Here is a 57,671-nt window from a genome sequence, read left to right as displayed (position 1 = left end):
CTCACTTTTTAGGACTACCCGACAAACTATCCCTATACTCTTTGGTAACTTCTTAGGTTCTTCAGGTTAGTTAGTTACAGGCTATAAGGAATTATTCCAATCGAAAAGCTACACCACACCTTTATTAATCCTAGATACCTGCTAGAGTCAGTTAGGTAAAAAAATCTTGTTTTTCGTCGAAGCAAATATTATATATGAAAGGAATAGGTAAAAATGGCTCAAATAAAATTTGAAACGACAAAGCCAAAAAGGAAATGGATGATCATAATTGGTATTGTTGTTATCGTGATAAGTGCATTTATTCTTTTAAACTATCTCCCTGTTGAGAAAAGGCCTTATCGGTCATTTTATACAAAAGACAGACCACTCGTCATTGCTCATCAAGGAGGAGAGGACTTAGCACCTTCAAATACGCTTGCCTCTTTTACTCTAGCGAATAATTTGGGCGTTGATGCCCTTGAATTTGACATCCATATAACAAAAGATGGTCAACTTGTTACGATCCATGATCCAACAGTAGACAGAACGACAAATGGTAGTGGAAAAGTAGAGAATTTTACATTAGAAGAACTTCAAAAGCTCGATGCCGGCTATTACTTTAAAGATTTAGAGGGTGAACTAAGTTATCGTGGGAAAGGTCTCTATATTCCAACTGTTGAAGAAGTTTTTCAAACGTTTCCTGACCAACGAATGGTTATAGAAATTAAAGATACTAATTCCCCAGAAAGAACCGAAGAAATTTCCGAGAAGTTATGGAGATTAATTGTAAAATATAATTTAGAAGAGAAAGTGAATATCTCTTCATTTGACCAAGAAATAATAGAATCGTTTCAGTCATATGCTAAAGGTAGATCCCCTGTGGCAGGGGGCAAGCAGGAAGTCCTCAAATTCGTACTAGCCCATAAGCTTTTTGTTAGAAATTTATATAATCCTAGTGTTGATGTATTTCAAATCCCTACAAGTGAAAGTATTTTTAATTTAGCTGATAAAAAATTAATCGAAGGTGCCCATCGTCGTGGGATGGAAATACATTATTGGACCATTGATGATAAAGAAACCATGCGGATGTTGATAGAAGCAGGTGCAGATGGTATTATTACCAATCGACCGGATATAATGATTGAGTTATTGGAAGAAATGGGATATTAGTTTGTAAAATAGAGTGTTGTATCCTGGCAGGGATTAAGCACTCTATTTTTTGAAAATTGAGTGGTGTCATGTTTTGTCGAATTATCGATAAAATCATAAATTTGCAGATAAAATATTCCCTAGTGGAATAGTTTAATTCATTGTTTGTTGAATCCAAGAGACAAGAACGTGGTTACCGTTTTTTATTTTTTTTGAGATTTCGGGCATCAGATTGCTGTTTAAGTTACCGTTTCCGATGGTGCCGGAGCTAGACACCAAAACCAGGTGAACATTTTATTCTTTACCTTTCAAAAATAACAAAATCATGGAGATTCACTTTTTTGGGTCCCATCTTAAAATATTTCACCTCACTTTTATTTAACCGACTTATCTGTTGGTTGATTATTTAGTGGAGATGTAAAGCTATCCTCACTCGTAATCGAGCTGTGATGTGTGATCTTCACCGGATCGAGCCCATGTCCCAACGAACCGTACACTTTTCCTTTTAATGGCTCAATTAAATCCTTTGCTTGATGATATACTCTCGGTGTCTTCCAAAGAGCAATTAGCGCGCGTCCCATTGGCATTTCGTGATAACGCTCCGGCCACATTTTTTTAATATGTGTCTTCACCATCGGGTAGTATTTCGGGTTCATACTAGGAAATAAGTGATGCTCTGTATGATAAGAAAAATTAAAGTGCAAGACATCGACCCACTTTGGTACTGTGACTGTTAAGCTATTTGCTAATGGATCATTTATTTCTGTTTGCGGATTTAACCGATGGTTTGTTGAGATATAGCTCATTACAATAAAATTTGCAATTAATAATGGGATCAAAAAGGCAAAGACCCATTTAACTGGTCCTATCAAAAATAATAAACCAATCCACGATGCCCATGGTAATATCGTTTGCAGCCAAACAGTTGGCCGATTCTTAGGATTAAATTCTTTTAAGTATACGGAAAACATTTTTAACGAATGTAGTGAAAATTGAACAGTTAGTGATAGAAAACTTACAAATGCTCTAAATTGAAACGGCAGTTTATAAATCAATCTTAAAATCCGATTGTTAATTATTGTCGCCATATTCGGCCAGGCATCAGGATCTTTATGATCATCCTGAGTATGAACATGATGATTCATATTATGCCATTTCCGCCAAAGTCTAGGCCCTGTACTAAGTGGCCAAAAAGCAATTGCCCCTAGTAAATTGCGGAGCCAAGGCTTTCTCACTACTGTTCCATGTAAAATTTCATGACCTAAAAATCCCATCCCCGCAAAACTAGCTCCTAAAACTAACGCAATCAAAAAATAGATCCAAGGGTGAAGATTAAAAATACTAATCGTTAAAAAACCAGCGATCACAACAAGTAAATAAGCGAGTCCCCCTAATAGCCGAGCTGGAACTGGTTTGAAAGCCTTTTTTGGTAAATGTGGTGATATACGGGCTGCATACCATCCAAAAGAATGTAGCTCTTTCATCTAAATATACCCCTTTTCTTTTTTGTTATTACTCATATCCTTTCCAACAATGGAAGTTTTATCAAGTCTATTATTTGTTTTAAGGCAGAAATTATTACACTTTTGTATTTTATAAAAGTTTGAAATTGATTATTTTAGACCAACCTATTTATGATGGTGTTTAATTGAGTCGTTTTGTATTATAATAAGGACATTAAAATAAGAGAGTAAAAAATAAAAGGAGATGTAAATATGTCAGACCACACTATCAATGACCAAGCAACAAATACCCCTGAAAAGAAAAAATTAAGTCTTGAAGAAATGGTTAAACAAAAACTCGCTAGCAAAAAACAAGCTCAAAATGCTACTAAATTGGGTGGACCTTCAGGCCAACAAACTCAAAAAATGAAAAGCCAAATGACTAAAAAACCTAGCAATACACGCAGAAAAATGGGTGTTTAATGAGCGGACAGGAACGAACTAATATATCTGTAGGTCTGAATGTAAATGTAATTTTAAAGGAAGATCAACGGACTGGTAAAAAAACAAGCGGTGTTGTGAAAGACATCCTAACAAACTCTAGCTTCCACCCACACGGAATCAAGGTAAGGCTAGAAAGCGGCCAGGTGGGCAGAGTTATAGATATTTTATAGTAAGAAAAGCATAGGGCGGCTGATCCACACCGATAAATCAGCCGCTTCTTAATTTATTTTCCCGATCATATCTGATTCATAGATTGTATATGATTGATCGTTTTTTCCATTTGCTTTTTTATACATTGCATAAGCAACTTGCTTTGCTTCAATAGCGCGATATTTTTTCATTCTTCCAACCAATGTGAAGCGGAAGATTTTCATTACATACTCTCCTATCTTTTCTCCAAGACGAAATTCCTTCCGATCACCTACTAACAAAGAAGGTCTAAATATATGAACATGTGGTATATCTATTCTTTTTAATTCATCCTCCAATGTCCCTTTTACTTGATTATAAAATACACGAGATCCACTATTCGCTCCTAGTGCCGAAACGACGAGATATTTGCTAACACCGTGCTCTGCTCCCCATCTTGCTAACTTGATGGGATACTCAAGGTCTACCTTCATAAATTGCTCTTTCGATTTTGCCTTTTTAATGGTCGTTCCTAAGCAGCAATAAATATCATCAACTTTTTCTAAATCACTAAATGGCAGGTTATCAAAGTCGATTATTTTAGTTATCAGCTTAGGGTGTGACAATGGATAGTCACGACGAACGAGTATAGTTACGCTCTTGTATTCTGGGCTCTCTACTAAATATTGGAGTAACTCACTCCCTATTAATCCTGATGCACCAACTAGTAGTGCAGTCCTCTGATCCATCTTTATTCCCCCATGTATATGCCAAAAGGGAGGAAGGATCCTCCCTTTTGTTTATTTTCTATTTTTTGTAGGTGCTAGTGGCGTTCTCCGTTCATCAGCTATTTGCCCTTTATAAAACACTTTTTCACTAACATTAAATCCTAATTTACGTGCATATTGTTTTAACGTTCTTTCTTCTCGATCTGTAACAATCGAAATAACCGTACCTGATGCCCCAGCTCTGCCTGTTCTTCCAGATCGATGCGTATATTGAGTGATATCTTCTGGAAAATCAAAATGGACAACATGTGTTAACCCTTCGATGTCCAGTCCTCTTGCTGCAACATCTGTTGCGACCAATAATGGGAATTTGCCCGCTCTAAAGGACTTAATTGCATTCGCACGTTCTTCCTTTTTCGAGTCACTATGTAATACCCCAAGTGGAATCCGTTTAAATTGAAGTTTTTCAGCTACGACCGCTAGGTTTCCAATGTCTTTAACAAACGTTAATGCCTTTAAATCATTAAGTCGACCGATTTTCTCAAGAATTTCAATTTTTTCTCTTGGTGTACATACAAAATAAATATGCTCAACCTTTGACTTTGGCATGTCATTCTTTGTTACTCTGATTAGTAGTGGATCTTTCATAAAGGTACTAGCCACACGTTCAGTATGTTCAGGCATTGTTGCAGAAAATAAGACAATTTGACGGTCTGCTAATGTGGTTTTAATAATACCTTCAATTGTATTTGTATGTTCTGGGACAAGGAGTTGATCTCCTTCATCAAGGACAATCGTTTTTACCTCATGCATTTTAAGCTTTTTTTGTTTGATTAATTCTTGAATTCTACCTGGTGTACCAACAACAACCTGTGGGCGCTTTTTTAATTTTTCAAGCTGACGGGTCACATTTGCTCCACCAATAAAGCTGGCTCCTCTTATTCCACTACCTTCAGACCACTTTTGAACCTCTTGATGTATTTGCATAACTAACTCATGTGAAGAAGCTAATATGAGTGCCTGAACTCCACCATCTTCAGGATCAATCTTATTTAGAAGCGGCAATAGATATGCTAAGGTTTTTCCTGTTCCTGTTGGTGATTCGACAATTATATCTTTTCCCTCTAACACAAGTGGTGCAGCTTTCACCTGAACAGCAGTTGGACTTTCGAAACCTGCTTTCGTCCATGCCTCCTGTAAAAAAGGTTTAACCTGATTTAATAAATTCCATTTCTCAGTCATAGTAATCTCCTTTTGGCTAGTTATATATTGTTTCACATATAAATGTAATTAGTATCCTTAGTGTTAACCAATACGGTTGAATTCATTGATAATAATCCCACATATCATACCATAATAAATAATTAAAAGAACCCCATATGGATGGAGTTCAAAGGATTAGTGCTAGACTGTTGAACCTAATCAACAGCCTACCTAGTATTGATATTAAAGTTTAAACGAGCTCTTCAATGAAACAATACGGTTAAACACAAGTTTATCGTCTGTTGTATGCTTTGGATCGACATTAAAATAACCGTGTCTAAAGAATTGTAATTTATCTTGGCCTTTTGCGCCTTTCATATTTGGCTCAACGAATCCATTTACAATTTCTAGTGAGTTAGGGTTCACATTATCAAGGAAAGACTCTCCTTCAGCTTTTTCTTCATCTAAAATTAATGGTTCGTATAGACGGAATTCTGCTGGCTGGGCTTGTGATGCCTCTACCCAGTGAATGGTTCCTTTTACTTTACGACCAGTAAATCCTGTTCCACTCTTCGTTTCTGGATCATATGTACAACGGATTTCTACTACCTCTCCAGCATTATCTTTAATAACTTCTTCACATTTGATAAAGTAAGCATGCTTTAAGCGAACCTCGTTACCAGGGAATAGTCGGAAATACTTTTTAGGAGGATCCTCCATAAAGTCATCTTGCTCGATATAAATTTCTCTAGAGAGCGGAATTTGACGTGTTCCCATCTCTGGAACTTCTGAGTTAATTTCAGCATCTAGCATTTCAACTTGGCCTTCTGGATAATTTGTAATGACCACTTTTAAAGGTTTAAGAACTGCCATTGTTCGTGGTGCTTTTAGTTTTAAATCCTCACGAATGAAATGCTCAAGCATTTGAACATCAACAACACCATATCCTTTACCTACACCAGTTTCACGACAGAACGTAACAATAGATTCAGGCGTATAACCTTTGCGGCGTAAACCAGAGAGTGTAGGCATACGTGGGTCATCCCAACCGTCGACAAATTTTTCATCCACTAGCATTTTGAGTTTTCGTTTACTCATAATGGTATTGGTTACATTCAAACGAGCAAATTCAATTTGTTGTGGCTTTGCATCCATTTCACATTTTTCAACTACCCAATTATATAATGGACGTTGATCTTCAAACTCTACTGTACAAATCGAATGTGTAACTCCCTCAATTGCATCCTCAAGTGGATGGGCATACCCATACATTGGATAGATACACCATTCGTCACCTGTATTATGGTGGGTAGAATGTGAAATACGATAAATGATTGGATCCCTTAAATTAATATTTGGTGATGACATATCGATTTTTGCACGAAGTACCTTTTCACCATTTTTAAATTCACCATTCTTCATTTGATCAAATAATGCAAGGTTTTCCTCAATACTACGATTTCTAGATGGGCTTTCCTTACCTGGCTCTTTTAGAGTACCTCGATATTCACGTATCTCATCGGCTGAAAGATCCTCAACATATGCTAGTCCTTTTTTAATTAAAAGAACTGCACGCTCATACATTTCACTAAAATAGTTAGATGCAAAATGTAATTCTTCCCATTCATACCCAAGCCAGCTTACATCTTCTTTAATCGCTTCAACATACTCTATATCCTCCTTAAGAGGGTTCGTATCATCAAAACGAAGATTCGTTCTACCGTTAAATTCATCTGCTAATCCAAAATTAAGTACGATTGATTTTGCGTGCCCAATATGTAGATATCCATTTGGTTCTGGAGGAAAACGGGTAATGATTTCTTTGTGCTTACCTGATTTTAAATCATCGATAATTATATTCTTTATAAAGTTAGATGACGTTGTATTATTACTTTCCATTTAAATCTCAACCTTTCTCTAGCCCACATTTCTGCAAAATCCAATTTATTAGTAGTTATATCATAAAAATAGAGATATATCTATGTATGATACTAAAATTGACCTTACCTTTCAATTTTTCCAAGGGTTGGGGAGAATAAACCTCTAGAGACCTTTTTCACAAGGATTGGGCGAAGTTTAACCGGCGAACCAAGTGTTAATTAAGCATTCTGCAATGTCTTTCTCTATCAAAACTCATCCAAAGTAAGTTAAAATTAACGAACATAATAAACCAAGCGCTGATATAAAGCCTACAATCGGACCGCCTTCTTCAAACGCTTCTGGCAGCATTGTCGAGGAAACCATTGCAAAAATGCCCCCAGCTGCAAAAGCTCCGATTGTTGTAGCTAACCACGTTGATGTCGGATCGATTATTAGATAACCTAACAAGGCACTTAGCGAGGACAGCAGCATGACAATTACCCATAAAAATAAGATTTTTCTCTTCGAATAGCCGTCCTTCTTTAATCCAATACTGCTAGATAATCCTTCAGGAAAATTGCTTACAAATATTGCAATGACAATCAACCAACTCACAGTATGATGTTCGAGCAAACTTACCCCAATAATCACTGATTCTGGTATGGCGTCAATTACAGTACCCATGAATATTGCCATTCCAGAGTGACCAGATGGGCTCATTTTGGAACGCTTTCTTTCATGTCCACCTTTTTTCATAATAATCAATTCTGCAACAATGAAGAGTGTTGCTCCAGCTAAAAAACCGAGCGAAGGATAGAGTATACCCCCTTCTTTTACAGCATTTGTCAATAATTCGAAGGTAGCTGCACCAATTAAGACACCTGTACCAAAGGCCATAACAAAAGCTGAAACCTTATTTGGTATGTTCTTGAATATTCCTAACAATGCACCAAGTACGAGTGATGAACCAGCAATTGCACCCCACATAGCAGCCTGTAGCATTTTTTCTCTCCTCTACGATTTAACTGTTATTTACTTTATCCAGTTTTTAAAAATTTAAATAGTAGAGTTTAAAATTCTATTTTACCAATGAGTGCTTAAATGCGTAGATAACCGCTTGTGTACGATCCTGCACTTCAAGCTTTCCTAATATGTTACTCACGTGGACCTTAACCGTTTTAAGGGCAATAAATAATTCATCACCGATTTCTTGATTTGTTTTTCCTTGCGCCATGTGCATTAAAATTTCCATTTCTCGATTCGTAAGATGTTCATGTAATGCCGCTGGTTCTTTTTTGCGCATTTTCAGCATCATTTTACCGGTCACTTCAGGTTCCAAAACTGATTGACCATGAAATGTCGAACGAACAGCTTCTGCTATTTCACTTGCTTTTGATGTCTTTAGCATATAACTGGTTGCTCCTGCTTCTAGCGCAGGATATACCTTTTCATCGTCTAAAAAGCTAGTAACAATAATGACCTTAGCCTCTGGCCAGCTCTCAATAATTTGTTTTGTCGCTTCGATCCCATCCATTTCATTCATAACCAAATCCATTAAAATGACATCAGGTCTTAACTCTAACGCCAGCTCCACTCCCTCGCGCCCATTGGATGCTTCACCAACTACCTCAATATCAGACTGTGCTGATAAATAAGCAGAAATTCCTATCCGTACCATTTCATGATCATCGACAAATAACACCTTTATCATTGCATATCACCCTCTAATTTCATCATTGGTACCTTGACTTCTAGACGTGTCCCTTTATCCTTCAAGCTTACAACTTTAAATGTTCCCCCTACTTCGACGGCACGTTCGTACATGTTATTCATTCCATATGAACCTGTTTTAGCAGTCTCAACATCAAAGCCTTTTCCATCATCAACAATTCGTAAAATGACCATGTCTTCACGCATAATCAGTAACACCTCTAATTTTGAGGCTTTTGCATGGCGTAATGTATTTGATACGGATTCCTGTAATATCCGGAATAGATGGTCCTCTACACCCTTATCTAATTGCATCTCTTCTACTTTCCACGTAATATCCATTGTTACCTTTTGAGATAATTCAACGAGTAATTCCCCGATACCTTCCTGTAGTGACTTACCTTTTAAAGCAACAGGACGCAAATGTAAAAGTAGTGCTCGCATTTCTAATTGTGATTGGTGAATCATTTCTTCTACCATTTTTAGTTGCTTCGTTTCGGTGTTTTCAACCTCTTGCTTTGTTTCTGTGATGGCTGACATCACCATCGACGCTGCAAAAAGCTGCTGACTAACTGAATCATGTAGCTCACGTGCAAGGCGGTTTCGTTCCTGTGAGACAATTTTTTGGATTCGTTTTTCTTGTTCCTCGGCTTTTTCATTGGCTAGCTTTTGAGATAATTTAACTTGTTCTGTCATTTGTTTTTTAATTTTTTTAATGCGGTCCCAGATATCCTTAAATTCTTCATCTTGATTTAGCTTACTATCTTCGACATGTTTCCCTTGTTCGACCTGTTGAAGTGTATCCGAAATAGTCCGTAGTTGGCTACGCCATGAGGTGCCGGAAATAAACCCAAAAAGTAAACCTATTAAAATACTTACACTTGGTACGAAAATGACAAAGGGTACACCCATGACTTTTTGATTCCACAAATCACCCCAGTCAGTTAAAGGATAGGCTGTGAAAAACATGACCGCTAGCACGAGTAGTAAAAAAACTGACAAAAAAGAGGAAGTAATAAGCTGTCTTTGAACAGTACTCATACTCGCTTCACCTCTAAATCACCGATGACAAACGAGGTAATAATCTTAATCTTTTGACCAGCGTCTCCATATTGTTCAGTCTGATAGGATAGAACTTGATTAAATACCCTTGACTCTTGGTGTTGGAAAATTGAAGTTGACCCAGTAATCACGGAATGATGAATGCTCACTTCCATTTCGTATGGAACAAGTATTTGAACATTTCCAATAAAATTGCGAACAGAAATGAAAGACTCTCCTTTTGGTAAAACCGTATTACTTAAATCAATGGTAGTGTCACCAACACCCGTTTGGATAAATACATCATTCCATTCATAAACATGCTCTGGTGTTTTTTGACGTCCAATAAAAACATTTTCAAATAAACTTTTATTCTTTCTTATCAGTTCTTCCTTCATTTCTGTGGGAGTAGTTTCCTCAATAACTGGTATGACTTGGTGTGGTTTATTTTTAGATTGGAAGTAGTGGAGAACAAAATATAAGACAACACCTGCTAAAAGAAACTTAACAGTCATCATTGAAGCGATGGTAAAAAATAAACTAATGCAACCAAACCAAAATAATATTTTTCCGAAAATACCCTTAAATTTCTTTCTACCAATATAGATACATACACCCGATAGAAATCCTGAAAAGATAACCCCACTATTAAAAAAGGTAACCTCAATAAACAACACAGCAATTCCAAACATCACTAGTTTGCTAATATAATCCGTTTTTTTAAGATTTGCCATGGGGTTACCCCCTTTCTATTAATTAAGAAAAGCGCAGGGCGCCCGCCTTTCGCGACAAGCATAAGACGAGCCGGCTGGAAGGTTGTTCTTTAACCTTCCAGCCGGATTGGCTTATGACCATAGAGCCGATGGCGCCTGGAGCTAGACACTAAAACTTGGTAAAAAATTTATACTTTCATACCTGCTGAAAAGGCGCAGTTCCCTACGCCCCTTAAGAATACCATGTTTTGGTTATGAAATAGTATTAGATTCTTCTTTTTTTAATTCCTTTTCTAACTGAGCAATACGTGAATCAATGGTATTGCGGTAGTATGACGTATTCACTTGATGTTCTAAGCGCTCAAGGTAGCTCTCCATTTCAGTAAAAGTAGCTGATGCTTTGTTTGTATAGCTGCTATTTGAGTCAAGCACTAGGTTCATTCGATAGTTAGCTCTTGCCATATTCTCACGACCCATTAATTCCATTCTCTTAATGTTCATATCTTTCAGCTTATGCTTCATTTCTTCATATTTCTTTTCAAGATCCATTAGATGCCCAGTCGCATTTGCTAGAGAATCCTTTAATCGTGTTGAACGCTCTTCATATTGCATTTGTTCTTGTAATGCAAATTGATATAGTTCATCTTCACCAGCTCTTGAAGCAATTTCAACTTGAGATTTTCTTTTTTCTGCAAGATCAACTGCATAATTGTATTCACGAGTAAATTCTTCTTTTAATAAATGCTGACGTTCAACTAATTTACGTACTTTTTCTACTTCTTGTTTGCATTGACGAAGATATTGATTAAGTAATGAAATAGGATTCTTTTTCTCCTTCCCATCTAAAACCTCGTGTAAATCAGCCTCTATTGAATTTTTAATACGATTGAATAATCCCATGTAAAATCTCTCCTTTAAATTGTTTTTTAAATTTTAGTACTCTTTTTTTAATTCAGACCACTGTCTCTCGAAATTAGTAAATGGATCAGAGTCTTCTTTAACAACTGTTTCTTTTGTTGAATTCCATTTTTTATAAACTACGTATAAAACGTAAGCTGCAGCAATTCCGATGATCGCTGGAACATTTGAAGCAGATGCTGCTAAAGCAATCAAACCGATGACCGCCCACATCACCTTCTTCGCAGTAGAATCTGTTTTCATAAAGCCTTTGAATGCGAAGTACATGATCACTAAGCTAATCGCTAATCCGATAACAGGACCAACATTACCTAACAACACCAATGCTGAGATAGCACCTATTATTAATAACCCAAACTTTTTCATTGTTTGTTTCCTCCTTTCGATTCATGTCTTAATCTTATCGTGATTAGCGTTTTTTCATAATGATCTTGAGATATAATTTGGAATAAGACCTGCGACCTACTTGAGATAGGGCTAGGATTTCGCATTCAACAAGTTTTGAGGCGCGGATTTTACTGTCCCTTAAGCGTGGGATAAATTGCATGCCTAGACGTGAAAAATCCCACATGTAGTGGGATTTAATTTATCTTGATATGTTTTTATTTCCTGTAACCCAAAATCGCCATGGGTAATTCTTGGCCTCACCAGAATTGTCAATTCCAATACGTGGGCCGCTTGAAATGCTAGTAGGCTTACTACCTTCAGCTAAAAACAGTGGCGGTTTGTAAATAGGATTTCCGTAGTCCTCCATTGTAATGCCTAACGCTTTTGTTAGTTTTCCAGGTCCATTTGTTAGATTTTTAACATCTAATACACCTCTCCTTTTGAGCATAAGATCAATAGATGTAAGTGGCTCTAGTGCTCTAATTAAGACGGCTTCAGGTTTACCTATTCCCCCACTTACTACGTTGACTAGGCAATGAGTATGCATAGAATAAGTATAGATCTGACCAGCTTCCCCAAACATTACTTCTGTACGCTTTGTTCTCCTGTTTCCAAAACTATGTGCAGCCCGGTCTTCTGGACCCATATAAGCTTCGGTTTCTACTACATATCCTGACGAAATGCCTTCATCTGTTACTTTTACTAATAAACATCCTAATAATGCTTTAGCTAACTGGAGAGTAGGCTTTTTAAAAAAATCTGCTTGTAAAGGTTTATATGTAATATCTATTTCCAATTTGCCACCTCATATTTTGCCCTATAGAAAAGCCTTGGCTAACATTCATTTCATCCCTTATTAAGGTATAGTCACTTTACCATTCCTCTAGCGTCTATTTCCCATACATCAATCACTTTCCCATCATCATGAACAATGTATTCATTAAATTGATTGACAACTGTACAGGCATGGTTTGGAATAATTTGAACTTTTTCATTCAATCGTAAGGACGTCTCAGCAGGTAAAACTCCGACTCCGTGTTCTTCAGATAGTCTTTCAATCGTTATTTCAGGGTGTTCAATAACGTGACCAAAGCCATTAACTGTATTATTGCCATGTGCCCCCTTGTCCAAGCAAAGCGTTTTACTTCCTGTGTCAAACACAATTCTTTTTTGATTATAGACACCGACTACCGAACCCAATACGGTTAATGCACAGCTTTCTATACTTGAGACACCTAGGCCTGCTTGGATCGCATCAAAAAACACGGCATTTCCAGGACGAATTTCATTTATTCCCTTTACTTTACCTGCAATTTTATAGGTTGGTGTGGAACCAACACTTCTAACAGGTACAGGAATACCAGCTCGTTCGCAGGCTTCAACGCTTTCCATGACAGCCTTACCTTCCTGTATCCCTATCTCTTCAATTTCAGCTAAGGTTTTTGCTGCATAAGAATGTCCACCATGTGTAAAAATTCCACCCAGCTTGAGTCCAGATAAAAGAATAATAGCTTGAGCAAGGTCTAATGCCTCTTGCCCTGGTTCAACACCACACCGGTTCAAACCGGAATTCACCTTAATCCAGACCTCTAGAATATATGGACTCTTTTCTAATTCTTTTTGCAGGCACTTCAATTGTTCAAGGCTATCCACTGCAACTTTAACATTAACATTACTTTCCAAAAGCTTGATTATCCTAGCTACTTTTAGCTTACTTGAAATTGGGTAAGCAATTAATATATCGTTGATCCCCGCTGCAGCCATTACTACTGCTTCACTAGTTTTTGCGCAGGTAATTCCGATCGCACCAGATTGAAGCTGGAGCATCGCAATTTTAGCTGATTTGTGAGTTTTAATATGTGGGCGAAAGTGGAGATTGTTCTCCTTGGCAAATTGCGCCATTTCATTTATATTCTGTCTAAGTTTCTTAGCATTCAAAAGTAAAGATGGAGTATCTAAACCATCTATATTCTGCCCAATACCTATTTTTTGTTTAAACAAACCTAACACCCCCTCTTTATCTTATATTAGTATTTCGATATCGCATGGATAATTCCCTTCTCGTAAAGAAAAGCACAGGGCGCCCGGAGCTAGACACTATAACTAGGTACAAACTTTTAGACTTTCTTATCTTTCAAAAAAGGGCAACATATATATTCTGATATATTGCTATTCTATATTACCGTTTTTTATTTTTTGCGGAGTTTCGGGCATCAGATTGCCCTTTTGATTACCGTTTTTTATTTTTTGCGGAGTTTCGGGCATCAGATTACCCTTTTGATTACCGTTTTTTATTTTTTGCGGAGTTTCGGGCATCAGATTGCCCTTTTGATTACCGTTTTTTATTTTTTGCGGAGTTTCGGGCATCAGATTGCCCTTTTGATTACCGTTTTTTTTTGTACGGTTTCGGGCATCAGATCCCGGAGCTAGACACTAAATAGGTACAAACTTTTAGACTTTTGTATCTTATTAAAACAACAAAAAACTCAACTACTAAGTAGCTGAGTAAAAAGGGGGAAATACATTGGATAACTTACTTATTTTAAGTATGTTCGATTTTCTATCGTTCTATACATCGATTGATAAAATTTTTCAAACTGGTAAGTACTAGGTCCTTTTACAGACAGAATGCTTAATGGAGAGCATATATTGATTCACACGAACCAAGAAAAAGTGCGATCCGATGGGGCCCAGAACTAGCCACTAAAACTAGGTCCAAATTTTCTTACCTTTTAAAAAAGTGGTGTCAGCACAATGACACCACTTTTTCAAACTCTAACTAAACTGCTTTTTTTGGAACCATCGTTGGAGAGGTTGGGTTGTTATCCTTTTTCTTTAAAATCGTTCTGCGTAAATATGGAATTACCCAGCGGTCTAAGCCGTAGTAACCAGCGTTTGCTCCAGCTACTAAAATAATTGTTCCTAAAAATATACCCGTTGGATTACTAGATACAGTTCCTGCTAAGAAGAAAGAAAAGTTCATCATTAATCCGAAGAACATTGCCGCTGTTGTAAAACACCCAAGTATTAAACCTAAACCTACTAAAAATTCACCAAGTGGGATAAAGAAGTTAAACAATCCAATGTTAGGTAGCGCAAACCCTTCTAGAAATGAAACATACCAGCCATAAACGATATTTCCATCTGGACCCTTAACTGGATTAGTAACTGCATTTCCTAAAAAGCCAGAAGCATCAAAACCACCTGTAAGTTTACCCCAGCCAGATGATAGCCAAGAATACCCTAAAAATAACCGTATGATAGTTAAAATTCCTGCTGCAATTTTATTTTCTCTTAAAAATGGTACGAACATTGTAGATCGCATCCTTTCGAAATGTAATTATTTATTACACTCTAAATATAGCAGGTATTTTACTAAAAATATCGATAATGTGAAATAGTTCACAATTCATTCGATAAGCTTTGAACAAACTATGAATACACATATTTCCTACTTCATCAACGAAAATATTCACTAGTCCAAGCTCTCTAAAATGCTTTTCGAATTCTTTTCCTCGTACCTCTTCTTGAAAGGTAGGTGCTGGTATGGTTGTAACTGCAATTTGGTCTTCCGTTGTGTTGTCACTATCTTGTTTTAAAAATTCCAATGACTATTGTACATTTGGATTAGATAATAGAGGCACAAAGACTTGTTCAAATGAATCACCACTCATTATATTCTAATAATTTTATAAATTAATTCACCACTTCTAATATAACAACTTTCTCAATGTCTGTTAAAATAGAATAAAAATCCGCAAAACGGAGGTAGCATCATGCTAAACAGAAAATTAGTGGTCACACAGGATATCGACCAAACCCACTACAAACAAATAAAAGAACTACTGCCAGATTGGGATGTCATTGTAGGAAAAGATAAGAGCATATGGGAGGGACACCTTATAGACGCAGAAATTATTGCGGGCTGGAAAAAAGAAGTTGATGAATATAGCATTAAAAGAGACTCTAAGCTACGTTGGCTTCAAACCTGGAGTGCAGGAGTAAACAACTTACCTTTACAAGATTTAGAATCAAAAAACGTCCTCCTAACCAGTGCAAATGGCGTTCATGCATATCCAATTTCTGAAACCATTTTTGCATTAATGCTTGGCTTAACCAGGAAAATTCATGCCTATGTTAGAAATCAAGCTTCAAAGAAATGGCACCATTCTGATTTAAAGCTTGAGATTCATGAAAAGACGATTGGAATCATTGGTGTGGGTGAAATAGGAACAGAAACTGCAAAGCTCGCCAAAGCATTCGGAATGAAAGTATTAGGTATGCGTTATTCTGGTAAACCCGAACAATATGTTGATGAAATGTATACACCAGACCAGTTACATACGATTCTACCTCAATGTGATTATGTCGTTATTACATTGCCACTTACAAAAGATACACACCAAATGTTTGGTGACGAGCAATTTAAGCTGATGAAACCATCTTCATTTCTAATCAATATTGGACGTGGTGAAATTGTTGTAGAAGAAGAATTAATTAACGCATTACGTGAGCAAGAAATTGCTGGAGCAGGGCTAGATGTGTTTGAAAAAGAACCATTAGCTGAAGACAGTCCTTTGTGGGACCTTGAAAATGTTATCATTACACCACATACATCAGGTTCAACAGAGAACTATAATAAACGTGTACTAGAAAACATTCTAATTCCTAATTTAAAAAGCTATGTTTCTTTAGATTCTCCTACAATCAATCTTGTTGATTATAAAAAAGGGTATTAATAAGCTAATAAAACACTAGTATGAAAGGGATGAAATGTGATTTCATCCCTTTCATTTCTACGGTATAGTACAGTGCCTGACACCCTAGGAAGACATTTGTCCTTTTGAGGTGCCTGATGACTCTTCAAGTTTGATTCAGTCCCCAAACAAACGTTGAGTTGTAATTGTCTATGGAACGTATAAACTAAAATAGTTACAGTCACTCCAAAAACTTTAAAATACACCAAAGATGATCAATCCTCATCCTTTACATCGATATCTTCAGGAATAGGCTCATTTCGTAATTCCTCTAGTAACCCTTTGTATTTTTCCATTTGCTCTAAATGAGTCGTAAATTGCTCCTTATTAATTAAATATTGCTCTCCATCAAATAGAGCACGAATACGCTTTTCCTTAATTAAGGTTTCTATATATGCTTCTGAAAATGATAGGTATTCTGCTGTTTCTTTTATTGTTAAATACATGTTTCCACCCTTTTGTTTCGCTATTTTATTTTGTTTAGTTCGTCTAAGAATGCTGGTCTTCTTACATACTTCTGCTTGAGACCTTTAATCAGATTTGTAGCATGTTCACTACCGCAAGCCTTTTTGAAAAAGACTAGCAGACTAAGCTCTACTGCTCATTCTGGGTCTGTATCAATATGTCCACGTCCCTTATCTAAAACCACCCCTTGAACCGTATGTCCCGAATTTCTCCAATTAATAAAGCCACGTACTTTGGCTTTGTTAATATAATCAAGGATAAGCTTTTTACTAATCAATTAAATTTGCAACCTTTTACTTTTTCCCTTATTAAATTTTTATCGTAAAAGAAGGTCTAGCCACATAGTATTTAGTAGTAAGACTTGTACATCTATTTAATTTATAGTACTAATTTTTAAGGGTGTGATAAAAAATGGAGCAACTTTTAGGAATGGAGTTCACAGCCTATGTGGCTTTAGCCGTTGTTTTATATGCAATACGCCAGGCAACCGGGATTTCAAACAGGTATATTCCTTTAACTGCGGTTATTTTGGGAATAGCATTTGCGATGTTCGAATTTCACAAGTTTAATTTTGATATTTTCTTAATTGGTATTAAATATGCTTTATATGGTGTAGGGACTGTCGCAACGATAAAATACGTTCTACAAAAAGGGGCCTTACGGGAGGAATGATACTCCCACACCTTAGGAGCGGGCTTTCTCGTTCGGGAAGTTCTGTGAATTTTCAAGTAGTAAACTAGAGGGGACCCCTCCTCCCCTCTATTCATTACTCTTGTCTTATGTGTAACAGCTTCTGCCTTAATTCTCTGTCCATCGTAGCTAACTCTTGTTCTGCTTGGCGACGTTTAGAACGTCCTTCCTCCTGAATCCGAAGTGTTTCTTCAAGAGTCGCAATTAAGCTTTCCTGTGTTTTCTTCAATGTCTCGATATCGACTAAACCACGCTCATTTTCTCTTGCCGTTTCAATTGTATTTGCCTTAAGCATTTCTGCATTTTTTAGTAAAAGCTCATTTGTAGTCTTTGAAACTTGTTTTTGTGCTTCTACCGCATGACGTTGTCTAATCAAAGTCAAAGCAATAGCGACTTGATTTTTCCATAGTGGAATTGCCGTCATGATCGATGATTGAATTTTTTCAACAAGTGCTTGGTTCGTATTTTGAATTAGACGGATTTGTGGAGCACTTTGAATGGTAATTTCTCTACTTAATTTCAAATCATACAGACGTTTATCTAATCTTTCAGCAAATTGGTTCATGTCATTTACTTCTTGAAATTTCATTTGATCATTTGATACTTCTGCTGATTTTTTTAGCTCTGGGATTGTCTTTTCATGAAGCTGCTCTAACTTAATTTCACCCGCTGCAATATAGACATTTAACGTATCAAAATATTCCTTATTTACTTCAAATAACTTTTCTAGCATCACAATATCTGATAAAAGGGTATTTTTACTATGATCTAATTTCACACTAATACGATCTATTTGAGCACCTGTTTTCTGATACTTTGATAAAACCTCTTGAATAGAACCGGATACCTTCCCAAACATCCGCGCTATAAAGGATGGTCGTTCTGATTTCAGCTCTTCTGGACTCACATCGTTTAGTTTTTTCATTAACTCGCTGATAATTGTCCCAATTTCACCAACATCCTTTTTTCCCACATGTTCAAGCATGGTGTGTGAAAAAGATAATAGCTTAGATTGTGCTGGCGTTCCATAAGTAATCATGGCTTGGTGATTTTTTGGATCTATCTGATCGGCAAGCTGATAAGCTTTTGCCCTATTCTCTTCTGGTATGACATCAATTAGTTTAACTGGTTTATTTTCCTGTTCATGCACAGTTTTTTGGTTTTGACCGTCTTCATTTTCCCCAAAAGGATTAGATAGTAGGTCTTCCATTAAATTTGAATGACCAGTCTTTTTTAACAGGGATGGATTGTTTTGATATTCGGTCATTTTAATCGCCTGCTTTCATCACTAATTTTTGATGAATCCTTTATTGTTTTTATTGAGTGCTTGGCAACATCGATTTCATAATTCAATTGGTCAATGTCATCAGATAGAAACTGATATAAATCATTTTCAATTGAGTGGGTAAGCTCTTCTAACGTTCGGCGCGTTTCATAAAGAGACATGTCGAGTTCTCGGTTCTTTTTAGGCTGGGAGGATAGGAATACATATTTTTCTGCAAGTTCAACTGCTGAATCTAAGTGTGAATAATAAAATCGTTCAGCCTTGTAAAACCGTTTTGGCTCTTTTTTTGACATGCTATATATTTTTCTCGTAATACGAATAAGCTCAAGTCTTTGTTTCAATGATGGTAAATGTTTTATTGAAACAAGCGCTCTATTCAAACGATAAATTTTTCGTTTTGCTTCATCCAGGTTATTCATAATATAATGAAATTCTTTTCTACTTAATCGATGTCTTTTCAACAACCGTCTTTTCAAAAAAACGGACATTATACCAAATACTAAGAGTCCTCCTGTTAATGAAATAACTGAAGAGGCGAAAAAAGAATGTTCGAAAGCAAAAAAGCTAACTAACCAAATGGTAATAGTAGAAGGAATTGTAATTAACATTTTACCTATAACAGCTAAAACTGAGTTCATCGTAAATCGTCTCCTGACTTAAACTCTTTTATATTCATACGATTAGACCTCATCTATGGTTTCAATTCTTGATGAAAAATGTATGAATTTGAAGATTATTTTCTAAATCTAACGATAAACCATTCATGCATGTCCCTCAATAGACCGTGAAACGTAAAACATTCTAAGTCTTAAGGCGTATTTTTAATGAACTACATTTCATTTTTTCCAATGGTAAAAAATCTAAACTAGACTTGTTACTGATTGAGAGTACAATGGCACTTTACTATAAATCCGTATAAATCTGTATTAACCGAATATAAAGGCAAAGCCGCGACTAATAGGTCACGGCTTCAAGCTTTATCGTCATTGCTTTGCTAATTCAATTAATCTTTTTAATTCAGTATGATCAAAGCCCTTCACAGCTTGATCTTCTACCACAGTTACAGGAACTCCAAGAAAACCAAACTTTTCTACTTCTTCTTGATATTCACGGCTAGTCATGACATCTCTTACCTCAAAGGTAACTCCTTCTTCTGTAAGCATTTGTTTTACAATGTTACACTCTATACAATCCTTTGTTGAATAAACAATGACTGGTTTGCTCATTTAAATACATCTCCTTGTTACTATGTTCATTAATCACTCCCCTAGTATAAGTGCTAAAACGAAAAAACAGAAATAAAATGATTAACGGTTTATTGTCTTGCTCGTACCCATTACTTCCCGAAAATAAATATATATTTTTTGCCTTGCTAATTCCCTTGAATTTTCCTTATACTGAAGGAAGAAATTTTAAATACGAGGAGAAGCGCTATGTTTTCAGACTTTCGTTCTTTAGAAATGGAGCAACAAGTTGAGTTTTTAACCCGTGAGCTAGTTAAAATGAAAAGCTACAACAATACAATTGGTGAAAGTGACAAAGCAGACTATCTAATAAAGGTCATTAAATCCTTTCCATATTTTCAACAAAATCAAGAATATGCTTGGACAACTAGCATAGCTAATGATGTTGCAGGACGAAAGAATGTCTTTGCATTTGTTAAAGGAAAAACTGGTTCAAAAAAGACAATCGTCTATCATGCTCATTTAGATACAGTTGGTACAGACGATTTTGGTGCATTACAATCGATTTCCCATGACTCGGATGCTTTACAACAGTTCTTTTCAACCTATGCAGCTGACAAGGACGTACAGGCTGATGCACTCTCAAATGACTGGTTATTTGGTAGAGGAGCGCTTGATATGCAAAGTGGAATTGCTGTCCACCTTGTGAATCTTCTTTATTTTTCTGAACATCTTGAGGAATTAGACGGAAATTTATTAGTCATGTTCAATCCAGATGAAGAAAGTCAGCATTCAGGGCTTAGAAGCGCATTACATGAGTTAAAGCGCCTGCAAGAGGAGCTTTCATTAGATTATGTGGCAGCTATTAATGATGATTTCATCTCACCATTCTTTGAAGATGATCATAATAGGTACATCTATACAGGTGTTGCAGGAAAATTATTACCCTGCTTTTATATTTTCGGAAGAGAAGCCCATGTAGGTGAAAGTTTAACGGCGATTGATCCAACCCTTATTGCATCGGCTTTAAATGTTAAAATTACACAAAACCTCGATTTAACAGAACAATTAGAAGGGGAAGTGATTCTCCCACCTAGTTGTTTGCATTTAAGAGATGATAAAAAGAACTATGACGTACAAACAATTTTAAGCTGTAAGCTGTATTTTAACTATTTTGTATATGAAAAATCACCCAAACAAATTCTAGATGAATTAATAGCGATTACAAAAGAAACCTGTAAAGATATAGAGGATAGACAAAGAAAGACTTATCAACAATTTTCTCGTACAACTGGGTTACCTAGTCGAGACTTTGATTGGAAGTTAGAGGTCATACGTCTTGAAGATTTTATAGACTACTTGGAGAAGTTAGGATTAGCACCACAAAAAGTTATTCAATCCATTTTAAGTGATTCGAAACGGGAAGATATCGATGACAGGATGCTTGCTTTTCAAATAGTTGAAGCATTACAAAACTTAGATCCTACTAAAAAACCCCGGGTTATATTATTTTATGCTCCTCCCTTCCTACCAGCTAATTTTTTAAAGGAAAATAGTCAAAAAGGAGCGGTCATCTTACGCAAGGTTAAGGAGACACTTGAAAACGAAATATACAAAGGGAAAGAAACATTTGTGTTAAAAAAATACTTCCCCTATCTATCTGACGGCAGCTTTCTTTCATTTAACGGTTCAGAAGAGGATATGCATACATTAAAAAACAATTTTCCAGCGATGAATCAGTTATTCCCAATGCCTTTAGAGACAATGAAGGAACTAAACATTCCATGTCTTAATTTTGGTGTATATGGTAAGGACGGCCATAAACGGACCGAGCGCGTGTATAAACCTTATAGCTTTCAGGTGTTGCCTAAGCTAATTAGGAACGTTACAAAACGATTACTTTCGTAAAATGACACTTCAATCAGTCGGGGTTAGTGGGGTTCTTCATCCCCCACTGATTGTTAATTGAACTTATAACGTTAGGAACGCGCACATCTTATGCGCTACTCTTTACTTGCACATCTAGTGCTTCGTCCGACCTTTAGGGACAGGTGATCCCCCACCTAAACCATCTTCGAATTCCCTAAGTTTTGAGGTGGGGGTTTACTGGCTCACCTTGATGAACAATAAAATAAAACGTTTTAGGCACCACATTTTTTCTGTGGTGCCTATTCAATTGATTTATGGGTTTATCAAACTAAATCGGAAGTTTGTGTTATTTCAGACACCTACACCACATTTAATTGAAATTTTGTTGAACATAATTGACACAATCTTATGCTTAGTTTACATTATAATGATTCGAAAGCTCATCAAGGAGGAATCTTATTGATTTATGAATATGCATTAGTCTTTTTGGGTGCTGCGATTCCTTGGCTTGAAATTGCATTAGTGATTCCTTTAGGCATCATAAGAGGATTATCACCATTTTGGGTTATGTTACTAGCATTTATTGGGAATATGGCTACCGTTCTACCAGTTATTATTGGGTTTGAAAAAGTAAGACAGTGGATTCTTAAACGTCAAGAAAAAAAGGGGAAAGCACCCTCTAAGCGAAGTGAACGTGCCAAAAAGATTTGGAACAGGTATGGTCTACCCGGACTCGCTCTTCTAGGACCGATTTTAATTGGAACCCATATTGCCGCATTTATCGGAATGTCTTTAGGAGCTGAAAAAAAGTGGGCTATACTTTGGCTGACAATTAGTATAGCAGTATGGACACTTATCTTCGGTATAGCAACAGAACTAGGCTTTGAGTTTTTTAGATGATGAATGTTACTGTACATCTCTACTAAATCCTTAGTTAACCGTTCTTCTAAAAAACCTTGTTTCCTTCTTAAGAAGAATTTGGTAGAGAAAGACTTTTCTTGATGTTCAGTAACTCATTTACTACTTGTTTTAAATTTTCAATCTTCACTATTTATGTTGCTTATTTCAGGATAATCACAATACTCAATAATCGTTCCTTCAGTATCTGCTGGATTCAAATAAATTAATCTTCTTCCATGCTTATTGATACGAAGAGTATTTTCCAATGTACGAATTCCTTTTTGTTTGAGATCTGCTAGAGCCTCATCTAGATTATCAACTTGATAGGCGATATGATGGACCCCTTTTCCTTTTTGCTTGATAAACCGCGCAATGGGTGAGGTTGTATTATTCGTTGGTGCTAGTAATTCAATTCGGTCTCCATTTACTTCTAGAATAGCAACTTCACTCTCTACACCTTCTGCATCGCTTTGGTAGCGATCAATTAGTTTGCCACCTACTATATTAATGTAAAATTCTATACTGTCTTCTAAGTTGCGTACTGCTATACCGATATGATCAAGTTTCAAATTCATATTTTTCTCCTTGGTTACATTTTGACTTCCATTTTATCATATGACTTCCTAGTAAGGTGTCAGACACCCCAAAATGTGGTACATTATGTAGGAGAAAAGATTTGAAGGGAGAAATTGAATATGACTAACCACGAAGAACATAATGCACTACCACCGAAAACATGTGAAATTGATCGCCTTGTTACTATGGCTGACGATGTGAAAATGGTACTTGAGGGTAAGAAGACCGCAACTCGTCGTAATGGCAGATATGCTGATGTTGGAGAAATCATGGTTTTAGAAGATAAAAAATTTAGAGTGGACCGTGTGTACTCTCAGTCTTTAGGTGAATTAACGGATGAGCATGCCCATCAAGAAGGGTTTGAATCAGTGGAAGACTATAAACAATCTATTTTAGCCTACCATCCAGGTATGCCATGGCTTCCCCAAATGAGAGTATGGGTGCATGAGTTCAGTCCAGTTAACGAGTAGTATGTAAAACATGGATGTTTGGTATCGTTTACTAATCTACATACATGTTGTTAGCGCTATCGTATCCATTGGTCCATTCTTTATACTCTTGCCACTTATTAAAAAACTTAGAATGGCAAACGTAGAAGTAACAAATGCTTATTTGGACACGTTTCGATTTGTTGTCCGGCTCTCAAAGCATTCAGGCCATGTACTAGTTGGTTCAGGGATCCTGCTAGTTGTTCTCGGACCATGGACATGGACGACCCCTTGGATTGTCATGACACTTTTGGTCATGTTCCTCTCATTATTCTTTCTGGCTCGAGCTTTTTCTCCAACACTCGGAAAATTTGCTGGGGAAGGACAGAATAAGGAAGAATTAGTAGCTAAACTAAAGCGCACTGTATGGATTTACATCGTCCTACTATTGGCAATGCTTTGGTTTATGGTTACTAAACCATATTTATGGTAAGAAAAGCGCAGGGCGCCCGCCTATCGGCGACAAGCATAAGACGAGCCCTGACTGAAGGCGTTCTTTGCCTTCGGGAAGGGATTGGCTTATGACCTCGAGCCGATGGCGCCCGGAGCTAGACACTAAAACTAGGTACAAACATTTATACTTTCTTATCTTTTAAGAAAAGCGCAAAGCGCGCCCGCTGATCGGCGACAAGCATAAGCCAAGCCGTCTGGAAGGACCTTCCAGACGGCTTGGCTTATGACCTCAGGTCCGATGGCGCCCAGAGCCAGACACAAAACCTGGTACGAATTTACTTTTTATCTATTTTCCTGACTACAGGTTGCTATAGCTTATATAAAAACCTTGTCATCGAACTAGTGACAAGGTTTTTTTAAATCGTTTTTATCTTATAAATAAAGTAATAATATTTATAAGCCACAATTAATAGCAACATGATTCTAAGTGGTACACTATCGATAAGTATAAACGGAATGGCGATCATCACATCTGCAAATAACAAGATGGTAGCCTTCTGCCTAAACGTCATTGACCTCTCTTTAACAAAACTCTCTAGATGTCGCTTATAAATGGTTGTTCCTTTAAACCAGATCTCAAATCGTTCTGACCCCTTTACAAAGCAGAACGAAGCTAAAAGTAATAACGGAGTGGTTGGCACAACAGGTAAAATGATCCCAATAACCCCTAGTCCAAGGGCTATAAAGCCTACTACAATATACATAAGTTTAACGATCTTCTTTATAATAATTGCCCCCTACCGCATTGCAATCTTACGTCCATTTTTTATTATTATAGCATTTATTAATCTTTGTTACATTTTTAAGAACAAAGTGCTGGGGCTGAACGCAAGACTAAGCTTTCCACAAAGATCATACTCTCCTAACGCATAAAAAAAGCCTACACAACCTTTTTTGTCGTTTAGCTTCCGACAAAAAAGGTGGGGGTAGGCTCATGAGTTTATACACATTCACAAATATCATACAGTTTATCAATATTACGGATTACAATTTTACGATCAATGTAATCAATAATACCTTCTCTTTTCCATGTGTTTAACAATCGGTTAACACTTTCTCTAGATGTTCCAATATAATCACCATACTCCTTGTTGGTTAGTTCAATTGTAATTAGAATACCGTCGGCACATTTAACGCCATAAGAAGTAGATAAGCGAATAAGAGTTGAAGCAAGTGCTCCCGTCTTATCATTAAAAAGTAAATCATTTAATTTAGTTTGCGTTTCTCTATAATTTGAACCAATCCAACTCATAAATTCAACCGCAAAATTTCCGAACTGATACATTAGTTTTTTCAAATCGTTTAATACAATAACGCCAACTTCTGCTTCTTCAGTTACTTCAGCTCTATAATCATAGTGAAGATCCTCATTTAATCCACCAAACTCACCTAATAAACTACCTTCTTCTTTAATAGAGATAAGATATTCTTTACCACTCTCTGTGGACGTTCTTAATTTAACTCTACCTGACTGGATATAATACATCTTGTCAACTTGTTCACCTTCCCAGAACAAATGTTGACCAGCTGATAACTTTTTTGAATTCATAATACCTTGGAGTTTATCTATATTTTCAGTAGATAAGAAATTGAATATGCTTTTTTTAAGTGTATTTATATTATAAGGAATACTTTTATTTGCTTCCTGTAAGATCATAGCCATTGTTTTAGCCTCCCTGTGTTTCTTTCTGCTTTAATCATATAATTACAGGGGTAAATATGGTATCAGGGGAAATGCTGAACTTTACTTTCGTTTTCCCCTATTTATAATCGAGTATTTTTCGTTGATTTTTACATAATCCTAAGGTTTATAGGTGAAATTTAGTAAGAATTCATTAATTTATGTTTAAAAGTTAGGGGAATTCCCTGACATACAATCTCCTCAAAAAGAATTACAATGGATGAGAAACAATATAATCAGTTAGTCCCAAGAAAGAAAGATCACCCTATGTGATCAAGGGGAGATAAATGTGGAGACAATGAATGTTGAAATCAAACATAAGCTAAATACCCTTTGCACTGGTACTTCAAGTGATTTCGTGGCATTTGCGCAGGTTAATGAGCGAAATCATGCGATTCACTGGAACTATGTTGTTGGTAATCTTAATCAGCGTTATAAACATATGGTCGGGAAGTCTGGAAAGGGGTTATCCGGTACAGTTTTACGTTTTGGCCGAATCATTATTGTTGATCAAAATACGCCTAATTATGAGAAAACAAGGCTAGAGTATCCGATCATGCTGGCTGAAAATTTATACTCTGCAATTGCAGTTCCTGTTTATTTTAAAGAAAAGATTGGCGGAATCCTCCTTGTTGCCTCAAGAAGTCTAAGAGCTTATACACCCAATCAGATTAGCGATATTACAACAGCCGCTGAAGATTTTGCATCCTTATATTATAATGAAAAACCATAACTACTAATGAATCCCATTGAAAGGATTCATTTTTTTTTATATGATTAAAAGAAAGTGTGATAATTATCACACTGGCGGATAGCTATCTGGGAGGAATTCGATTGATTAAACTACTTGTTGTTGATGATCATGTTGTCGTAAGGTCAGGACTTATGATGCTTTTGAACGGGAAAAGTAATATCGAAGTAATAGGAGAAGCATCAGAAGGTGATGAGGCGATTAAAAAGGCAATGGAGCTTCTTCCCGATGTGGTCTTAATGGATTTGAGCATGCCGCACGGGAAGGATGGCCTAACCGCAACACAGGAACTACATGAACTTGCACCTGATATCTCTATTTTGATATTAACGATGCACGATGATGAAGAGTATCTATTCCGTGCGATTCATGCTGGGGCCTCAGGTTATATATTAAAAAATGCACCCCATGAAGAACTACTTGCAGCCATTAGCTCAGTTGCCTCTGGTAATGCTTATTTAAATCCTAATGCGACTAGAAGCTTAATGAGTGGTTATTTAGAACGGGTTAAAAATGGAGATAGCCAAAACACGTTCGAGTTATTATCAGATCGTGAGAAAGAAGTACTTGAATGGATTGCAAAAGGCTACTCTAATAAAGATATAGCATCGCATTTAGTGATTAGTGTAAAAACAGTTGAGTCCCATAAAAGCAATCTTATGGATAAACTTGGCCTAAAATCAAGACCTGAATTAGTTAAATACGCTATGAAGAAAGGGTTGCTTCAATTTGAATAAGATTGATCGTCTTAAACACCAAAATGAAAGTATAGGCCCTAATGTTGTACAACTATTATCGAACCTTGATGATCATATCCAAGATCAAACTTTTCGAACAGATTTAAAACACTCTCTTAAACATCTCACAGACCTTACTTTTGCTCTTGATGAATCATCAATTGTAGCTGTAACTGACCATAAGGGTAAGATTCAATATGTTAACAATAAATTTTGTCAAATATCGAAATACTCAAAAGAAGAACTTATCGGGAAAGATCACAGGATTATTAATTCTGGTTTTCATGGCAAAGAATTCATGCGTAAGTTATGGGAAACGATATCTTCAGGCCAAGTGTGGAACGGTGAAATCAAAAACAGGGCAAAAGACGGTACGTATTATTGGGTAAATACAACGATTGTCCCCTTTTTAGACGATGAAGGCAATCCTTATCAATATCTAGCCATACGTAGTGAAGTCACAAAGCTCAAGGAAGTACAAGATGAGTTAAAGAATATGATGACTCGTGTCATTGGTATACAGGAAGAAGAACGAAAACGTTTTTCTCGTGAACTCCATGATGGAGTAGGGCAAAGCATGTTTTCATTGCTGATCCAGCTTGATCAATTGATTAATGATACATCAGATAGTCGACTGGAAAAACTTAGAGAGGATGTTTCCTTTGTTATTGAGGATATACGCGGACTTGCTTGGGAGCTTCGCCCTTCTGTCTTGGATGACCTTGGGGTCGTTCCTGCTATCCGTAAGTACATCGAAAATTTCTCTCAGCACTACGGTATTCAGGTTCAATTAGAATGTTCTCTAAGAACACGACTTAATATTCAGAAGGAAACAACCATTTACCGAATTATTCAAGAGGCTTTAACTAATATCGGTAAATATGCAAATGTTGATGAGGCTAGAGTGTCCATCGACGAAACAGAATCTGTAGTCGAAGTACTCATCAATGACAAAGGTGAAGGGTTTATTAGGGACCCTAAAGGAAAAGGTGTCGGTTTGTTCAGTATGGAGGAAAGAGCAAGAGGTCTTGGAGGGCAATTTTCCATTTCATCCAAAATAGGAGAAGGTACTACTATTTCGTTTAGTGTACCTAAATAGAAAAGTGTATGTTGTACGTAGCTAAACATACCTGATTTTGGTTACCGTTGTCTCTTTTTTCTAATTTGGAAGAACATATCTTCCTTTTGGTTACAATATTTTCAATCCTACAAGAACAAAAAAGGTGCTTAACCCGTTATACTAGTGGGCTGGCACCTACTTTTTTTCAGCAATAACCAATTGATTTTTGCCTTGATTTTTTGCTACGTATAAGGCTGTATCCGCTGACTTCTTTAACGAATCGACTGATGAACCATGATCCGGATAAAATGCAACACCTGTGCTAAACGAAACATATAGTTTATTATCCGAGACAGTGACATGGTTCCTTAAAAAGTACTGTTTTAAGTTCTCATACAGTAGTTTAATACCATCAGGCATGTGAGTAGTTATTAAGATCATAAACTCATCACCGGCATATCGATACCCTTCTATATTCGTTCCACTAATATGCTTTATCCCATCAGCCAAGACCTTCAAGTATGAATCGCCTATATCATGACCATATTCATCATTAATCTCTTTTAAATTATCAGAGTCAATCATAATTAATATGATTTCTTGTTTTTTTTCTCTGATTAATTTAAATAAGTCCTCATGGAACGCTCTATGGTTCTTCAAACCGGTCAATTCATCTGTTTGTGACATTTTATAAATCTTTTCATAAAGCCTAGCTGTTTCGATTGAATTTATCACTTGTGTACCTATTATTTGCAGTAATTCTTCATGCTCCTTGCGATATGCAAAGTCAGAATTACTCTGTGCTGAAATGACCCCTTTTACATGGTCATCTATGATCACGGGCAGAAATATACAGGAGCTTGTCTCATTTTCACCAATCGTTACATTATACTCAACTGCCTGACTCGCTTTTTTCTGATGGATAATTTCTCTTGTTTTAATGACCTTAGAAGTATAGTTGTCACCCAACTCAATGTATGATTGAGGATAGACTTCACCATTCTCGGCCAGGAATACAAGATGAATATGTGTTTCTCCTTCAGTATATAAAGCTATATAAAAGGAATCTGTCGGCATTACTTGTGAGACCATTTCATAGGCCTTTCTAAGAAGTATAGACTCATTTAAAGTCTTACTACAAATTTGAGCAAATTCATGTAAAATTCGATAATGCTTATTCAACCAGTTCATGTTTTCCATTTGCTCATTTATCTCTAGTAATTGAGCTAATAATTCATTAATAACCTTGATCTCACTTGGATCCTCAATATCTTCGACAAGAGTCTCATAAGTCTTTCTTGTTACTATATGCTTTTCAGTTCCTATATTCTTCATTAAACCTGACAGTGAAGACAAAACTTTATAATTTACATTGGTTGGTTTATTTTTCTCCATTTTAAACACTTCCATAAAAGTAATTTAAAGATGGCTAGCTCACCATGGTGCGTTAATGCTCTTATTAGTCGAGGCTTAAACATCTATTAGATACATTATACCATTGCAAGATAACTGTAAACATTATGAATTAAAAAATCCTAGGCTAAAAGTGCCCATGACCAGCCCTTGGAAGATTACACTTTCCATACCTGTTTGACAGTCCCCTGAATTATCTGTATAAAGAAGCTCAAAACCATTACCAGCTATCACCGGCTACTATTGTAGCTATGATCTTTTCTTAATTTAAGGGGTGAATTGGAAAATATTTGTTCTTACATAAGAATATATTGTTCTCATACGAGTATTTTGAGGTTTGGGACGAGTATTTTAGGTATTTAGACGTGTATTTAGTGGTTTGGGACGAATATTATGTATTATCAGACTAGTATTATCTGTAATTGTGATTGTTTGTCCCAGTAAAGCATATAATTTTTAAAAAAGGGGTGATTGTCCTGACGATCTCACTATCAACTAGTAAACTAATAAGATATATAGTAGCTTATGTTTTTATTACATCTGGATTAATGAAATTAATAAGTGCTGAATTGAGTCAGTATTTTATTAGCTTAGGGCTGCCATATCCGACTGTAACCCTTTATGTTATTGCCTTAATTGAAATCAGCTGCGGTATCCTATTAGTGTTAAATAAGAATGTTAAGCATGCAACCCTACCTTTAATACTAATTATGATAGCAGCACTTCTAATAACAAAGGTACCCATCTTACACACTGGCTTAGTACAATTTGCTTTTAGCGCTAGATTAGACATCGTTATGTTAGTGTTGTTGTTCATTTTGTACTCTCGTAAAACTCGTTATTTATAGGCTCTGACACTATGATAATGCATGAAAGCAATGGAGTCACCAGCTACCTATCTTGACAATATATGAATAGTACATTACTATACCAATATACTTTATTACAAAAAAGCGTTTAAGTATGTAAGTATGAATTACACCTAGGAGAAACCATAATGAAAAATTTAAGAAGTACTGAAGCATTTTTACTTACCTTTGTTGTTTTAACTATGATTGGTGTGGCCATTATTAAGTTTGATGCTCCTCCACAGGTTCCAATCTTCTTTTCTATCATTCTTCTTATTGGCTTTGGGTTATTTAAAAAGATCTCCTGGTCTTCGATGGAACAAGGGATCCGTAATAGTGTCTCATCAGGTATTATTCCCATTATTATCTTTCTATTGATTGGTATTTTAATTAGTGTTTGGATAGAGTCAGGAACAATTCCAACCTTAATAGTAATTGGGTTTCAATTTGTGTCCGAAGAATATTTATTACTGAGTGCATTCGTTATAACAGCGATTGTTGGAACGAGTATTGGCAGTGCATTTACAACCGCTTCGACAGTAGGTGTGGCCTTTATGGCAATTGGTCAAGCAATGGGAATTAATCCTGCATGGATTGCAGGTGCAATTGTTTCTGGTTCATATTTTGGCGATAAAATGTCACCCCTTTCAGACACTACCAATTTAGCACCGACTGTTTGCAAGGTAGACTTATTCGAACATATCCGAAATATGTTATGGACAACCATTCCCGCATTTCTTATTTCTGTTGTTTTTTACTTTTTACTAGGAAACCGTATTGACGAAGTTAAGCTTAACCGAAACTCCTTTAGCTTTGTTACCGAACTAGATCAAGTGGCTGTTGTCCATTGGTTTGCTTTACTTCCTATGATTGTGATGATATTTTTTGCTATTAGAAAAACACCAGCCATTCCAACAATATTATCTGGAATTGTAACAGGTATCATCATGATTTATTTATTCCAACCACAAACTTCAATTGAATACTTAATGAACATCATTCAAAATGGGTCAACTGTAAATACAGATAATGAACAAATGGCTGCCTTATTAAATCGTGGTGGAATCCAAAGTATGATGTGGTCTGTCTCTCTTATCCTTTTAACGCTTACTATGGGAGGATTACTGTCGATACTAGGTATTATTGAACGATTAGTGGAGAGCATGAGAAATTTCGTGGCTACAACAGGACGACTCGTTTTATCTTCAGCTCTAACCGCAATAGGAATTAATATAGTGATAGGTGAACAATACATGTCGATCATCCTTACAGGTAATGCTTTTGTGCAAACATATGAGAAATTGGGCTTGAAACGCAAGACATTATCTCGTGTCTTAGAAGATGCAGGAACGGTCGTTAACCCCTTAATTCCATACGGGATAAGCGGTGTGTTTCTAACAAGTGTATTAGGTGTTAACACAATCGATTATCTGTGGTTTGCTGTTTTTTGCTTACTATGTCCTGTACTGACAATCATTTACGGTTTTACAGGGATAGGTATTGAAAAAGAAAAATCATTTAAATAACACATAATGATTATCCCCTTTACTCAGAATGATGTTTATCAAGAACCAATGTTTGGTAATAATGGTTACTAACAATTGTTCTTGAAAGGGTGTTTAGTATGTCCAGATACCAAAAAATGAGTCTAGTTTTCTTTCCAAAAAACAGTTTTCGACCGAAGAAGCTTGTCATGACCATCTTTTTAATTTGAAGTGGTCTGACGGTTACTGTTGTGGAAAATGTGGTCACGTTGCGTGTTTTGAAACAAAAACACGCAAGCACAAGCTTTATGAATGTAAAAAGTGCAGGTGCCAATCCACTGTCACCGTCGGAACCGTGATGGAAAAAACAAGAACTGACTTAACTAAGTGGTTTTTAGCTCTGTATTTAATCGCACATAATAAACGTGGTGTATCTGCAACACGACTTTCTGAAGAGCTTAAAGTGACGTATAAAACCGCTTGGCTTATGCTTCATAAAATTCGCCAAGCCATGAGAAAACGTGGGCGTGGAACAGATAAAACAAAAGTCTTAGTGGGATTATCCTTAAACCAGAAAGGACATCCGCTGTTTCTGAAAATGGAGGTCATCCCTGATATTAAAGGGAAAACCTTGAAAAAATTTGCAGAGAAGAGCATTCAACCAGGGTCAACAATTAGTAGCGATGCCTGCAGATCCTACCGAGCGCTTTCTGGAGGTGGATTTAAGCACGAGTACCAAGTCTATAATTCTAAAGAAAGTCAAGACCATTTAAACTGGCTGCATACGGTTATTTCAAATGCAAAAGCGTTTGTTGGTGTTACGTTTCACGGAATTGACTCAAAGCATATCCAATCCTATTTAGATGAATTTTGTTATCGATTTAATCGAAGAAAATTCAAAGGTGAATGGTTCAGCCGTTTAGCAACTTTGTGTGCATCAACAATTACAATTACTTATTCTGAGCTAGTGGGATAATCATATAACACATTTAAAAGCCTTGAGGATTATCCTCGAGGCTTTTAAAAAACTATTAAAGATTAACGTACCTATTAAATATTTTTATATTCATTTTAACATTAAGTAATCGCTCGCAGATACAGCCTAAACCCTCTCTATAGATTAACGAAGTTTGCCGCAACTGCTACGTGCCCCTAATCTGACGATTTTCATCTTTTCAAATTCGATTGATTAAAATTGGAGGACACGTGCTGTTCGTAATGTTTCTAGTAGATTTGTTACGAAAAAAGTTGATATTACCAAAAGTGATTGAATAAATATAATAAGTACAATTATGGAAACGTATAATCGTGACGGAATTAAATATCATAAGAAAAGTATATAAAGGAAACGCCCGAAACGAATGTGAATTTCACTTTAAGAGACTTTTACGAAAGATTTATTAATAAATCTTTTAACAATTTCATGGGAAAATCCCCCCACTATTTTTCAGGAATAAGCTACTAACAGTACTAACAATTCAAAAATTTTTTAAATGTTGATGAGGATGTAAATATTATATTTAATTATGACTTCAGTGCCATTTTCTTGTAAAATTAAACATAGATTATTTAGACAATCGAAATATTTTTTATACGTATCGAGAGGGGACCCTTATGAGTGCACCTTTAACATCAGAAGCACCTAGGCTAGATGGAAAAGAAAAGATATGGACACGTGATTTCACTTTAATTTGTTTATCGAATTTTTTCATCTTTCTAGGTTTCCAAATGACTTTGCCAACAATTCCACTATTCGTTGAAAAATTAGGAGGAAATGATCAACTAATCGGCGTTGTAGTCGGTATTTTTACGTTTTCTGCACTATTGTTAAGACCATTCGCTGGTCATGCACTGGAATCTATGGGTAGGCGTTTTGTATACTTAACTGGACTTATTATCTTCGTTATTTCAGTTGGTTCATTTGGTTTTGCGACAAGCCTTTTTTTCTTATTCGCGATGAGGATTGTTCAAGGAGTTGGTTGGGGTTTTTCCACAACAGCATCTGGGACGATTGCGACAGACCTAATCCCTCCAAAAAGACGTGGCGAAGGAATGGGGTATTACGGATTGTTTGGAAATGTAGCCTTGGCAGTGGGTCCAACACTTGGCTTAGCCTTAGTGGGATACATAACATTCACACAATTGTTTATGATATGTGCTTCATTAGGTCTAATCGCCCTACTTTTGTCGTCAAAAATCAACTTACAAAAGGCTGTAAAACCAAGCACTAATTCAGCATCAAAGAAATGGGATCTCTATGAAAAAACAGCATTACCACCGTCCATCCTCCTATTTTTTATTACGGTAACCTTTGGCGGAATCGCATCCTTCTTACCCTTATACGCTACTCAACAAGGGATTCCAGGTATACAATGGTATTTCTTTCTTTTTGCAATTTCAATCATGTTAAGTAGAACGTTTGCCGGAAGAATCTACGATCAAAAAGGTCACCGGGCTATTTTTCCACTCGGTACCTTCTTCATCATGATTGCCATGTTTTTACTCGCTTGGTTACCAAATAGCACGATTCTATATGTAGCTGCTATTTTTTACGGACTTGGTTTTGGGTCTGTTCAGCCTGCATTACAAGCGTGGTCAGTTCAAACAGCTCCAATGAACCGAAAAGGGATGGCAAATGCGACCTTCTTCTCCTTTTTTGATTTAGGAGTTGGTATTGGAGCAATAACATTTGGACAAATTGCTTATTGGTTTGGGTATAGCACCATTTATATTGCATCTGCCGTTTCAGTTTTTATTGCAATTCTACTTTATTACACTTGGTTAGGAAAAAATGAAGGAGAAGGTGCATGATTATTTTTTCATGTTTATAAAGGGATTTTAACGTGTATAGAGAATAATGAATTATAACAAAACTGAAGGAGGAATAAGATTGTATCATTCGATTGATGAATTTATAAATGATTGGACTAACGAAGGGAACTCTACGCAAAGGATTTTGGATACTTTAACCGACGAATCCTTGAAACAGCAAGTCACCATAGAGGGACGTACATTGGGTACCCTCGCATGGCATGTAGTAACCTCTGTACATGAGATGCTATCACGTACTGGACTTACTTTTGTTGGAGCCGAGCATGATAACACTGTACCTATTACAGCTAAGGAAGTTGCTGAAAGCTACCGCACCACAAGCCAAAACATGCTGACGGCTATGAAACAACAATGGAATGATGAAACCCTTAAGGAAACAGATGATATGTATGGCGACCAGTGGCCAAAGGGTCTTACTCTTTCAATTTTAAACTCTCACCAAATTCATCACAGAGGACAAATGACTGTTTTAATGCGTCAAGCAGGATTGAGAGTACCTGGTGTGTATGGACCTTCTCGGGAAGAATGGGCTGAATTCGGTATGGAAGCCCCTTCTGTCTAAACGAAACAAAGCGCAGTACGCCCGAGTTAAAATACAATTACTAAGTAACTTGAGTTTAGCACCCTTAATAAACAGGATTTTCTAACTCATAATCCTGCCTAAACCCTTGTTATATAAGGCTTGTCTATTATTCCATTTTAATTGCCTATGCAGCTTTATCCTCTTGAAATAATTGTTTACCTAAAAATGAGTCTTCAAATAGCTCCCTTTAGAAATTGATATTCTGGGGAGTTTTTGAACTCTTTGATGTCGACCGTTCCAGACGGCTTTGACATGTTCAAATAGGCCACCAAGTTGCAGAAGTATAATTTCACTTCTCCAACACCTTAAATAGTCCACAATAACCTCAAAATAACGGGTGTTTCTTTTGCTAAAGGGTTCCGTTTTGAGGTGCAAAACGGTAAATTGACATTAGAAATGGCATACGAATCGACGTATGCCATTTTCCTTTTAAAGTAAGTAAATATCTATCCTTTAAAAGACATTCTATCCCCTACTGTGTTAAATCTTTAAACAGGCGGGGACAGGACTATTTCTATACCAATGACTTAATTCAATTCCTCTAACGCAACCACTTGATACGCTTTAAAAAATTCACTGCAAAACGCATCCCAATCAAGTGCCGCTTCCATTGAGGCTTCACTTACTTCTCCTAGTACTGGTCTTTGCAGTAATTCTTCGAGCTGCTCTGAATATTTCTTTGTCGTTTCATCGGCTGCTCCTTCAAGAACACTACTAACGAATTCAGCTGGAGAATACCAATCTGTCACTCTCTGAAGATCACGATAGATTTGTGTTAGTAAGAGATTTCTGGGCCCTTCCCATTGTTCATTTACCACGACATCTCGGAAAATCCGTGGAAGCGCTGAAAACTCTTCCATTACTCCATGCCCTGCAAAGACTGATATAGCCTCATTTAATACTTTAACTCCCTCATTCGTTGCGCAAATTTTTTGTAATAGAACAAGTTCTCGTAGGTTAAATAATTGTTTTCTAGTTTCAATAGGCGCTTCCGAGTTAATCCCAGGGTTAAGTGGTTTTTCAAGACGTAAAAACAGTTCATATATTTTAAATGCCCCTGCAGTTGTACGTTGTGCAGCATTTTCGATTAGTTTTAACTTACTAGCTGCAAGTGGAAATTCTTTTACCTTTTTGCCAAACACGGTACGGAAGTCGCTGTAAAGATTCGCTTCCCTTGACGCCCTTAACATAAATCCAGCACATGCAATACCAATTTCAAGGCGTGATAATGTAAGAACGATTCCAACTGCTACTGCAATGCCTTTATCCTTTGGACCTACTGGATAAGCTAGGGCACCATTATAGTTAATTTCACCAGTCGGTAATTCAGCTGTACCCAGCTTCCATTTGATTCGATTGATTTCGTACCCGTTTCGCTTTTCCTTCTCTTTATCACCTGGTAACCAAGACGGAACAATAAACGTTGATACTTTATTTGAACCTGTTATCTTGGCAGTTACCACTGAATAGTCGGCATGGGCCACTGAACAGAAAAATTTATTTCCATATAAGCGATAATTTTTACCATCTGGAACCGCTTCTAATAGATTCGCAGGTAAATCGGAGCCACCTTGAATCTCTGTCATGAACTGTGCTCCAATTGCATATTCTCCATTAATTCCTTCCTTTGTATGTTGCAAAATCTCTTGTAGTTCGGGAATATCATTATTTGGATATTGTTCAAGCAGTCCAACTAACCCATTAGTACAAGTTACTGGACACGCAACACCAGCTTCTCCTAATTGGTGAGTTAACATTCTTTTTATAAAGCTTTCCCAAGGCGTCATTTTGCTAGAAAAAAGACCTTCTCCAAATACCCCTTGTTCCAGCTGATGCATTTCCAGAGGGCGGACAATTCGATCAATCCTATGATTAAAAGCATCATAATGAAGCATGTATGGACGTACTTCTGGCCTAGCAATTCTTTCTGCCAACAGATTCCACCCTTGAGATACTTTTGGGGAAAAGGAGAGAATTTTTTCATGGACTTGTTCATATTCTGTACCTAGAAAATGTTTCACTGCTTTCTGTAAAAATGGTTCATCACGATACCAGTCGAGATTCTCCCGCTGCTCTAAAAATTCATCAAATGTGTATGAGTTTTGCCCTCTTGTCTCATTTTCTTTGGAAGCTACATTCATAATGATCACTCCTTATTTTTAAAATGTAAGAAAGTATAAAATTTTCACCTAGTTTTGGTGTCCAGCTCCACGCGCCTTGCGCTTTTGTTCAAAGATAAGAAAGCATAAAAATTTGAACCTAGTTTTGGTGTCTAGCTCCGGGCGCCATCGGCTCTATGGTATAAGCGTGTCAAGCTCCAGCGCCTAGAAACTCGAGAAACTTCAACTCCTCCTGCAGAAGCAAAGAACGCTTCTTTCGTCGGAGTCTCCAGTTTTCTCCTTTCTACCAAGGCGCTTACGCACTTCGAACAATCCGTCCGGAAGGTAAAGAACAACCTTCCAGCCGGCTTGTCTTATGCTTGTCGCCGATAGTCGGGCGCCCTGCGCTTTTATGATTGACAAATCATAATATTCAGACTTATTATAAAGCTAAGTATACGTTAACGTCAACTTGGAGGAATAAGAAATGTCGGAAGAACATCTTTTTACAATTAGCGAATTAGCTTCTATGTTTGATATCAGCTCACGAACGATTCGTTATTATGAGGAAGTGGGCATGTTAGCTTCCGAAAGTCGCGGTAGTTTAACCCAGCAACGCTGCTATACCAATAAAGAAAGACGTCGTCTAAAAATGATTCTCCGTGGGAAAAAGCTGGGTTTTAGCTTACACGAAATTAAAGATATGATTGATCTTTATGAATCTAATCCAGAAGGAGATGATGAGAAAAAAAGAATTATTGATTATGCCGATCGAAAGCTTGAAGAAATAAATGAACAAATTCTTCAACTACAAATGCTAAGAGATGAAATTATCACTCACAAAGATAAATATATCCAAAAAAATGATAAAGAGGAGATGAAGGAATGGGATTAACAGTACATGGTGTGCTAGAAAGAAATGCTAGAAAATACCCTGAGAAAGAAGCATTTATAACTTCCTCAAATCGACTTACATATGCCCAAATGAATCAAACGTGCAATCAGCTTGCTAGACATTTGCAAGAACAAGGAGTTCAAAGTGGTGACAGAGTGGCCGTTATGTCTAGGAATAATGAACAGTTCTTTTACGCCTTCTTTTCTTTAATGAAGATTGGAGCCATACCAATGCCAATGAACATTCGGCTAACTCCAAATGAATTAGTTGCCATCCTACAAAACTCAAATGCATCTGGCATTTTCTATGAGACAGAATTACAAGAAACAGTTAACGCTGTTCAAGACAGAATCAATGTTAACCATGTTGTTGCCATTCAGGAAGCAACACATAAAGCTTCCACTTATTCAGAAGAAAATCTCGACTTATCTATTGACCCAAGAGAGGTTTGCGAAATACTTTTTACATCTGGAACAACTGGCGTGCCAAAAGGAGTGGTATTTAATCATGAAAAGATTTTAGCGATTGCTTCTGCGGTATCCATTCATTTTCATCTGTCAAATGAAGATCGTATGTTAACACTTATGCCACTCTCTCATTCAGCTCCTTTAAATACATTTTTCATGAGTGGTTTGTATTGTGGATCTTCTCATGTTATAGGTGATTATGCTCCAAAAACATTTTTAACTCTCATTCACCAAGAACAAACAACCTTTTCATTTGCAGCTCCTGTTGCCTATTTGCTGTCATCAAAAGAGCCAGATATCAAGCAATACGACTTATCTAGTATGCGCGTTCTTGCTTACGGAGGAGGACCACTTGCGCTAGCATCCTATAAGCATGTAAAGGAAGTATTCAAAAATGACAACTTCTATCAAGTATACGGCTTAACTGAAGCAGGACCAAACGGTATTCTATTACGTCCACAGGAACATCTCACTAAAGCTGGCAGTATCGGAAAATACCCAACTCTTAATATGGAGATTAGGGTCATTCATGCCGATGGTACAGACACAGAACCAAATGAGTATGGTGAAATTATTTTAACTGGTGATAGCTTGATGCTTGGTTATGACAATAATCCCGAGGAAACAAACACTACAATAAAAAATGGTTGGTTATATACAGGAGATATTGCGTATAAGGATGAAGATGGATATGTTTTCATCGTTGACCGCAAAAAAGATGTGATCATCTCTGGTGGCGTCAATATTTACCCAAGAGAAATTGAAGAAGTACTTGCGAGACATGATGCGGTTCTAGAATCCTGTGTCATTGGAATACCGAATGAAGAATGGGGCGAAACCGTCAAGGCGGTTGTCGTTTTAAATGGTGTCGTAACAGAGGAAGAATTACGTATATTTGCTAGCTCCTATTTAGCAGACTATAAGTGCCCTAGGCAATATTCATTTGCGGAAGCTCTTCCCAGGAATGCTAGCGGAAAAATTTTAAAGCAACGAGTGAAAGAACTAGATGGAAATAAGTCTATTATAAAGTAAGCGTGTAACTCCTTCATAGGTGGTAGGAAAAATATGATAACAAATATTGAATCTAAGAAGTTAACCGTACATTCAAATGGTTCCCTAGGTGGAATTGTCAAAGCTATTCTTAATGATAAAGTTCCTATTCAAATTGAAGAAATAATTATTGAAACAGCTATTACAAAAACCACATCCAAGATATGTAAATCCGAACAGATTTAAAATAGGAAATTAACTCCTTTTTTGGTATAACCTAGAAGGAGTTTCCCACTTAACTAAAACTCTTAATCTGTGTAAAACACAAGAAATATCAATGTTGGTGCCCGGAGCTAGAAATAAGAAAAGCGCAGGGCGCCCGCTTACCTGAGCATCGATTAAAACCCGCCACGTCCTGTGGCGAACATCGACATCAGCACATCCTGTGCAAGTCAAGCATAAGACGGTTTATTCAAGAAGGTGGTTTTTCCTTCTTAAAGGAAATGGCTTATGACCTCAGGTCCGATGGCGCCTGGAGCTAGACGTAGATAGACAGAGACACGAAGTTATACACAACCTTACAATTTGATAAATTCCTAAATAACGAAAAAACTAGGTAAAAAATTCTTTCTTACCGGCCTTGAAAATTTAATCCCAAATTGGTGCTAAATACAGACTGGAGTGACTTTATTTATATGAAACATTCACAGAGTAGCCTAGATTGCTAAAAAACTCTTTGAGGACTTTCACAGCACTCTTTTCTGCGGTTTGTAAGAGTCCTAGTTCAATTGCTTCCTCCATTATCGTTTCTTGTGCTTGTGCAGCAAGATTAAATCCTTCAGTCCACTTTACCTCTCCTCGAAATAAGCCTTCATCAGAAAATGTTCTTACTTTATCCATCTGAATTGCAGGATCTTGAAGAAATACAGCTCGCGGGAGAGTAATGGTTAGTTCTTTAGATTTCTCATCAACCTTTATATCTGCAGAATCTATCTCTTTTAAATCTACTCCTGCAATTACTGTTGCTGGTACGACCAGTAATAGCTCTCGCTTTGTACCTGGGATATTTAAAGCTATATCTTTTCCAAATAGCATATTATCCTGTTGTTCGATAATTACCTTCACATGGGCTTCAGCTGTAGCAAGAGTCGCTAATTCTTGAACCTGTTCGACAAAGGTCGTTCTTTCTTTTGAAAATGTACTTCCTGAAAACAACCAAAGACCACTGGCAGTTATTATAACCAAAACTAATGCTAAGAGGATAATTTTCACTCCCCAAAACTTAAATATAAGCTTAAATAAGACCCCTGAAATACTAGGTAATTTATGTCCGAGTGCAGTGGTAGTAGCGGCTTCTTCCTTTCCCGCTTTTAGCTCTTTTAATAGACTTTCCAATTGTGTCAATGTCTCATCTTTTTTGCTCATCTCATTCACTCCCCTACATAGTAGTTAGCTAATCTACTTTGATTAAACTTTTACTAAACTTTATATTATTTCTCTCTTAGATAGGTTCTATTTCAATATGAATCTCTTGTCTTTCTATGGTTAGACAAAATTAATAGAGTCTTAATTGATATTTAATGATTTAAACAATGATAAGCAAATCTTAGATTATCTTACCATAGAACAATGACATGATTCGACAAAAATCTAATAAAAAAAGTGACTGTCCCCCATTTATGTAAGCTTTAATCAGCTTGGGGGACAGCCATCTTCCTCTTATAATTCACACCTATTTATCTACTACTCCAAATAAATACTTTGTTTTACTATTATACTCTTTTCCTACTTCCAAAATAGCTGAATCGAAATTAGGGTGATTTACTGAATCTGGAGGCCTTTGAGTTTCTAAACACAACCCTAAATAATTACACGATTTTACACCTCTAAGATATGAATCATTTTCTAGTTTGTTACCTGTGTATAAAACGACAACTGGTTCGTCCGTTTCAATGATGAGTTTACGACCGCTATCATAATCCACCAACCTAATTTCTCGCTGATCATTAGAATCCAAGATAAATGGATGGTCATAGCCTATTTTCGCTAATATATTTTGCGGATGGGTAGAAACGACTCCATCACGAACTTTTCTTCCTTTTTTAAAGTCAAACACTGTACCCTCTACACTTAGTATATTTCCAGTGGGAAGTAAATCTTTATTCAATTCAATAAAACTACTACTATTAATTGTTAATTCATGATCTAACGTATCCCTTTTTAAATTACCACATAAGTTGAAATAGCTATGATTAGTTACATTTAGTAGTGTCTTTTTGTCGGTAAAACCATTATAGGAGATTGTAAGTTCATTTTCATTGTTTAATGTATACGTAACCTTAATTTTTAGATTTCCTGGATATCCTTCTTCCCCATCGGGACTCAGATATGAAAACTCTATAATAACTTCATTTTCCTTTTCGATCACCTTTGAATCCCATACTACTCTACTAAACCCTTTATTTCCTCCATGCAAATGATTGTGATTCTCGTTCTGTGAAACTAGGTATTCATTATTATCTAATTTAAATTTACCGTCCTTTATTCTACCTGCGAATCGACCGACTACCGCTCCAAAAAATGATGAATTATCTTCATATTGATCTAAAGTATCAAAACCTAATACGATGTTTTCTAATCTACCATCGCGATCTGGAGCTAAAATTTTTGTAATAATGCACCCATAATTAATACATGATAACTCTAACCCCTTTTCATTCCTTACTTTAAATAAGTAAACTGGTTGATTATCTTTGTATCCAAACTTTTCCTTAAAAACCTCCATATTACTCAAACCTCGCTTTCATAAAGTGAACCTTAAATCAGTGGGGGTTTTACGTGGGATAAATTAGAAACGATTTAGAAATAAGAAAGAGGGTCCATTAGAACCCTACTTTTAGCTTTATATATTTATCGTTTATTGATTTACTTTTACTCTTTCGCCTGCCTTAATTGATTCATAGCAGGCATCTATAACACGCATATTTTGAATTGTTGATTTACCAGAGTATGAAGGTGCCACATCTTCTAATATAGCCCTAGAGAAATGCTCAACTTCTAATCGGTAAATATCACCATGTATTTTTTCTTCACGCGTTACCCCATTACCTATTACATTTACATGGCCAACTCCACCATTAAAATCAGGTCGAAATGCATAAGGTACTTTAATAGTTCCTTTGGTACCTATAACCTCATATTCTGTTCGTCCAACCATTTCAAAGCTACAATCAAGAGTCGCAGTCACTCCGTTGGCAAGTTTCAGATAAGCGTAGGCAGATGTGTCAACCTTTGTGGCAGGATCAATTTCAGCATACGCATGCACTTCAACAGGTTCACTTTGCAATATAGTACGAATAGCATGGATGGAATAGCAACCAACATCATAAAGGCTTCCACCACCCATATCCTTATTCATTCGAATATCTCCATCTCGTTCTGCAAAATAAAAAGAGTGGCTGGATTTGATTAGTTTTACATCACCAATTTCACCTAAAGAAATAATTTCTCTAACACGTTCGTGTTGTGGATGGAACTGATACATGAACGCTTCCATGAATTTCACATTATGCTCTTGACAAAATTGAACCATCTCAGCTGCTTCCTCATTATTTAGCGCAACAGGTTTTTCACACAGAATGTGCTTTCCTTGTATCGCAGCCTTAAATACCCACTCCTTATGTAAATGATTCGGAAGAGGTATATACACCGCATCAATTTCTGGGTCTTCAATTAAAGAATCATAACTTTCATAAGCTTTTGGTATATTTAACTTCGAAGCAACTGCATGCACCTTACTTCCTCTACTTGCAATCGCAACAACCTCTGCATTATCTGCTCGATTAATGGCTGGAATTAATTCGGTTTGTGCAATGTTCGCAGTGCTTAAAACACCCCAACGAATTTTATTCATATTTAAACCTCCTAATTTTTATTATTGATTGAAAATAGTCTTACATATTTAGCTACCATATTATTTTCTAAATGGTTTTAAAGCTTCATTTAATTCTTTTGTTTGTGAATATACCTGTTTATATATAGAAAATAGTTCTTTATACTTTTCCACGTTTTCTTGTACTGGTTCATATGTCATAACTGGTTCAATAAAGACATCCGCACACTCTTGGAGTGATTCAAACCAACCACATCCATATGCCGCAAGCATTGATGCTCCCATTCCAGGACCTTGCTCACTTGAGAGCTTTACAATTTTTGCATTAAAAATATCGGCTTGCATTTGTAGCCAGGTTTCATTCTTGGCACCGCCACCAATAGAGACAATTGTATTAATTGTTTTACCGCTTTCTCTGAATATATAAATAGATTCATATAATGAAAAGGTAATTCCCTCCATTACAGCTCGCACAAAATCCTTCTTTGTATGGGAGGCATCCATTCCGATAAAGCTACCTCGAATGACAGAATCAGCATAAGGAGTTCTTTCTCCCACCAAATATGGTGTGAAGATTAATCCGTTTGCACCAATGGATACATTCCCAACACCATCAAGCAGAACATCAAAGTCCTCGTTCACAGCAAACACGTCTTTAAACCAAGTTAGACTATAGCCCGCGGATAAGGTAACACCCATTGTATAATAGGCATTTTCTTCTCCATGATTAAAATAATGGACCTTGCCTTGAAAATCTCGGCCTTTATCTTGTTCATAGGATAGGATTACACCTGATGTACCTATACTGCACAATGTTTTTCCTTCCGATAAGATCCCTGATCCAATAGCCCCGCAAGCATTATCCGCACCACCCGCAAACACTTTAGTAGTTCTTGATAATCCTGTTTTCTCTTCTAATTCAGATGTGATTGGTCCAACATAATGATGAGATTCTACCAGAGGGGGGCAAATTGACTTATCTATCCCGAATAACTCACACATTTCATCACTCCAAACTTTTTCACTAACATTTAATAATAGTGTGCCCGCTGCATCCGAATATTCACTATGAATCTGGCCTGTCATACGATAGCGTAAATAGTCTTTAGGGAGCATAAATACTGAAGCTTTTGAAAAGATATCCTGCTCGTGTTCCTTTATCCATAAAAGCTTTGGTAAAGTGAACCCTTCCAATGCTGGATTCTTTGTTATGTCTAGTAATCTTTCTTTTCCAACTACATCATAGATTTCCTGACATTGTTTACTTGTTCTTGTGTCATTCCAAAGAATAGCATGACGTAACAACATTTGATTTTCATCTAGTAAAACGAGCCCGTGCATTTGACCCGAAAAACTAATTCCTTCTATATCTTTTACATCTCCATCAAATTGTTTTACGAGTTCCGAAAGTGCGTCGGTTGTTTTATCAACCCATTGCTCTGGGTCTTGCTCACTATATCCTGATTTTTCTTGAATAAGTGGATATGATTTTGATATTGAATTACATACCTCGCCCTTTATATTCATTAATAAAACTTTTACAGCACTTGTGCCTAAATCTATTCCAATTACATATTTCATTTGCCTCATCCTTTTTTCTAAACTAAATAAAGGATATACCAGATAATTTCCAGTATATCCTTTTTTTAAATCTAAGGTTATTTTGAAAGTGCAGATAATAAATATTGATTGATAATTGACTTCAAACGCTCGGTTCTTCCAGATGTGTTCTTAATCTCTGGTAGTTGTAGAGCATAATCTTCTAATTTATGAAAATTAGTATTTCCTTCTACGATATCTTTCCCGATTCCAGTAGTATAGCTACTATAACGTTCTTCGATGAAACCATCTAAAACTTTATCATCAATTAACTTTTGGGCTACCTTTAAACCAATTGCAAAGCTATCCATTCCTGCGATATGTGCATAGAATAGGTCCTCTGGCTCAAATGAGCCTCTTCTCACTTTGGCATCAAAATTTAACCCTCCACTACCTAGGCCTCCATTTTTTAAAATTTCATACATAGCTAGTGTCGATGAATACAAATCAGTCGGAAACTCATCTGTATCCCAACCAAGCAAAGGATCCCCTTGGTTCGCATCCACAGAACCTAACATACCATTTATACGAGCTACATGTAGCTCGTGTTCAAAAGTATGTCCAGCTAATGTTGCATGGTTCGCTTCAATGTTAAATTTAAAGTGATTTTGAAGATCATATTTTTGTAAAAAGGCTAATCCTGTTGCAACATCGAAATCATATTGATGCTTTGTAGGTTCCTTCGGCTTTGGTTCAATTAAAAATTGTCCTGTATAGCCAATTTCTTTTGCATAATCAACTGCCATATGGAAGAAGCGTCCAAGATTATCAAGCTCAAGCTTCATGTTTGTGTTCAGTAGGGTTTCGTAGCCTTCACGTCCACCCCAGAACACATAGTTTTCTGAACCTAGATCCTTTGCAACTTCTAGACCTTTCTTTACTTTTGCAGCTGAATAAGCAAATACATCTGCGTTAACAGAGGTTGCAGCTCCATGCACAAAACGCGGATGAGAAAACATATTTGCAGTATTCCATAACAACTTTGTCTTACTTGTACTCATGTAATCCTTAATCATTTCAACTATTTCATCTAGATTTTCATACGTTTCTTTTAATGTATTTCCTTCAGGAGCAACATCAACATCATGGAAGCAGAAAAATGGAACATTTATTTTCTCGAAGAATTCAAACGCAGCCTCTACACGAGCCTTTGCTAAATCCATTCCACTAAATTTATCCCATGAACGAAGCATATTACCACTACCAAACGGATCTGATCCATCCATCGTGAATGTATGCCAATACGCTACACCGAATCTAAGGAGCTCTTCCATCGATTTACCTGCAATTTTTTCCTCTGGATTGTAGTATTTAAATGCAAGTGGATTTGTAGAAGTATGTCCTTCAAATTTAATTTGATTAACGTTTTCGAAGTATGCCATTGTTGTTCCCCCTAATAATCTAATTCAATTAATTGTTTTCCAATTTTAATAGTAGATAGTCTTCGATAAAAATTTTCTATTTTTTGCTTGAAATATCAATCCAAACAGCAACAATAAGAATTAATCCCTTAACGATATATTGCCAGAAGGTTTCAATATTCATCATACTCATTCCGTTATCGATACTCGCCATAATTAATGCTCCAATTAGAGCACCAACTATTTTTCCTTTACCACCCATAAGACTCGTTCCACCAATAACACACGCAGCGATTGCATCAAGTTCATACATGTTACCAGCACTTACAGTAGCTGCATTTAACCTACTTGTAAGGAGTACACCCGCCACGCCAGCAAGACCACCCATTAAAATAAACACCCATAGTGTGTTTCGCTTAATGTTTATACCAGAAAGAGCTGCGGCTTCTGAGTTACCACCAATTGCATAAACGTACCTGCCAAACGATGTTTTAGTAGATATAAACATAAAGATACCAGCTAGTAAAATTACAATTAGAATCGGAGTTGGAATACCATAGTATCGATTTAACATATAAGTTGCTAATAGTATAAAGAAGGCGTATGCCGAAACCTTACTATAATCTACCCAACGAACTGGGAGTAACAGGCCCATACTGTTTCTTTTTGCACGATTTCTGATCGTCCAGAATATTAGCAATCCAATACTAACTAAAGCTAGGATGTAGCCAGGAATGTATGGGAAGTAACTATTCCCAATTTGTTTAAAACTATCATTCATAGGAGCAACTGTTTGTCCCTTACTCAATCCGATCAAGATACCACGGAAAATCAGCATACCTCCTAGTGTAACGATAAATGCGGGAACTGCCCGGTAAGCAACCCACCACCCTTGCCATAGTCCAAAAATCGCACCAACTACAACAGCTGCAATCACAACTAAAAAGGTGTTCCAGTCATACCACACTTGTAAGATAGCTGCAATCCCACCAGTTAAGCCGACTAACGAACCAACAGATAAGTCAATGTGACCTGCAACTATTATGAGCGTCATACCAATAGCTAGAACAGCAATTACAGACATCTGAGTAAATAAATTGGAGATGTTACGCGAAGATAAAAATTCACCACCAGTAAAAAAACCAAATATTACGGCTATTAAAACCAGTGCGATAATAAGTGTGTATGCTTGAAGATCGAACTTAAAACTTATACCTCTCTTTTTTTGAGCGGCTGCATCAGCTATTTGTTGTTGACTGTTCACGTATATTCCCCCCTGTTGCACACGTCATAATTTTCTCTTGGGTTGCTTCCTCTCTTTGAAACTCCCCTGTAATCTTTCCTTCTGACATGACGAGTATCCGATCCGACATTCCTAATACTTCAGGTAATTCAGATGAAATAATGACAATGCCAACACCTTGATTAACTAGCTCATTAATAATCTTATAAATTTCATATTTAGCACCAACATCAATACCTCTAGTAGGTTCATCAAGGATTAAAATTTTTGGTTCATTTAATAGCCACTTGCTTAGGACTACTTTTTGTTGGTTTCCGCCACTTAATTGGCCAACCTTTGCCTCAAGATTTGGAGCTTTCAGCTTCATTTTCTTTGTAATATCATCAGCAATTTTTACTTCTAGTGCATGGTCTATTACTTTTAATTTCATTACTTTATTTAGAGCTGTAAGTGTTGTGTTTTTGGTTATATCCATTCCTAATACAAGACCATACCGTTTTCGATCCTCAGAAACGTAAGCTAACCCTTCTTTAATGGCATCAGCTGGTTTGTGGATATTTGTATTTTTCCCATCAACAAGAACAGTTCCTGTTTTTTTACCTTTAAACCCACCAAACAAGCTTATAAATAGCTCCGTTCTTCCAGCCCCCATCAAACCAGAGAAACCGAGGATTTCACCTTTTTTTAGAGAAAACGATACATCATCTATTATTTTTTTACCTTTATCATCAAATGTAGAGTAATTCTGAACTTCTAGTATATTTTCATTACTTATTGGGTGGTCTTCATGTGGAAATAGTTCCGTTAATTCTCGACCTACCATTTTCGTAACAATTTTTTCTTCGGACAATTCATTAATTGGGTCAGTACTTATGGTTTGACCATCTCTTAAAATCGTAACTGAATCTGCTAGGGACATCACTTCGCCAAGTTTATGAGATATATAGATACAAGTTACCCCGTTAGATCGCAAATCATTTAGCAGATTTATTAAGATTTCAACATCACTTTCTGTTAGCGCTGCTGTTGGTTCATCTAATATTAGAATGTCTGTTTTTTTTGTTAATGCTTTCGTAATTTCGATAAGCTGCTGTTTGCCTACTGTTAAATCTCCAACCTTAGTTTGAGGATCAATGTCTAAACCGATATGATTTAACCATTTCTTTGCTTCTGCATAGATCCGGTTCCAATCAATAATGTTTGATCTCATTAGGTCATGACTGAGAAATAAATTTTCTGCTACGGTCATTTCTTCTACTAATGCAAGTTCTTGGTAAATGATTGAAACCCCTGCATCTTGAGATTCTTTAATAGATTTGAATTGCTTATTTTCTCCATGAATCACAATTTGACCATCATATGTGCCATGTGGATAAACACCACTTAAAATTTTCATCAAAGTCGATTTTCCTGCGCCATTTTCTCCACACAAAGCGTGTATCTCACCTTTACGTACTGAGAATGTGACATTATCTAATGCAAGTACTCCAGGAAACTCCTTTGTTATTCCTTTCATTTGAAGTGCGAAATTCTCCATTATGGTTTGCCACCACCTTAAAGTAAGCTAGTAAATCGGGGGGAGGAATCCCCCCTAATACATCTTTGAAATTTGATTAATACGTATTATGGACGTGCAGGGCGATCGCCTTCTGGAACATTTTCATAAACATCATCATAAGAATGGAAGCCATCCTTAATTACTGTGTCTACTAAGTTCTCTTTACCTACCTTAATAGGGTCTAACTTAATAAAAGGTACATCTATTTTTCCATTATTAACAGTTGAATCAGCTGTAACTTTCTCACCTTTTGCTAATTATACTGCCACTTCAGCACTTTTTGTTGCAATTGCTTTAATAGGTTTATAGACTGTCATTGTTTGAATTCCTTCTGCAATACGTTGAACACCTGCTAAGTCAGCATCTTGTCCTGAGATAACAACCTTACCAACTAATCCTTGAGCATCTAAAGCTTGTAAAGCACCACCAGCAGTATTGTCATTTGATGCTACTACTGCATCAATTTCATTTTTATTTGCTGTTAATGCGTTTTCCATAATTTTTAATGCTTCATTCGCATCCCAGCCTTTAGCCCATTGATCCCCAACGATTTCAATGTCACCGCTGTCAACAAGGGGTTGAATGATATTCATTTGTCCTTCTCTAAACATCTTCGCATTATTATCTGTAGGAGAACCACCCATTAAGAAATACTTACCTGCAGGTACTTTCTCTACTAAGTATTCAGCTTGCATTTCACCAACTCTAACATTGTCAAATGACACATACGCATCAATATCAGTACCATTAATTAAACGGTCATATGCTAAAACAGGGACTCCTTCACTTTTCGCTTGGTCAACTACTGTTGATAGAGCGTCAGAGTTAATCGCAATAATTACTAAGGCATCAATATCTTGTGACAACATATTTTGAATTTGTGATAATTGCTTTGCCTCATCACCATTAGCAGATTGAACTAGTACTTCAGCACCAAGCTCTTCTGCTTTCTCTACGAAAAAGTCTCGGTCATGCTGCCAACGTTCTAATCCTAAATCAGATACAGAAAGACCAATCTTTAGTTTGTCGTCTGCATCCTTACTCCCTGCATCCCCAGAGGTGTTACCGCTTTCATTTGTGGATGAGGTATCTTGACCACAAGCAGCCAAAAACATTAGAACTAATAACGATAAGATACTAAGAAAACCCTTACATTTTTTCATGATTTAAATCCCCCTTTTAATTAGTCTGAAAATTAACTTCAAATTGATTTTATCACCACGAACTTAGTTTGTCTACCCAATAAACTAAGTTTATTGTATAATATTTATAAAGTGTGATATAAACAAAAAGGGGGGGATAAGAATGGAACAAATTACATGGAATCAACACGTCGTTAAAAAGAAGAATAAGGACATTGTTCTAAGAACAATAACCGCCATGGCTCCATTATCACGCGCAGAAATAGCCCAAAGATCGGGTTTAAATAAAGCTACTGTATCTTCATTAGTAAGCGAACTAATCGATGAGGAACTTATTTATGAATCTGGTCCTGGCGAATCAAGCGGAGGTAGACGACCTGTAATGTTGTTGTTTAACGAACAAGCTGGTTATTCCATTGGGATTGATATAGGTGTCAATTATATTTTAGGAGTTGTCACTGACTTAGTTGGTAACATTATTTACGAAAAAAATAAATCAATTAAAAGTCTTTCGTTTGAAGATCTGATTGTACTTGTAAAAGAGACCATTCAAACACTTATTAATAATACTCCCAAAAGTAAGTATGGAGTCATCGGTATTGGAATAGGTGTCCCTGGAATTGTTGATACAAATGGAAAGGTTCTTCTTGCTCCCAATTTAAAATGGAAGAATGTTAATTTATTGGAGATTATAAAAAAAGACTTTGACTATCCAATTATTATTGAAAACGAAGCAAATGCAGGTGCATATGGCGAAACGAGATTTGGCGCTGGCCAGGAAAGCAGTAATAGTATTTATATAAGCGTTGGAATAGGTATTGGTGTAGGGATTATTTTAAATGGACAATTATACCGAGGATTTAATGGTTATTCTGGTGAAAGTGGTCATATGACTATTATGGTAAATGGAGAGGAATGCACGTGCGGAAGTACAGGATGTTGGGAAGCGTACGCTTCTGAGCATGCTTTATTGAAAGAAGCTAGACTTTCCAAACAGTTTTCTGTCTCAACACTAGAAGAGTTGATTCAACTTGCTCAAACAAAGGATTTGAATACGATTAAGTTATTTCATAAAATAGGCTCATTTATAGGGATCGGTGCTACCAATTTAATTAAAACCTTCAATCCTCAACAGGTGATTATTGGTAATAGACTTGCAAAAGCCGAACCCTGGATTAGAGACGCAATTATTGGTACTGTAAAAAAAGAAACATCACCATTTCATCAAGCTGATATGCAACTAGATTTTTCTAAACTATCGATATACTCAACTGCACTTGGGGTATCTGCATTTGTAATAGAGGAATTTCTAATCGAACAAGCAAAAAAATTGAGTTGACAAATTTTTAATCAGTGTATTCGTTAAGAACCTAAATAGGGACTTTGTAAGTAATAACTTAATTAATAGGAGCTAGTGGGTCTATTTTTGAATAGACTCACTAGCTCCTTTTTTAGTTAAGTAAACTAATAATTTTTCTCGCGGTTATTTCGCCATTTTCGATACAGTCTGGGATACCTACACCATAATACGAACAACCCGCTAGAATGACACTAGGGTAATTTTCGGCTAGTTCGTTCTCAAGCGCTTCCACATTTTGTGGATGAGTAATTTGGTAATTTGGCATGTTATCCACCCAATTTGTTACTATGTTAGTTATTGGTTCAGCTGTAATTCCTAGGCTTTTATTAATATCTGAAAGCGCAACTTGGAGCAGTTCTGCTTCATTCATACCTTTTAGTAACGCAAATGACGGGTGGCTACTTTTATAAAATAACCGCACAAGGAGGTTTCCTGATTCTGAAGTATGCTCCCATTTCCTACTTGTCCATGTACAGGCATTGCATGACAATTCATCACTGTTCGCTGCGATAAAACCTGTTCCATTACTCGGAAGTAAACTATCTGGTACATCAAAACCGACATAAACGCTAATCAGCGAACTATTTTTAAAGTTATCAAATTCTTTTATAGGTTTTTGATCATTGAATAATTCTTTCGCAGTTGTATGTGGAATACTAAGCACTATATGATCAGCTTCTATGCTTTCCATATTCGTAAAAATCACTTTATAATGATTGCTCTTTTTTTCAATCTTACTTACTTTACTATTTTTAAAAATTTCAACTTCTTCTAGCTTTCTTTCATATGCATCAATAAGTGTCCCCATGCCATTTTTAAAAGAAAAAAACTTTTTATCCCCACCGCTTTGGAATTTTTGCTTGTTTTCTTTAAAGCCTTTGATTATACTTCCGTATTTTTCTTTATAATCAAACACATATGGTAGTGTTGAAGCTATTGTTAAGTCATTTAAGTTTCCAGAATAAACACCTGATAATACAGGTGCAATTTGCTTTTCAACTAATTCTTCCCCTAAAAAATATTCAAGAAATTCACCTATTGAATCGTTCTTCGTAAATGTAACATTTTTTGTGTAAAAATCTTTAAGTGCCTCGACTTTTCCTTCCGCAGAAACAAGTGTACTTTGCGCTAATGACTCTATACTCATCGGGATTCCAAATATTGAATCTGGAGGAATAGGCTTAAGCCCACCATCCACATAGATAAACGACTGGCCTGTTGAATTGTAAACAACATCGTTCTTTAGACCGAGTTCTTCTACAAAAGACATCGCATTTGCTTTACGAGATACAATTGAGTCTGCACCGGCTTCCATTATAAAACCACCATCTGTTATGGTACGAATTTTTCCACCGAGTTCAGCAGATGCTTCAGTAAGAACAAGACGCACATCCGATTGATTCTCCATTTTCCATTTTTGCAATTCATACATGGCAGATAATCCAGTGATACCTCCACCAATTACTAGGACAGTTTTCACATTTACACACCTCTAATTACTTTCGACTTTAAACATAAAAATCATACCACAATCCACAACTGTTGAAAGTGATAAATATCTCGCTAGTCCCATTTCCCACTTTATGTTGGCCATTTTAACAAGCTAGAAGGTTGTTCTTTGACCTTCCAGACGGATTGCCCGAAATGCGTAAGTGCCTTGGTCAGAAACAAGAAAACTTGTGACTTCGCCGAAAGAAGCGTTCTTTGCTTCTGTAAGAGGAGTTGAAGTTTCCCCTCGTTTCTAGGCGCTGGAGCTAGACAGGCTTATACCATAGAGCCCGATGGCACCCGGAGCTAGACACTATAAATAGGTATTAAAAAAACCTCCCTAACTCGTGGGGGAGGTAAATATAATTAAGATCTTAATCCTTTTGGAGTTACTTTATTTTCAAGCTTCTTTAATCCAATATCAAATACAATTGCTAGAATCGCAGCAGGAATTGCACCTGCTAAAATAAGGTTTTTATCCATTACATTGAGTCCTCTAGTAATTAGATCACCTAGACCACCTGCTCCAATAAATGTTGCTAGAGCGGCTACCCCTATTGTTAAAACTGTGGCAGTACGTATTCCTGCCATTAGAATCGGGAGGGTAAGTGGAAGCTCAACCATAAATAAAATCTGACGAGATGTCATCCCCATACCCTTTCCTGCATCAACAAGTGATGGATCAACACCAATAATCCCTGTGTATGTATTTCTTAAAATTGGCAGAAGCGCGTAGAGTGTCAAAGCAATTATTGCAGGACCTTTACCAATTCCAAAGATCGGAAGCATAAATCCCAGCAACGCTAAACTGGGTACAGTTTGAATAATTGCAGCTACACCGATGACTGATTCTGCAATTTTTTTGTTTCTTGTAAGAATAATTCCTAGCGGTACAGCAATCGCTATTGCAAGTATCATCGCAATTCCCGCTAAGAAGATATGCTCCAAAAAGGCAATCCAAATGTCTTCTTTTCGACTAATAAATGTATTTAATAGTTCCATTATTCATTTCCCCCTGTATTATGTTTCCAATCAGCTAATCCACGCATCATGCTTGAACGAGTAACAACTCCTACAAGTTTATTATTTTCAAGGACAGGAATTGCACCAATATCACTTCCATGAAAAATACCTGCAACATCTGTTACAACAGAATCAGCTGTTAAAATCTTGATATTAGTTTGCATAATATCAGAAACAGTCATGTCTTCATTGTTATAGTTCTCATCTACATTCTTAATGGTAACAGCACCGAGAAATTCCTTAGATTTATCAGTAATAAATAAGCTATCGACTCTTTTTTCCTTCATTAATCGAAAGGCTTCTGCTAGTCCACGCTTTGGTGATGAGGTAATGACTTGCTTGTGCATAAGATCTGTAGCAAATGGTATGTCAGGAGTATTTTGATTGAGGCGATCTTCACCGATAAAGCCTTTAACAAATTCATTAGCTGGTCTTCTAAGAATCTTATCTGGTGTATCAAGCTGAATAATCTCTCCATCCTTCATTATGGCAATCCGGTTTGCAATTTTAATTGCTTCATCCATATCATGAGTTACAAAAACAATTGTTTTTTGTATTTCCTCTTGTAAACTAACAATATCATCTTGTAGTTGTTCTCTACTAATTGGATCTAGTGCACTAAAAGGCTCATCCATTAAAATAATATCTGGTTCAGCAGCAAGTGCACGAATAACACCCACTCTTTGCTGTTGCCCTCCACTTAACTCAGAAGGAAAACGATGTTTGAATGTAGCAGGATCTAACCCAACCAAATCTAACAACTCATCAACACGCTTTGCGTATTTGATTGGATCCCATTTTTTTAACCTTGGTACGAGTGCTATGTTCTGTTCAATCGTCATATGTGGGAAAAGGCCAATTTGCTGGATGACATACCCGATATTTCTCCTTAATTCAACAGGTTCAATTCCTGATATATCTTGACCATCAATATAAATTTTACCTGACGAAGGCCCTGACAACCGGTTTATCATTCTCATAGTGGTCGTTTTTCCGCATCCACTTGGGCCAATAAGAGTAACAAGTTCCCCTTTATTGATTTCTAAATTTATGTTTTTTAACGCTACAAAACCATCCTGATATTTCTTGCTCACATTTTCAAATTTAATCATGATATTCTCCTTGCTATTAGTTTATAAGAAAAGCGCAGGGCGCCGGTAATCGCAGACTGCCTTGCAACACTTAGGTGTTAAATGTAGTATGGTAAAAAGAAGCTGTGAAACTATGAAAGTTACACAGCTCAAAACTAGCGCTCACGCAAGTTAATCAATTAATCCTTCTGCTTTTAAAAATTCAATAGCTACTTCTTTAGGTTGCATTTTATCAATGTTTACTTTGGCATTTAGTTCGATCATCCGAGCATCAGATAATATATTAGAAAGTTCATTAATGGTATCTGCTAGTCCTGGATTAGCATCAAGTACCTCTTTGCGAATAATCGGTGCTGCATAGTAGGGTGGGAAGAAATTTTTATCATCTTCTAAAACTACTAGGCCATATTGCGCTATTCTTGCATCTGTTGAAAAGGCTGTGATGATATCAATTTGCCCATCTTTTGCAGCAGTATATTGTAAATCAGGATCAATGTTCTTTTTATCTCCAAATTCAAATCCATACTCCTTGGCAAGAGCATCATAGCCATCGGTTCTTTCGAAAAATTCCGGATCTGCACCAAACGATAAATCAGAGGCATTTGCTACAAGATCTGTATAAGTTTTGGTTCCTAGCTCTTTTGCAAGTTCACTTCTTAGCGCTAATGCATATGTGTTGTTAAATCCTAGTGGTTCTAACCATGCGACATTAAATTCTTCTGCATATCCTTTTTTTGTTGCTTCAAAAATTTCATCTGGGCTTTGCCCTGGTGTATATTCATTTTTAAGGACATTTAGGTAGCCGGTACCCGTATACTCAACGTACATGTCGATATCGCCCTTTTTCATGGCTTCTTGTAATACGAATACCCCTCCAAGTGCTTCTTCCACTTCAACTTCTAAATCTGTTTTAGCCTTTAAATACTCCGCCATAATATTGGTCAGGATTACTTGCTCTGTGTATTTTTTACCTGAAATAACGATTTTCCCAGATTCAGTACCGTTTCCTCCACCACAGGCTGCCAGACTAAGAACTAATCCTATAGCTAACAACATCGATATAACTTTTCTCATATAAAACCCTCCGTTTTTTAATATAATTACAAGAAATACTTATAACTAGTAATGATCGATTTATGACCTGCATAAATCTTAACTTGCTCTACTGTTTTACCTTCCTTAACCAACCTTCGACAATATGTATTTCTTAAGAGCTGACAATTAACAGTAAACCCTAGCTTTTCACTGTAGCCCTCAACTACAAATTGGATCGAACGCGGTTGCATTCTTCCAGAGCGTTCTGTTACAAATAAAAATGGACTGTCCATATATACCTGTTTGTTCAATTTACTCCTAAATTCAATCCATGTAGAAAGTACATTCCTTACATTAGAAAATACAGGTACTTTCCTTGATAAGATTTCTTCATCAAAAACAAGAAGATCATTTTCAGTTAGAGAGCATAGCTTTAATTGTGAAACCTCTTCAATTCGTAAACCAGCATATAACATTACATAAATGAGCGCTTCGTTCCGTGCTTTTTTAAATGAATTCTTTTCTAAGGATGCAATATGTTGAAGTTGTACTTCTTCATCATGAGAAAGCCATTTCGGGTGAGTGTTCTTTTTATCCTCATGGAGACGG

General features: G+C 36.5%; 58 protein-coding genes and 1 pseudogene (1 of these 59 only partly in view). 21 read left to right on the top strand and 38 right to left on the bottom strand.

Going from position 1 to position 57,671, the window contains the following annotated elements; all coding sequences use genetic code 11:
• The first annotated feature begins 213 nt into the window (after positions 1 to 213).
• Positions 214 to 1,149, top strand: coding sequence for a glycerophosphodiester phosphodiesterase family protein (locus tag PY093_RS03970; RefSeq protein ID WP_275644577.1), 936 nt, complete (start codon positions 214 to 216; stop codon positions 1,147 to 1,149).
• 132 nt (positions 1,150 to 1,281) lie between these two features.
• Here the strand turns inward: PY093_RS03970 and PY093_RS03965 are convergent, their stop codons facing one another.
• Both PY093_RS03965 and desB read right to left on the bottom strand, forming a co-directional pair.
• Positions 1,282 to 1,404 carry a hypothetical protein gene (locus PY093_RS03965; RefSeq protein ID WP_275644576.1) on the bottom strand — a complete coding sequence of 41 codons (123 nt, stop codon included), beginning with the start codon at positions 1,402 to 1,404 and terminating at the stop codon, positions 1,282 to 1,284.
• Positions 1,405 to 1,502: 98 nt separating this feature from the next.
• Entirely contained in the window at positions 1,503 to 2,612 is a 1,110-nt protein-coding gene (gene desB / locus PY093_RS03960) for a Delta(10) desaturase DesB (RefSeq protein ID WP_275644575.1), read from the bottom strand.
• 231 nt (positions 2,613 to 2,843) lie between these two features.
• Here desB and PY093_RS03955 point away from each other — a divergent pair, with 231 nt between their 5' ends.
• Both PY093_RS03955 and PY093_RS03950 read left to right on the top strand, forming a co-directional pair.
• Positions 2,844 to 3,053, top strand: coding sequence for a hypothetical protein (locus PY093_RS03955; RefSeq protein ID WP_275644574.1), 210 nt, complete (start codon positions 2,844 to 2,846; stop codon positions 3,051 to 3,053).
• Positions 3,053 to 3,244 carry a YwbE family protein gene (locus PY093_RS03950; RefSeq protein ID WP_275644573.1) on the top strand — a complete coding sequence of 64 codons (192 nt, stop codon included), beginning with the start codon at positions 3,053 to 3,055 and terminating at the stop codon, positions 3,242 to 3,244. Before PY093_RS03955 ends, PY093_RS03950 begins: the two co-directional genes overlap by 1 nt.
• A 48-nt stretch (positions 3,245 to 3,292) precedes the next feature.
• Here PY093_RS03950 and PY093_RS03945 read toward each other — a convergent pair whose 3' ends face one another.
• From PY093_RS03945 to PY093_RS03880, 14 genes are all read right to left on the bottom strand, one after another.
• Complete coding sequence (locus tag PY093_RS03945) at positions 3,293 to 3,952, bottom strand: NAD-dependent epimerase/dehydratase family protein (protein WP_275644572.1); 660 nt, start codon at positions 3,950 to 3,952, stop codon at positions 3,293 to 3,295.
• 51 nt (positions 3,953 to 4,003) lie between these two features.
• Positions 4,004 to 5,173: a DEAD/DEAH box helicase gene (locus PY093_RS03940; RefSeq protein ID WP_275644571.1), complete on the bottom strand. Its 1,170-nt coding sequence runs from the start codon at positions 5,171 to 5,173 to the stop codon at positions 4,004 to 4,006.
• A 204-nt stretch (positions 5,174 to 5,377) separates the two neighbouring features.
• A complete protein-coding gene (locus tag PY093_RS03935; RefSeq protein WP_275644570.1) occupies positions 5,378 to 7,033 on the bottom strand; it encodes a glutamine--tRNA ligase/YqeY domain fusion protein in 1,656 nt (551 codons plus the stop codon).
• 234 nt (positions 7,034 to 7,267) lie between these two features.
• Positions 7,268 to 7,996, bottom strand: a complete 729-nt coding sequence (locus PY093_RS03930; RefSeq protein ID WP_275644569.1) for a ZIP family metal transporter — start codon at positions 7,994 to 7,996, stop codon at positions 7,268 to 7,270.
• Between the two features lie 76 nt (positions 7,997 to 8,072).
• A complete protein-coding gene (locus tag PY093_RS03925) occupies positions 8,073 to 8,705 on the bottom strand; it encodes a response regulator transcription factor (protein ID WP_275644568.1) in 633 nt (210 codons plus the stop codon).
• Positions 8,702 to 9,745 (bottom strand): sensor histidine kinase, encoded by a 1,044-nt coding sequence (locus PY093_RS03920; protein ID WP_275644567.1) that lies wholly within the window; start codon positions 9,743 to 9,745, stop codon positions 8,702 to 8,704. Before PY093_RS03920 ends, PY093_RS03925 begins: the two co-directional genes overlap by 4 nt.
• A complete protein-coding gene (gene liaF / locus PY093_RS03915; RefSeq protein WP_275644566.1) occupies positions 9,742 to 10,479 on the bottom strand; it encodes a cell wall-active antibiotics response protein LiaF in 738 nt (245 codons plus the stop codon). The genes PY093_RS03920 and liaF overlap by 4 nt, the downstream gene beginning before the upstream one ends.
• A 231-nt stretch (positions 10,480 to 10,710) precedes the next feature.
• A complete protein-coding gene (locus PY093_RS03910) occupies positions 10,711 to 11,358 on the bottom strand; it encodes a PspA/IM30 family protein (RefSeq protein WP_275644565.1) in 648 nt (215 codons plus the stop codon).
• A gap of 33 nt (positions 11,359 to 11,391) precedes the next feature.
• Positions 11,392 to 11,742, bottom strand: coding sequence for a lmo0954 family membrane protein (locus tag PY093_RS03905; RefSeq protein ID WP_275644564.1), 351 nt, complete (start codon positions 11,740 to 11,742; stop codon positions 11,392 to 11,394).
• Between the two features lie 220 nt (positions 11,743 to 11,962).
• On the bottom strand, positions 11,963 to 12,553 hold the full coding sequence (locus PY093_RS03900; protein WP_275644654.1) for a DNA-3-methyladenine glycosylase: 591 nt from the start codon (positions 12,551 to 12,553) through the stop codon (positions 11,963 to 11,965).
• 77 nt (positions 12,554 to 12,630) lie between these two features.
• Complete coding sequence (locus tag PY093_RS03895; protein ID WP_275644563.1) at positions 12,631 to 13,764, bottom strand: D-TA family PLP-dependent enzyme; 1,134 nt, start codon at positions 13,762 to 13,764, stop codon at positions 12,631 to 12,633.
• A 168-nt stretch (positions 13,765 to 13,932) separates the two neighbouring features.
• Positions 13,933 to 14,130 carry a hypothetical protein gene (locus PY093_RS03890; protein ID WP_275644562.1) on the bottom strand — a complete coding sequence of 66 codons (198 nt, stop codon included), beginning with the start codon at positions 14,128 to 14,130 and terminating at the stop codon, positions 13,933 to 13,935.
• Between the two features lie 412 nt (positions 14,131 to 14,542).
• A complete protein-coding gene (locus PY093_RS03885) occupies positions 14,543 to 15,076 on the bottom strand; it encodes a DoxX family protein (RefSeq protein ID WP_275644561.1) in 534 nt (177 codons plus the stop codon).
• Positions 15,077 to 15,110: 34 nt separating this feature from the next.
• The gene (locus PY093_RS03880) at positions 15,111 to 15,371 is read right to left on the bottom strand and encodes a hypothetical protein (protein WP_275644560.1); all 261 of its coding nucleotides are present in this window, start codon (positions 15,369 to 15,371) and stop codon (positions 15,111 to 15,113) included.
• 168 nt (positions 15,372 to 15,539) lie between these two features.
• Here PY093_RS03880 and PY093_RS03875 point away from each other — a divergent pair, with 168 nt between their 5' ends.
• Positions 15,540 to 16,502 (top strand): D-2-hydroxyacid dehydrogenase, encoded by a 963-nt coding sequence (locus PY093_RS03875; protein ID WP_275644559.1) that lies wholly within the window; start codon positions 15,540 to 15,542, stop codon positions 16,500 to 16,502.
• A 233-nt stretch (positions 16,503 to 16,735) separates the two neighbouring features.
• Here PY093_RS03875 and PY093_RS03870 read toward each other — a convergent pair whose 3' ends face one another.
• On the bottom strand, positions 16,736 to 16,966 hold the full coding sequence (locus tag PY093_RS03870) for an excisionase family DNA-binding protein (protein WP_275644558.1): 231 nt from the start codon (positions 16,964 to 16,966) through the stop codon (positions 16,736 to 16,738).
• 430 nt (positions 16,967 to 17,396) lie between these two features.
• Here PY093_RS03870 and PY093_RS03865 point away from each other — a divergent pair, with 430 nt between their 5' ends.
• Complete coding sequence (locus tag PY093_RS03865; protein ID WP_275644557.1) at positions 17,397 to 17,657, top strand: phage holin family protein; 261 nt, start codon at positions 17,397 to 17,399, stop codon at positions 17,655 to 17,657.
• A 94-nt stretch (positions 17,658 to 17,751) separates the two neighbouring features.
• Here the strand turns inward: PY093_RS03865 and PY093_RS03860 are convergent, their stop codons facing one another.
• The 3 genes from PY093_RS03860 to PY093_RS03850 form a co-directional block, all read right to left on the bottom strand.
• The gene (locus PY093_RS03860; RefSeq protein ID WP_275644556.1) at positions 17,752 to 18,942 is read right to left on the bottom strand and encodes a toxic anion resistance protein; all 1,191 of its coding nucleotides are present in this window, start codon (positions 18,940 to 18,942) and stop codon (positions 17,752 to 17,754) included.
• On the bottom strand, positions 18,939 to 19,598 hold the full coding sequence (locus tag PY093_RS03855) for a 5-bromo-4-chloroindolyl phosphate hydrolysis family protein (RefSeq protein WP_275644555.1): 660 nt from the start codon (positions 19,596 to 19,598) through the stop codon (positions 18,939 to 18,941). The genes PY093_RS03860 and PY093_RS03855 overlap by 4 nt, the downstream gene beginning before the upstream one ends.
• A 345-nt stretch (positions 19,599 to 19,943) precedes the next feature.
• Positions 19,944 to 20,186: a glutaredoxin family protein gene (locus PY093_RS03850; protein ID WP_275644554.1), complete on the bottom strand. Its 243-nt coding sequence runs from the start codon at positions 20,184 to 20,186 to the stop codon at positions 19,944 to 19,946.
• 207 nt (positions 20,187 to 20,393) lie between these two features.
• On the opposite strand from PY093_RS03850, the gene PY093_RS03845 reads away from it, so the two are divergent.
• Both PY093_RS03845 and PY093_RS03840 read left to right on the top strand, forming a co-directional pair.
• Positions 20,394 to 22,052 (top strand): M20/M25/M40 family metallo-hydrolase, encoded by a 1,659-nt coding sequence (locus PY093_RS03845; RefSeq protein ID WP_275644553.1) that lies wholly within the window; start codon positions 20,394 to 20,396, stop codon positions 22,050 to 22,052.
• 423 nt (positions 22,053 to 22,475) lie between these two features.
• Positions 22,476 to 22,913 (top strand): small multi-drug export protein, encoded by a 438-nt coding sequence (locus PY093_RS03840; protein ID WP_275644653.1) that lies wholly within the window; start codon positions 22,476 to 22,478, stop codon positions 22,911 to 22,913.
• A 137-nt stretch (positions 22,914 to 23,050) separates the two neighbouring features.
• Here the strand turns inward: PY093_RS03840 and PY093_RS03835 are convergent, their stop codons facing one another.
• Positions 23,051 to 23,488 (bottom strand): VOC family protein, encoded by a 438-nt coding sequence (locus PY093_RS03835; protein ID WP_275644552.1) that lies wholly within the window; start codon positions 23,486 to 23,488, stop codon positions 23,051 to 23,053.
• 120 nt (positions 23,489 to 23,608) lie between these two features.
• Here PY093_RS03835 and PY093_RS03830 point away from each other — a divergent pair, with 120 nt between their 5' ends.
• Positions 23,609 to 23,959 carry an ASCH domain-containing protein gene (locus PY093_RS03830; RefSeq protein ID WP_275644551.1) on the top strand — a complete coding sequence of 117 codons (351 nt, stop codon included), beginning with the start codon at positions 23,609 to 23,611 and terminating at the stop codon, positions 23,957 to 23,959.
• A 10-nt stretch (positions 23,960 to 23,969) separates the two neighbouring features.
• The gene (locus PY093_RS03825) at positions 23,970 to 24,410 is read left to right on the top strand and encodes a hypothetical protein (protein WP_275644550.1); all 441 of its coding nucleotides are present in this window, start codon (positions 23,970 to 23,972) and stop codon (positions 24,408 to 24,410) included.
• Between the two features lie 376 nt (positions 24,411 to 24,786).
• Here PY093_RS03825 and PY093_RS03820 read toward each other — a convergent pair whose 3' ends face one another.
• Both PY093_RS03820 and PY093_RS03815 read right to left on the bottom strand, forming a co-directional pair.
• Entirely contained in the window at positions 24,787 to 25,134 is a 348-nt protein-coding gene (locus PY093_RS03820) for a YbaN family protein (protein ID WP_275644549.1), read from the bottom strand.
• Between the two features lie 236 nt (positions 25,135 to 25,370).
• Entirely contained in the window at positions 25,371 to 26,093 is a 723-nt protein-coding gene (locus tag PY093_RS03815; RefSeq protein ID WP_275644548.1) for a Crp/Fnr family transcriptional regulator, read from the bottom strand.
• A gap of 316 nt (positions 26,094 to 26,409) precedes the next feature.
• Here PY093_RS03815 and PY093_RS03810 point away from each other — a divergent pair, with 316 nt between their 5' ends.
• The 3 genes from PY093_RS03810 (at position 26,410) to PY093_RS03800 (ending at position 28,698) form a co-directional block, all read left to right on the top strand.
• On the top strand, positions 26,410 to 26,844 hold the full coding sequence (locus PY093_RS03810) for a GAF domain-containing protein (RefSeq protein ID WP_275644652.1): 435 nt from the start codon (positions 26,410 to 26,412) through the stop codon (positions 26,842 to 26,844).
• A 101-nt stretch (positions 26,845 to 26,945) separates the two neighbouring features.
• Positions 26,946 to 27,599 carry a response regulator gene (locus PY093_RS03805; RefSeq protein WP_275644547.1) on the top strand — a complete coding sequence of 218 codons (654 nt, stop codon included), beginning with the start codon at positions 26,946 to 26,948 and terminating at the stop codon, positions 27,597 to 27,599.
• The gene (locus PY093_RS03800) at positions 27,592 to 28,698 is read left to right on the top strand and encodes a sensor histidine kinase (RefSeq protein WP_275644546.1); all 1,107 of its coding nucleotides are present in this window, start codon (positions 27,592 to 27,594) and stop codon (positions 28,696 to 28,698) included. The genes PY093_RS03805 and PY093_RS03800 overlap by 8 nt, the downstream gene beginning before the upstream one ends.
• A gap of 156 nt (positions 28,699 to 28,854) precedes the next feature.
• Here PY093_RS03800 and PY093_RS03795 read toward each other — a convergent pair whose 3' ends face one another.
• Positions 28,855 to 30,054, bottom strand: coding sequence for a sensor domain-containing diguanylate cyclase (locus PY093_RS03795; RefSeq protein ID WP_275644545.1), 1,200 nt, complete (start codon positions 30,052 to 30,054; stop codon positions 28,855 to 28,857).
• A gap of 485 nt (positions 30,055 to 30,539) precedes the next feature.
• Here PY093_RS03795 and PY093_RS03790 point away from each other — a divergent pair, with 485 nt between their 5' ends.
• The 5 genes from PY093_RS03790 (at position 30,540) to PY093_RS03770 (ending at position 35,798) form a co-directional block, all read left to right on the top strand.
• On the top strand, positions 30,540 to 30,920 hold the full coding sequence (locus tag PY093_RS03790; protein ID WP_345774218.1) for a DoxX family protein: 381 nt from the start codon (positions 30,540 to 30,542) through the stop codon (positions 30,918 to 30,920).
• A gap of 149 nt (positions 30,921 to 31,069) precedes the next feature.
• The gene (gene nhaC / locus PY093_RS03785; RefSeq protein WP_275644544.1) at positions 31,070 to 32,446 is read left to right on the top strand and encodes a Na+/H+ antiporter NhaC; all 1,377 of its coding nucleotides are present in this window, start codon (positions 31,070 to 31,072) and stop codon (positions 32,444 to 32,446) included.
• 106 nt (positions 32,447 to 32,552) lie between these two features.
• Positions 32,553 to 33,380 carry an IS1595 family transposase gene (locus PY093_RS03780; protein ID WP_275644650.1) on the top strand — a complete coding sequence of 276 codons (828 nt, stop codon included), beginning with the start codon at positions 32,553 to 32,555 and terminating at the stop codon, positions 33,378 to 33,380.
• A 638-nt stretch (positions 33,381 to 34,018) separates the two neighbouring features.
• Positions 34,019 to 35,215, top strand: a complete 1,197-nt coding sequence (locus PY093_RS03775) for an MFS transporter (protein ID WP_275644543.1) — start codon at positions 34,019 to 34,021, stop codon at positions 35,213 to 35,215.
• Positions 35,216 to 35,294: 79 nt separating this feature from the next.
• Positions 35,295 to 35,798: a DinB family protein gene (locus PY093_RS03770; protein WP_275644542.1), complete on the top strand. Its 504-nt coding sequence runs from the start codon at positions 35,295 to 35,297 to the stop codon at positions 35,796 to 35,798.
• A 548-nt stretch (positions 35,799 to 36,346) separates the two neighbouring features.
• Here PY093_RS03770 and PY093_RS03765 read toward each other — a convergent pair.
• Positions 36,347 to 37,960 carry an acyl-CoA dehydrogenase family protein gene (locus tag PY093_RS03765; RefSeq protein WP_275644541.1) on the bottom strand — a complete coding sequence of 538 codons (1,614 nt, stop codon included), beginning with the start codon at positions 37,958 to 37,960 and terminating at the stop codon, positions 36,347 to 36,349.
• A gap of 445 nt (positions 37,961 to 38,405) precedes the next feature.
• On the opposite strand from PY093_RS03765, the gene PY093_RS03760 reads away from it, so the two are divergent.
• The 3 genes from PY093_RS03760 to PY093_RS03750 are packed head-to-tail and all read left to right on the top strand — an operon-like array spanning position 38,406 to position 40,516.
• Positions 38,406 to 38,813: a MerR family DNA-binding protein gene (locus tag PY093_RS03760; protein ID WP_275644540.1), complete on the top strand. Its 408-nt coding sequence runs from the start codon at positions 38,406 to 38,408 to the stop codon at positions 38,811 to 38,813.
• Positions 38,804 to 40,312: a class I adenylate-forming enzyme family protein gene (locus tag PY093_RS03755; RefSeq protein ID WP_275644539.1), complete on the top strand. Its 1,509-nt coding sequence runs from the start codon at positions 38,804 to 38,806 to the stop codon at positions 40,310 to 40,312. Before PY093_RS03760 ends, PY093_RS03755 begins: the two co-directional genes overlap by 10 nt.
• 33 nt (positions 40,313 to 40,345) lie before the next feature.
• A complete protein-coding gene (locus tag PY093_RS03750) occupies positions 40,346 to 40,516 on the top strand; it encodes a hypothetical protein (protein ID WP_275644538.1) in 171 nt (56 codons plus the stop codon).
• 441 nt (positions 40,517 to 40,957) lie between these two features.
• Here the strand turns inward: PY093_RS03750 and PY093_RS03745 are convergent, their stop codons facing one another.
• The 8 genes and pseudogenes from PY093_RS03745 to xylF all read right to left on the bottom strand — a co-directional run bounded on the left by PY093_RS03745 (position 40,958) and on the right by xylF (position 51,086).
• Entirely contained in the window at positions 40,958 to 41,695 is a 738-nt protein-coding gene (locus PY093_RS03745; RefSeq protein ID WP_275644537.1) for a DUF4230 domain-containing protein, read from the bottom strand.
• A 307-nt stretch (positions 41,696 to 42,002) separates the two neighbouring features.
• The gene (locus PY093_RS03740; RefSeq protein ID WP_275644536.1) at positions 42,003 to 43,055 is read right to left on the bottom strand and encodes an aldose epimerase family protein; all 1,053 of its coding nucleotides are present in this window, start codon (positions 43,053 to 43,055) and stop codon (positions 42,003 to 42,005) included.
• A 132-nt stretch (positions 43,056 to 43,187) separates the two neighbouring features.
• The gene (locus PY093_RS03735) at positions 43,188 to 44,183 is read right to left on the bottom strand and encodes a Gfo/Idh/MocA family protein (RefSeq protein ID WP_275644535.1); all 996 of its coding nucleotides are present in this window, start codon (positions 44,181 to 44,183) and stop codon (positions 43,188 to 43,190) included.
• A 60-nt stretch (positions 44,184 to 44,243) separates the two neighbouring features.
• Positions 44,244 to 45,743, bottom strand: a complete 1,500-nt coding sequence (gene xylB / locus PY093_RS03730; RefSeq protein ID WP_275644534.1) for a xylulokinase — start codon at positions 45,741 to 45,743, stop codon at positions 44,244 to 44,246.
• Between the two features lie 77 nt (positions 45,744 to 45,820).
• On the bottom strand, positions 45,821 to 47,143 hold the full coding sequence (gene xylA / locus PY093_RS03725; RefSeq protein WP_275644533.1) for a xylose isomerase: 1,323 nt from the start codon (positions 47,141 to 47,143) through the stop codon (positions 45,821 to 45,823).
• A 76-nt stretch (positions 47,144 to 47,219) separates the two neighbouring features.
• Positions 47,220 to 48,386, bottom strand: a complete 1,167-nt coding sequence (locus PY093_RS03720; protein ID WP_275644532.1) for a sugar ABC transporter permease — start codon at positions 48,384 to 48,386, stop codon at positions 47,220 to 47,222.
• The gene (locus tag PY093_RS03715; RefSeq protein ID WP_275644531.1) at positions 48,361 to 49,902 is read right to left on the bottom strand and encodes a xylose ABC transporter ATP-binding protein; all 1,542 of its coding nucleotides are present in this window, start codon (positions 49,900 to 49,902) and stop codon (positions 48,361 to 48,363) included. Before PY093_RS03715 ends, PY093_RS03720 begins: the two co-directional genes overlap by 26 nt.
• 86 nt (positions 49,903 to 49,988) lie before the next feature.
• Positions 49,989 to 51,086, bottom strand: a pseudogene (xylF, locus tag PY093_RS03710) (D-xylose ABC transporter substrate-binding protein).
• Between the two features lie 142 nt (positions 51,087 to 51,228).
• On the opposite strand from xylF, the gene PY093_RS03705 reads away from it, so the two are divergent.
• Positions 51,229 to 52,404, top strand: coding sequence for an ROK family transcriptional regulator (locus PY093_RS03705; protein WP_275644530.1), 1,176 nt, complete (start codon positions 51,229 to 51,231; stop codon positions 52,402 to 52,404).
• A gap of 112 nt (positions 52,405 to 52,516) precedes the next feature.
• On the opposite strand, the gene hemG is transcribed toward PY093_RS03705, so the two are convergent.
• The 5 genes from hemG to PY093_RS03680 form a co-directional block, all read right to left on the bottom strand.
• Complete coding sequence (hemG, locus tag PY093_RS03700; RefSeq protein ID WP_275644529.1) at positions 52,517 to 53,905, bottom strand: protoporphyrinogen oxidase; 1,389 nt, start codon at positions 53,903 to 53,905, stop codon at positions 52,517 to 52,519.
• Positions 53,906 to 54,279: 374 nt separating this feature from the next.
• Entirely contained in the window at positions 54,280 to 54,915 is a 636-nt protein-coding gene (locus PY093_RS03695) for an ABC transporter permease (RefSeq protein WP_275644528.1), read from the bottom strand.
• A complete protein-coding gene (locus PY093_RS03690) occupies positions 54,915 to 56,048 on the bottom strand; it encodes an ABC transporter ATP-binding protein (protein ID WP_275644527.1) in 1,134 nt (377 codons plus the stop codon). Before PY093_RS03690 ends, PY093_RS03695 begins: the two co-directional genes overlap by 1 nt.
• Positions 56,049 to 56,198: 150 nt before the next feature.
• Positions 56,199 to 57,101 (bottom strand): glycine betaine ABC transporter substrate-binding protein, encoded by a 903-nt coding sequence (locus PY093_RS03685; RefSeq protein ID WP_275644526.1) that lies wholly within the window; start codon positions 57,099 to 57,101, stop codon positions 56,199 to 56,201.
• 26 nt (positions 57,102 to 57,127) lie between these two features.
• Positions 57,128 to 57,671, bottom strand: partial view of a tyrosine-type recombinase/integrase gene (locus PY093_RS03680; protein ID WP_275644525.1) — the 3' portion only. 287 nt of this gene lie beyond the right edge of the window; only the last 544 of its 831 coding nucleotides appear in the window; the start codon falls outside the window, past its right edge; its stop codon occupies positions 57,128 to 57,130.

Origin of the sequence: Cytobacillus sp. S13-E01 (assembly GCF_029193815.1) — a bacterium.
In the GTDB taxonomy this organism is placed as follows: domain Bacteria; phylum Bacillota; class Bacilli; order Bacillales; family Bacillaceae_L; genus Bacillus_BV.
This window is presented reverse-complemented; position numbering and strand designations above follow the sequence as displayed.

Excerpts from the sequence above, each read along its gene's own strand:
- PY093_RS03745 (WP_275644537.1), bottom strand. The coding sequence starts at position 41,695 with ATGAGCAAAAAAGATGAGACATTGACACAATTGGAAAGTCTATTAAAA.
- PY093_RS03755 (WP_275644539.1), top strand. The coding sequence starts at position 38,804 with ATGGGATTAACAGTACATGGTGTGCTAGAAAGAAATGCTAGAAAATAC.
- xylB (WP_275644534.1), bottom strand. The coding sequence starts at position 45,743 with ATGAAATATGTAATTGGAATAGATTTAGGCACAAGTGCTGTAAAAGTT.
- nhaC (WP_275644544.1), top strand. The coding sequence starts at position 31,070 with ATGAAAAATTTAAGAAGTACTGAAGCATTTTTACTTACCTTTGTTGTT.
- PY093_RS03950 (WP_275644573.1), top strand. The coding sequence starts at position 3,053 with ATGAGCGGACAGGAACGAACTAATATATCTGTAGGTCTGAATGTAAAT.
- PY093_RS03705 (WP_275644530.1), top strand. The coding sequence starts at position 51,229 with ATGGAACAAATTACATGGAATCAACACGTCGTTAAAAAGAAGAATAAG.
- PY093_RS03775 (WP_275644543.1), top strand. The coding sequence starts at position 34,019 with ATGAGTGCACCTTTAACATCAGAAGCACCTAGGCTAGATGGAAAAGAA.
- PY093_RS03955 (WP_275644574.1), top strand. The coding sequence starts at position 2,844 with ATGTCAGACCACACTATCAATGACCAAGCAACAAATACCCCTGAAAAG.
- PY093_RS03885 (WP_275644561.1), bottom strand. The coding sequence starts at position 15,076 with ATGTTCGTACCATTTTTAAGAGAAAATAAAATTGCAGCAGGAATTTTA.
- PY093_RS03905 (WP_275644564.1), bottom strand. The coding sequence starts at position 11,742 with ATGAAAAAGTTTGGGTTATTAATAATAGGTGCTATCTCAGCATTGGTG.
- PY093_RS03750 (WP_275644538.1), top strand. The coding sequence starts at position 40,346 with ATGATAACAAATATTGAATCTAAGAAGTTAACCGTACATTCAAATGGT.
- PY093_RS03930 (WP_275644569.1), bottom strand. The coding sequence starts at position 7,996 with ATGCTACAGGCTGCTATGTGGGGTGCAATTGCTGGTTCATCACTCGTA.
- PY093_RS03830 (WP_275644551.1), top strand. The coding sequence starts at position 23,609 with ATGACTAACCACGAAGAACATAATGCACTACCACCGAAAACATGTGAA.
- PY093_RS03855 (WP_275644555.1), bottom strand. The coding sequence starts at position 19,598 with ATGAACTCAGTTTTAGCTGTTATAGGTAAAATGTTAATTACAATTCCT.
- PY093_RS03940 (WP_275644571.1), bottom strand. The coding sequence starts at position 5,173 with ATGACTGAGAAATGGAATTTATTAAATCAGGTTAAACCTTTTTTACAG.
- PY093_RS03820 (WP_275644549.1), bottom strand. The coding sequence starts at position 25,134 with ATGTATATTGTAGTAGGCTTTATAGCCCTTGGACTAGGGGTTATTGGG.
- PY093_RS03810 (WP_275644652.1), top strand. The coding sequence starts at position 26,410 with ATGAATGTTGAAATCAAACATAAGCTAAATACCCTTTGCACTGGTACT.
- PY093_RS03765 (WP_275644541.1), bottom strand. The coding sequence starts at position 37,960 with ATGAATGTAGCTTCCAAAGAAAATGAGACAAGAGGGCAAAACTCATAC.
- PY093_RS03735 (WP_275644535.1), bottom strand. The coding sequence starts at position 44,183 with ATGAATAAAATTCGTTGGGGTGTTTTAAGCACTGCGAACATTGCACAA.
- PY093_RS03945 (WP_275644572.1), bottom strand. The coding sequence starts at position 3,952 with ATGGATCAGAGGACTGCACTACTAGTTGGTGCATCAGGATTAATAGGG.
- PY093_RS03825 (WP_275644550.1), top strand. The coding sequence starts at position 23,970 with ATGGATGTTTGGTATCGTTTACTAATCTACATACATGTTGTTAGCGCT.
- PY093_RS03690 (WP_275644527.1), bottom strand. The coding sequence starts at position 56,048 with ATGATTAAATTTGAAAATGTGAGCAAGAAATATCAGGATGGTTTTGTA.
- PY093_RS03740 (WP_275644536.1), bottom strand. The coding sequence starts at position 43,055 with ATGGAGGTTTTTAAGGAAAAGTTTGGATACAAAGATAATCAACCAGTT.
- PY093_RS03910 (WP_275644565.1), bottom strand. The coding sequence starts at position 11,358 with ATGGGATTATTCAATCGTATTAAAAATTCAATAGAGGCTGATTTACAC.
- PY093_RS03870 (WP_275644558.1), bottom strand. The coding sequence starts at position 16,966 with ATGTATTTAACAATAAAAGAAACAGCAGAATACCTATCATTTTCAGAA.
- PY093_RS03760 (WP_275644540.1), top strand. The coding sequence starts at position 38,406 with ATGTCGGAAGAACATCTTTTTACAATTAGCGAATTAGCTTCTATGTTT.
- PY093_RS03835 (WP_275644552.1), bottom strand. The coding sequence starts at position 23,488 with ATGAATTTGAAACTTGATCATATCGGTATAGCAGTACGCAACTTAGAA.
- PY093_RS03695 (WP_275644528.1), bottom strand. The coding sequence starts at position 54,915 with ATGGAACTATTAAATACATTTATTAGTCGAAAAGAAGACATTTGGATT.
- PY093_RS03850 (WP_275644554.1), bottom strand. The coding sequence starts at position 20,186 with ATGAGCAAACCAGTCATTGTTTATTCAACAAAGGATTGTATAGAGTGT.
- xylA (WP_275644533.1), bottom strand. The coding sequence starts at position 47,143 with ATGGCATACTTCGAAAACGTTAATCAAATTAAATTTGAAGGACATACT.
- PY093_RS03715 (WP_275644531.1), bottom strand. The coding sequence starts at position 49,902 with ATGGAGAATTTCGCACTTCAAATGAAAGGAATAACAAAGGAGTTTCCT.
- PY093_RS03865 (WP_275644557.1), top strand. The coding sequence starts at position 17,397 with ATGGAGCAACTTTTAGGAATGGAGTTCACAGCCTATGTGGCTTTAGCC.
- PY093_RS03935 (WP_275644570.1), bottom strand. The coding sequence starts at position 7,033 with ATGGAAAGTAATAATACAACGTCATCTAACTTTATAAAGAATATAATT.
- PY093_RS03920 (WP_275644567.1), bottom strand. The coding sequence starts at position 9,745 with ATGAGTACTGTTCAAAGACAGCTTATTACTTCCTCTTTTTTGTCAGTT.
- PY093_RS03890 (WP_275644562.1), bottom strand. The coding sequence starts at position 14,130 with ATGCCCGAAACTCCGCAAAAAATAAAAAACGGTAATCAAAAGGGCAAT.
- desB (WP_275644575.1), bottom strand. The coding sequence starts at position 2,612 with ATGAAAGAGCTACATTCTTTTGGATGGTATGCAGCCCGTATATCACCA.
- PY093_RS03875 (WP_275644559.1), top strand. The coding sequence starts at position 15,540 with ATGCTAAACAGAAAATTAGTGGTCACACAGGATATCGACCAAACCCAC.
- PY093_RS03845 (WP_275644553.1), top strand. The coding sequence starts at position 20,394 with ATGTTTTCAGACTTTCGTTCTTTAGAAATGGAGCAACAAGTTGAGTTT.
- PY093_RS03860 (WP_275644556.1), bottom strand. The coding sequence starts at position 18,942 with ATGACCGAATATCAAAACAATCCATCCCTGTTAAAAAAGACTGGTCAT.
- PY093_RS03815 (WP_275644548.1), bottom strand. The coding sequence starts at position 26,093 with ATGGCTATGATCTTACAGGAAGCAAATAAAAGTATTCCTTATAATATA.
- liaF (WP_275644566.1), bottom strand. The coding sequence starts at position 10,479 with ATGGCAAATCTTAAAAAAACGGATTATATTAGCAAACTAGTGATGTTT.
- PY093_RS03795 (WP_275644545.1), bottom strand. The coding sequence starts at position 30,054 with ATGGAGAAAAATAAACCAACCAATGTAAATTATAAAGTTTTGTCTTCA.
- PY093_RS03685 (WP_275644526.1), bottom strand. The coding sequence starts at position 57,101 with ATGAGAAAAGTTATATCGATGTTGTTAGCTATAGGATTAGTTCTTAGT.
- PY093_RS03925 (WP_275644568.1), bottom strand. The coding sequence starts at position 8,705 with ATGATAAAGGTGTTATTTGTCGATGATCATGAAATGGTACGGATAGGA.
- PY093_RS03970 (WP_275644577.1), top strand. The coding sequence starts at position 214 with ATGGCTCAAATAAAATTTGAAACGACAAAGCCAAAAAGGAAATGGATG.